The 57418-nt window shown below is 72.7% G+C and carries 43 protein-coding genes, 8 tRNA genes, 2 pseudogenes and 1 riboswitch; of the genes and pseudogenes, 30 read left to right on the top strand and 23 right to left on the bottom strand.

What is annotated here, in order from left to right; all coding sequences use genetic code 11:
* Window positions 1-528 precede the first annotated feature (528 nt).
* On the bottom strand, window positions 529-1101 hold the full coding sequence (locus tag ABZ861_RS14865) for a MarR family transcriptional regulator (protein WP_361629370.1): 573 nt from the start codon (window positions 1099-1101) through the stop codon (window positions 529-531).
* Window positions 1102-1286: 185 nt separating this feature from the next.
* Between ABZ861_RS14865 and ABZ861_RS14870 the strand changes: the two genes are divergently transcribed.
* On the top strand, window positions 1287-2558 hold the full coding sequence (locus ABZ861_RS14870) for an MFS transporter (protein ID WP_361629913.1): 1272 nt from the start codon (window positions 1287-1289) through the stop codon (window positions 2556-2558).
* Window positions 2559-2682: 124 nt separating this feature from the next.
* Here ABZ861_RS14870 and ABZ861_RS14875 read toward each other — a convergent pair whose 3' ends face one another.
* On the bottom strand, window positions 2683-4455 hold the full coding sequence (locus tag ABZ861_RS14875; RefSeq protein ID WP_361629373.1) for a SpoIIE family protein phosphatase: 1773 nt from the start codon (window positions 4453-4455) through the stop codon (window positions 2683-2685).
* Window positions 4456-4692: 237 nt separating this feature from the next.
* Window positions 4693-6069, bottom strand: a complete 1377-nt coding sequence (locus ABZ861_RS14880; protein WP_361629376.1) for an NAD(P)/FAD-dependent oxidoreductase — start codon at window positions 6067-6069, stop codon at window positions 4693-4695.
* Between the two features lie 409 nt (window positions 6070-6478).
* Here ABZ861_RS14880 and ABZ861_RS14885 point away from each other — a divergent pair, with 409 nt between their 5' ends.
* Complete coding sequence (locus tag ABZ861_RS14885) at window positions 6479-7273, top strand: helix-turn-helix domain-containing protein (RefSeq protein ID WP_361629379.1); 795 nt, start codon at window positions 6479-6481, stop codon at window positions 7271-7273.
* A gap of 784 nt (window positions 7274-8057) precedes the next feature.
* Window positions 8058-9773: a sigma-70 family RNA polymerase sigma factor gene (locus ABZ861_RS14890; protein ID WP_361629916.1), complete on the top strand. Its 1716-nt coding sequence runs from the start codon at window positions 8058-8060 to the stop codon at window positions 9771-9773.
* Window positions 9774-9968: 195 nt separating this feature from the next.
* On the opposite strand, the gene ABZ861_RS14895 is transcribed toward ABZ861_RS14890, so the two are convergent.
* Entirely contained in the window at window positions 9969-12047 is a 2079-nt protein-coding gene (locus tag ABZ861_RS14895; RefSeq protein WP_361629919.1) for an asparagine synthase-related protein, read from the bottom strand.
* Window positions 12048-12727: 680 nt separating this feature from the next.
* On the opposite strand from ABZ861_RS14895, the gene ABZ861_RS14900 reads away from it, so the two are divergent.
* From ABZ861_RS14900 to ABZ861_RS14915, 4 genes are all read left to right on the top strand, one after another.
* Window positions 12728-14152 carry an MFS transporter gene (locus ABZ861_RS14900; RefSeq protein WP_361629382.1) on the top strand — a complete coding sequence of 475 codons (1425 nt, stop codon included), beginning with the start codon at window positions 12728-12730 and terminating at the stop codon, window positions 14150-14152.
* A gap of 219 nt (window positions 14153-14371) precedes the next feature.
* A complete protein-coding gene (lhgO, locus tag ABZ861_RS14905; RefSeq protein WP_361629385.1) occupies window positions 14372-15616 on the top strand; it encodes an L-2-hydroxyglutarate oxidase in 1245 nt (414 codons plus the stop codon).
* A gap of 442 nt (window positions 15617-16058) precedes the next feature.
* Window positions 16059-16865, top strand: a complete 807-nt coding sequence (gene trmB / locus ABZ861_RS14910; protein WP_361629922.1) for a tRNA (guanosine(46)-N7)-methyltransferase TrmB — start codon at window positions 16059-16061, stop codon at window positions 16863-16865.
* A gap of 275 nt (window positions 16866-17140) precedes the next feature.
* The gene (locus ABZ861_RS14915; RefSeq protein WP_361629388.1) at window positions 17141-18694 is read left to right on the top strand and encodes a PrsW family intramembrane metalloprotease; all 1554 of its coding nucleotides are present in this window, start codon (window positions 17141-17143) and stop codon (window positions 18692-18694) included.
* 94 nt (window positions 18695-18788) lie between these two features.
* On the opposite strand, the gene ABZ861_RS14920 is transcribed toward ABZ861_RS14915, so the two are convergent.
* The 6 genes from ABZ861_RS14920 to ABZ861_RS14945 all read right to left on the bottom strand — a co-directional run bounded on the left by ABZ861_RS14920 (window position 18789) and on the right by ABZ861_RS14945 (window position 24712).
* Entirely contained in the window at window positions 18789-19733 is a 945-nt protein-coding gene (locus ABZ861_RS14920) for an aldo/keto reductase (RefSeq protein WP_361629391.1), read from the bottom strand.
* A gap of 81 nt (window positions 19734-19814) precedes the next feature.
* Entirely contained in the window at window positions 19815-20879 is a 1065-nt protein-coding gene (locus ABZ861_RS14925; RefSeq protein WP_361629394.1) for a M23 family metallopeptidase, read from the bottom strand.
* Between the two features lie 7 nt (window positions 20880-20886).
* A riboswitch (cyclic di-AMP (ydaO/yuaA leader) is annotated at window positions 20887-21046 on the bottom strand.
* A gap of 445 nt (window positions 21047-21491) precedes the next feature.
* A tRNA-Met gene (locus ABZ861_RS14930) sits at window positions 21492-21565 on the bottom strand.
* 99 nt (window positions 21566-21664) lie between these two features.
* On the bottom strand, window positions 21665-22804 hold the full coding sequence (locus tag ABZ861_RS14935) for a dihydrofolate reductase family protein (protein WP_361629397.1): 1140 nt from the start codon (window positions 22802-22804) through the stop codon (window positions 21665-21667).
* Window positions 22805-23023: 219 nt separating this feature from the next.
* Window positions 23024-23596, bottom strand: a complete 573-nt coding sequence (locus ABZ861_RS14940) for an HD domain-containing protein (RefSeq protein WP_361629400.1) — start codon at window positions 23594-23596, stop codon at window positions 23024-23026.
* A 15-nt stretch (window positions 23597-23611) separates the two neighbouring features.
* The gene (locus tag ABZ861_RS14945) at window positions 23612-24712 is read right to left on the bottom strand and encodes an XRE family transcriptional regulator (RefSeq protein ID WP_361629403.1); all 1101 of its coding nucleotides are present in this window, start codon (window positions 24710-24712) and stop codon (window positions 23612-23614) included.
* 311 nt (window positions 24713-25023) lie between these two features.
* On the opposite strand from ABZ861_RS14945, the gene ABZ861_RS14950 reads away from it, so the two are divergent.
* Both ABZ861_RS14950 and ABZ861_RS14955 read left to right on the top strand, forming a co-directional pair.
* Window positions 25024-25398: an ATP-binding protein gene (locus tag ABZ861_RS14950; protein ID WP_361629925.1), complete on the top strand. Its 375-nt coding sequence runs from the start codon at window positions 25024-25026 to the stop codon at window positions 25396-25398.
* Between the two features lie 257 nt (window positions 25399-25655).
* Window positions 25656-25816, top strand: a pseudogene (locus ABZ861_RS14955) (thioredoxin family protein); the annotation flags it as partial.
* Between the two features lie 70 nt (window positions 25817-25886).
* Here ABZ861_RS14955 and ABZ861_RS14960 read toward each other — a convergent pair.
* On the bottom strand, window positions 25887-26627 hold the full coding sequence (locus ABZ861_RS14960; RefSeq protein WP_361629406.1) for a 5-formyltetrahydrofolate cyclo-ligase: 741 nt from the start codon (window positions 26625-26627) through the stop codon (window positions 25887-25889).
* Window positions 26624-27046, bottom strand: a complete 423-nt coding sequence (locus ABZ861_RS14965) for a tetratricopeptide repeat protein (RefSeq protein ID WP_361629409.1) — start codon at window positions 27044-27046, stop codon at window positions 26624-26626. The genes ABZ861_RS14960 and ABZ861_RS14965 overlap by 4 nt, the downstream gene beginning before the upstream one ends.
* Between ABZ861_RS14965 and ABZ861_RS14970 the strand changes: the two genes are divergently transcribed.
* Window positions 26975-27973 carry a glycosyltransferase gene (locus ABZ861_RS14970; RefSeq protein ID WP_361629412.1) on the top strand — a complete coding sequence of 333 codons (999 nt, stop codon included), beginning with the start codon at window positions 26975-26977 and terminating at the stop codon, window positions 27971-27973. The genes ABZ861_RS14965 and ABZ861_RS14970 overlap by 72 nt on opposite strands.
* Here ABZ861_RS14970 and ABZ861_RS14975 read toward each other — a convergent pair.
* From ABZ861_RS14975 to ABZ861_RS14995, 5 genes are all read right to left on the bottom strand, one after another.
* Window positions 27970-29055 carry a phosphotransferase gene (locus ABZ861_RS14975; RefSeq protein ID WP_361629415.1) on the bottom strand — a complete coding sequence of 362 codons (1086 nt, stop codon included), beginning with the start codon at window positions 29053-29055 and terminating at the stop codon, window positions 27970-27972. The genes ABZ861_RS14970 and ABZ861_RS14975 overlap by 4 nt on opposite strands.
* 299 nt (window positions 29056-29354) lie before the next feature.
* Window positions 29355-29427 (bottom strand) — tRNA-Lys (locus tag ABZ861_RS14980).
* Between the two features lie 113 nt (window positions 29428-29540).
* Window positions 29541-31157, bottom strand: coding sequence for an amino acid permease (locus tag ABZ861_RS14985; RefSeq protein WP_361629418.1), 1617 nt, complete (start codon window positions 31155-31157; stop codon window positions 29541-29543).
* 365 nt (window positions 31158-31522) lie between these two features.
* Window positions 31523-33718: a DEAD/DEAH box helicase gene (locus ABZ861_RS14990; protein WP_361629421.1), complete on the bottom strand. Its 2196-nt coding sequence runs from the start codon at window positions 33716-33718 to the stop codon at window positions 31523-31525.
* 372 nt (window positions 33719-34090) lie between these two features.
* Complete coding sequence (locus tag ABZ861_RS14995) at window positions 34091-34645, bottom strand: hypothetical protein (protein ID WP_361629424.1); 555 nt, start codon at window positions 34643-34645, stop codon at window positions 34091-34093.
* Window positions 34646-34837: 192 nt separating this feature from the next.
* On the opposite strand from ABZ861_RS14995, the gene ABZ861_RS15000 reads away from it, so the two are divergent.
* The 11 genes from ABZ861_RS15000 to ABZ861_RS15050 all read left to right on the top strand — a co-directional run bounded on the left by ABZ861_RS15000 (window position 34838) and on the right by ABZ861_RS15050 (window position 42670).
* A complete protein-coding gene (locus tag ABZ861_RS15000) occupies window positions 34838-35188 on the top strand; it encodes a metallopeptidase family protein (protein ID WP_361629427.1) in 351 nt (116 codons plus the stop codon).
* Between the two features lie 200 nt (window positions 35189-35388).
* Window positions 35389-35461: transfer RNA gene (locus ABZ861_RS15005), tRNA-Glu, on the top strand.
* Window positions 35462-35505: 44 nt separating this feature from the next.
* Window positions 35506-35580: transfer RNA gene (locus ABZ861_RS15010), tRNA-Asp, on the top strand.
* A 24-nt stretch (window positions 35581-35604) separates the two neighbouring features.
* A tRNA-Phe gene (locus ABZ861_RS15015) sits at window positions 35605-35678 on the top strand.
* 386 nt (window positions 35679-36064) lie between these two features.
* Window positions 36065-36841, top strand: coding sequence for an N-acyl homoserine lactonase family protein (locus ABZ861_RS15020; RefSeq protein WP_361629430.1), 777 nt, complete (start codon window positions 36065-36067; stop codon window positions 36839-36841).
* Between the two features lie 46 nt (window positions 36842-36887).
* Window positions 36888-37454, top strand: coding sequence for a carboxymuconolactone decarboxylase family protein (locus tag ABZ861_RS15025; protein ID WP_361629433.1), 567 nt, complete (start codon window positions 36888-36890; stop codon window positions 37452-37454).
* A 540-nt stretch (window positions 37455-37994) separates the two neighbouring features.
* Window positions 37995-38831, top strand: a complete 837-nt coding sequence (locus ABZ861_RS15030) for a UbiA family prenyltransferase (protein WP_361629436.1) — start codon at window positions 37995-37997, stop codon at window positions 38829-38831.
* Complete coding sequence (locus ABZ861_RS15035; protein ID WP_361629439.1) at window positions 38831-40012, top strand: geranylgeranyl reductase family protein; 1182 nt, start codon at window positions 38831-38833, stop codon at window positions 40010-40012. Before ABZ861_RS15030 ends, ABZ861_RS15035 begins: the two co-directional genes overlap by 1 nt.
* Window positions 40009-41097, top strand: coding sequence for a 3-oxoacyl-[acyl-carrier-protein] synthase III C-terminal domain-containing protein (locus ABZ861_RS15040; protein WP_361629442.1), 1089 nt, complete (start codon window positions 40009-40011; stop codon window positions 41095-41097). Before ABZ861_RS15035 ends, ABZ861_RS15040 begins: the two co-directional genes overlap by 4 nt.
* Window positions 41094-41612 (top strand): isoprenylcysteine carboxylmethyltransferase family protein, encoded by a 519-nt coding sequence (locus tag ABZ861_RS15045; RefSeq protein WP_361629445.1) that lies wholly within the window; start codon window positions 41094-41096, stop codon window positions 41610-41612. The genes ABZ861_RS15040 and ABZ861_RS15045 overlap by 4 nt, the downstream gene beginning before the upstream one ends.
* An 11-nt stretch (window positions 41613-41623) precedes the next feature.
* Window positions 41624-42670, top strand: a complete 1047-nt coding sequence (locus tag ABZ861_RS15050; protein ID WP_361629448.1) for an NAD(P)/FAD-dependent oxidoreductase — start codon at window positions 41624-41626, stop codon at window positions 42668-42670.
* 32 nt (window positions 42671-42702) lie between these two features.
* On the opposite strand, the gene ABZ861_RS15055 is transcribed toward ABZ861_RS15050, so the two are convergent.
* Window positions 42703-43137, bottom strand: coding sequence for a tautomerase family protein (locus ABZ861_RS15055; RefSeq protein WP_361629451.1), 435 nt, complete (start codon window positions 43135-43137; stop codon window positions 42703-42705).
* Window positions 43138-43227: 90 nt separating this feature from the next.
* Entirely contained in the window at window positions 43228-43929 is a 702-nt protein-coding gene (locus tag ABZ861_RS15060) for an SDR family oxidoreductase (protein WP_361629454.1), read from the bottom strand.
* A gap of 207 nt (window positions 43930-44136) precedes the next feature.
* On the opposite strand from ABZ861_RS15060, the gene ABZ861_RS15065 reads away from it, so the two are divergent.
* The 7 genes from ABZ861_RS15065 (at window position 44137) to ABZ861_RS15095 (ending at window position 50405) form a co-directional block, all read left to right on the top strand.
* Complete coding sequence (locus tag ABZ861_RS15065) at window positions 44137-44844, top strand: helix-turn-helix domain-containing protein (protein ID WP_361629457.1); 708 nt, start codon at window positions 44137-44139, stop codon at window positions 44842-44844.
* A gap of 81 nt (window positions 44845-44925) precedes the next feature.
* Window positions 44926-45000, top strand: a tRNA-Asp gene (locus ABZ861_RS15070).
* A gap of 24 nt (window positions 45001-45024) precedes the next feature.
* Window positions 45025-45101 (top strand) — tRNA-Phe (locus ABZ861_RS15075).
* A gap of 139 nt (window positions 45102-45240) precedes the next feature.
* Window positions 45241-45633, top strand: a complete 393-nt coding sequence (locus tag ABZ861_RS15080; RefSeq protein WP_361629460.1) for a hypothetical protein — start codon at window positions 45241-45243, stop codon at window positions 45631-45633.
* Window positions 45634-45762: 129 nt separating this feature from the next.
* The gene (hrpA, locus tag ABZ861_RS15085; RefSeq protein ID WP_361629463.1) at window positions 45763-49743 is read left to right on the top strand and encodes an ATP-dependent RNA helicase HrpA; all 3981 of its coding nucleotides are present in this window, start codon (window positions 45763-45765) and stop codon (window positions 49741-49743) included.
* Window positions 49744-49883: 140 nt separating this feature from the next.
* A tRNA-Asp gene (locus tag ABZ861_RS15090) sits at window positions 49884-49958 on the top strand.
* Between the two features lie 243 nt (window positions 49959-50201).
* A complete protein-coding gene (locus ABZ861_RS15095; RefSeq protein ID WP_361629466.1) occupies window positions 50202-50405 on the top strand; it encodes a DUF6274 family protein in 204 nt (67 codons plus the stop codon).
* Window positions 50406-50867: 462 nt separating this feature from the next.
* Here ABZ861_RS15095 and bldC read toward each other — a convergent pair whose 3' ends face one another.
* Window positions 50868-51074 carry a developmental transcriptional regulator BldC gene (bldC, locus tag ABZ861_RS15100; RefSeq protein WP_003949541.1) on the bottom strand — a complete coding sequence of 69 codons (207 nt, stop codon included), beginning with the start codon at window positions 51072-51074 and terminating at the stop codon, window positions 50868-50870.
* Between the two features lie 603 nt (window positions 51075-51677).
* A complete protein-coding gene (locus tag ABZ861_RS15105) occupies window positions 51678-52550 on the bottom strand; it encodes a hypothetical protein (RefSeq protein ID WP_361629469.1) in 873 nt (290 codons plus the stop codon).
* 247 nt (window positions 52551-52797) lie between these two features.
* Between ABZ861_RS15105 and ABZ861_RS15110 the strand changes: the two are divergent.
* Window positions 52798-53868, top strand: a pseudogene (locus ABZ861_RS15110) (Glu/Leu/Phe/Val dehydrogenase dimerization domain-containing protein); the annotation flags it as partial.
* Between the two features lie 434 nt (window positions 53869-54302).
* Complete coding sequence (locus tag ABZ861_RS15115) at window positions 54303-54554, top strand: DUF3073 domain-containing protein (protein WP_361629472.1); 252 nt, start codon at window positions 54303-54305, stop codon at window positions 54552-54554.
* Between the two features lie 128 nt (window positions 54555-54682).
* Here ABZ861_RS15115 and purM read toward each other — a convergent pair whose 3' ends face one another.
* Both purM and purF read right to left on the bottom strand, forming a co-directional pair.
* Window positions 54683-55747, bottom strand: a complete 1065-nt coding sequence (gene purM / locus ABZ861_RS15120) for a phosphoribosylformylglycinamidine cyclo-ligase (protein ID WP_361629475.1) — start codon at window positions 55745-55747, stop codon at window positions 54683-54685.
* A gap of 44 nt (window positions 55748-55791) precedes the next feature.
* Complete coding sequence (purF, locus tag ABZ861_RS15125; protein ID WP_361629478.1) at window positions 55792-57321, bottom strand: amidophosphoribosyltransferase; 1530 nt, start codon at window positions 57319-57321, stop codon at window positions 55792-55794.
* Window positions 57322-57418 lie beyond the last annotated feature (97 nt).

Raw genomic sequence — 57418 nt, forward strand, 5'->3', positions numbered from 1 at the left:
GGGGTATCAACATATCTGGCGTTGACTTTTGGCACGCTGTTGAGTTCTCAAGGAACGGACGCTTCCTTCGTACTCACCCTCTCGGGCTTTCCTCCGGGCGCTTCCCTTCGGTGTCTCCGACTCTATCAGACCGTTTCCGACCCGATTTCCTCGGTGCTTTCCAGGTTTCCGCTTCCGCGTTTCCCTTTCCGGCGGTTCCGACTCTATCAGATCTTCTTTCTCGACCTGACCCCCGGTCAGCGGGGTTCGCCTTCCCGGCCCTTCGGCCGTTCCGACGTCCCAGACCTTAGCGGATTCGCTCGGCGATTCCCAATCGAGTCCTTGGCGGATCCGACGTCAATCGACGAGTCCCTTTCGAATGGAATTCGGACATGCCGAAAACAACCCAGTCAGGGAGATCGTGCTGATGGTGTGGGTGCCGCAGATGCGGCGGGAGGTGCTGCCGGAGAACCGTTACGGCTCGGCGGCAACCCGGAGAACATTACGGATCGCCCAGAAGGCTGTCAAGCGCCCCCTGTCAAGATCTTTTCAGTCCAGGTCGCTGAGGCGCCCGCCGGCGTCGGGCTGGGCGTCCTCCACCCTGCGCAGCAACCGGGTCAGCACGTCGCCGAGGACGGTGCGCTCCGCTGGGGTGAGGTCCTGGAGGAGGTCTCCTTCGAAGACCGTCGCCAGGCGCATGGCGTCCAGCCACTTCTCGCGGCCCTCGGCGGTCAGCTCGACGATGACCCGGACCCGGTTGGACTCGTCGCGCTCGCGGGTGACCAGGCCCTCGGTGACCATGCGGTCGATCCGGTGGGTCATCGCGGCCGGAGTGAGGCCGAGGCGCTTGGCGAGTTCGCTGGGGCCGAGCTGGTAGGGGGCGCCGGAGAGGACCAGCGCCTTCAGGACCTCCCACTCGGCGCTGCTGATGCCGAGGTCGGAGGTCTGCCGGCCGTAGGCGACGTTCATCCTGCGGTTCAGCCGGGACAGCGCCGAGACGATCTTCTCGACCTGCGGGTCGAGGTCCCGGAACTCGCGCTGGTAGGCGGCGATCTGCTCTTCGAGCGCCGGCTCGCCGCCCAGGCCGTCGGCGCCGCCGAGGCTGCCGGAGGTGTCACCCATGGCGGCAGTATGGCACGACCCCGCTTGGCATCGAAGTCCTTCCAGGTGTACTGTTTAGCTTCAAAATTTAATGTCGAAGTCTTCGGCCCTAAGCACCGAGGGTTGTCGACCGTCTGACCGTCGACTGCTCGACAGAGTCGACTCACTCAAGAGAGGTGAACGTGACCAGGGCGATGGGCGCAGCGATGCGCCGGATCCACGCGGGCAACGCGCTCAGCGCGTTCGGGCTGGGCTTCACCGTCCCCTACCTGTACGTCTACGTGGCGCAGGTGCGGGGGCTGGGAGCCATGACGGCGGGGCTGGTCCTCACCGTCTTCGCCGTGGCCGCGCTGATCGTGCTGCCGTTCGCCGGCCGGGCGATCGTGCGGCGCGGCCCGCGGCCGGTCCTGCTCGCCGCCCTGGTCACCGCCGCGCTGGGCTCGCTCAGTCTGGGGCTCGCGGACGGTTCGGCGACCGTGCTGCTGTCGGCGGCGGCGCTGGGCGCCGGGCAGGCCGTGATGCAGCCCGCGCTGGCGACGATGATCGTGGACTGCTCGCCGTCTCAGACGCGGTCCCGGGCGTTCGCGACGCAGTTCTTCCTGCAGAACCTGGGGCTCGGCGTCGGCGGCCTGATAGGCGGCCACCTCGTCGACGCCTCGCGGGTGTCCTCCTTCACGCTGCTGTTCTCCCTCGAGGCGGCGGTGTTCCTGCTGCTGGCTGCGCTGATGTCCACGGTGCGGATACCGCACGCGCCGTGCGTCGCGGACGCCGCGGCCACGGCCGGGCGGTCCGCCCGGAGTAGCTGGCGCCAGCTCCTCGGCAACCGCGCCATGGTGCAGCTCTGCGTCCTGGGCTTCGTGCTGTTCTTCGCCTGCTACGGGCAGTTCGAGTCGGGGCTGAGCGCGTTCGGCGTGGAGGCGGCCGGGATCTCCCCGTCGACGCTGGGGACGGCGCTGGCGGCGAACACGCTGATGATCGTGGTGGCGCAGTTCGCCGTGCTGCGGTTCGTCGAGCGGCGGCGCCGGTCCCGGGTGATCGCGTCCGTGGGCGTGATCTGGGCCGTGGCCTGGGGCGCGGCGGCGTACGCGGGGCTGGGGCACGGCAGTCAGGCGATGGCGACGGCGGCGTTCGTGTCGACGTACGCGCTGTTCGGGCTGGGTGAGGCGATGCTGTCGCCGACGCTGGCGCCGCTGGTGGCCGACCTCGCGCCCGACGGGATGGCGGGGCAGTACAACTCGGCTTTCGCCCTGGTGAAGCAGCTCGCGCTGGCGGTCGGACCGGCGGTGGGCGGTCCGCTGGCGGCCTCGCTGCCGGGTCCGTACGTGCTGACGTTCCTGGCGTTCTCGCTGGGGATCACCGCGCTGGCCTTGCGGCTGGGGCGGGGGCTCACCGTCGCGCAGGACCACCCGTGGAGCGCGCGGAGCCGGATCGTGGCCCGCGGCGGTGCGGCTGCCGAGCCGGTGGCCGCGGACGCCTGAGCGCGCCCGCGCGGTGCGCTGACGGCGGCGGCCGTCGCCTTCGGGCGGCGGCCGCCGCTGTCGTTCGCGCGTCCGGGCGGCGGGGCGCCGCGTCCGTGCGGCCGCCGCGAGGGGACGACGGGGCTCAGGGCCGTCCGCTCGGCAGGATGAACTCGCACCACACCGTCTTCCCGCCGCCCGGTGTGCGGCGGGAGCCCCAGTGGGAGGCGATGGTCGCGACGATGGCGATGCCGCGGCCGGACTCGTCGGCGGGTTCGGCGCGGCGGCGCCGGGGCAGGTGGTCGTCCCCGTCGGTGACTTCGACGATGAGGCGGCGGTCGGTGCGGCGCAGCCGCAGGCGCATGGGGGGCGTGCCGTGCTGGAGGGAGTTGGCGACGAGTTCGCTGGCCGCGAGGACGCCCAGGTCGTGGAGTTCGGGCGGGAAGCGCCAGCTCGTCAGGACGCCGGAGGCGAAGGCCCGCGCGCGAGGAGCCGCTTCGACGCCGCCGAGGAGTTCCAGCGCGGCGTTGCGGAACAGCTCGCTGTCCGCGCCGGTGCGCGCGGGGTGATGGAGGACCAGCACGGCCACGTCGTCGTAGTGGTCGGCCTGCACGCCGGCCGAGCGGACCAGGCGGTCGCAGACGACCTGGGGAGCGCCGGTGGCCCCGGCCAGGGCGCGTTCCAGGGCGGTGATGCCCACGTCCAGGTCCTGGTCGCGGCGTTCGACCAGGCCGTCGGTGTAGAGCACCGCGGTGGAGCCGGGGCGCAGGGGGACGGCGCCGGAGGCGTGCGTCCACTCGCCGGTGCCGAGCGGCGGCCCGGTGGGCTCGTCGGCGCGCAGCACGTCGCCGTTCTCGTCGCGGACCAGGATGGGCAGGTGACCGGCGGAGGCGTACACGAGCCGGCCCTCGTTGGGGTCGTGGACGGCGTAGACGCAGGTCGCGATCTGGTTGGCGTCGATCTCGGCGGCGAGTCCGTCGAGCAGTTGGAGGACTTCGTGGGGCGGGAGGTCCATGCGGGCGTAGGCGCGGACCGCGGTGCGCAACTGGCCCATGACGGCGGCGGCCCGCACGCCCCGCCCCATCACGTCGCCGATGACCAGCGCGGTGCGGCCGCCGCCGAGGGTGATCACGTCGTACCAGTCGCCGCCGACCGCGGCTTCGGTGCCGCCCGGCTGGTAGGTGGCGGCGATGCGCAGGTCGTCGGGCTGCTCCAGGACCTGGGGCAGCAGGGAGCGCTGGAGAGTGACGGCGGTCTCGCGCTGGCGGCGCTCGCTGGCCCGCAGGCGCTCGGCGGCCTCGGCGTGGTCGGTGACGTCGGTGGCGAAGACCAGGACGCCGGGTCCGGGGGCGCGGTCGTCGTCGCCGCCGGTCTCGCTGACCGGGGTGCAGGTGAAGGTGTAGGAGCGGCCGTCGGGCGCCTTGCGGGACTTCAGCGTGCGCGGTCTGCCGCTGCGCAGGACCTGGTCGAGGAGGGGGAGCAGGCCGAGGTCGCGCAGTTCGGGCAGGGCGTCCCGGGCGGCTTCGCCGAAGCGGCGGGCGCCGAAGGCCGCGGTGTAGGCGGCGTTGACGTAGGCGAGGCGGTGGTCGGCGCCGTGGACCAGGGCGACGAGCGCCGGGACGCGGTCGAGGACCTCGTGCGCGGGCAGTCCGTCGACGGCGGACGTCTGGAGTGCGCCGTCGGCGGACGTCTGGAGTGCGCCGTCGACGGACGTCTGGGGTGCGTCGTCGGCGGACGTCTGAGGTGTGCCCTCGGCGGACGTCTGGGGTGCGTCGTCGGCGGGTCGTCGGGCGCGGGCCGCGGGGACGGCGCCGTCGGCGCGCCGGTCCGGGACGGTGGCCAGATCGGTCCGCGCGGCGGCGCGGCGCTGTGTTCCGGGAATGCCGGGGAGCCGGGCGCTCCAGCGCGTGAAGTTCACGGATCCTTGCCTCGTGTCTGTCGTCTCGGGCCGGCGCCGGGCCCGGCCGGGGTGGGGGCCGTGCGCGGTGACCGCACGTGTCGCCGTCCCGGCGGGTGCGGGGCGGCGGGACGGCGTCGTCAGCGGTCAGGGGCGGACGGTCGTCCGCCCCTGGTCGCGGACCAGTGTGGCAGTGCGACCGCCGCGTGTCGGCATCCATGGGACGCCGGGAGCGTCCGGTGGAGTTCCTCCGTCCGTTCAGGATGACCCGTTCGGGTTGATGTTCGGGTCGAGAGGATGTTTTCCACCGGCCGCCAGTTCGAACTCGGCCCGGGGATGTTCCAGGGATCCGAGGGAGACGATCTCCCGTTTGAACAGTCCCGCCAGGGTCCACTCCGCCAGGACGCGGGCCTTGCGGTTGACGGTGGGGACCCGGCTGAGGTGGTACGCGCGGTGCATGAACCAGGCGGGGTAGCCCTTCAGTCTGCGTCCGTAGACCTGGGCGACGCCCTGGTGCAGGCCGAGCGAGGCGACCGAGCCGACGTACTGGTGGGCGTACGTCTCCAGGGGCTCGCCGCGCAGCGCGTGGGCGATGTTGTCGCCGAGGACCTTGGCCTGGCGCACCGCGTGCTGGGCGTTGGGCGCGGTCTCGGCGCCGGGCTCGGCGGCGGTGACGTCGGGGACGGCGGCGGCGTCGCCCGCGGCCCAGGCGTGCGCGGCGCCCTCGACGGCGAGCTGGGCGGTACACCTGACGCGTCCGCGGGAGCACAGCGGCAGGTCGGTGGCGGCCAGCAGGGGATGCGGCTTGACCCCGGCGGTCCACACGACCGTGCGGGTGGGGAAGCGCTGGCCGTCGCTGAGGACGGCGACGCGCTCGGCGCACGACTCCAGGCGGGTGCCCAGCAGCACCTGGATGTTGCGGCGGCGCAGCTCGGCCACGGTGTAGCGGCCCATCTCCTCGCCCACCTCGGGCAGGACGCGGTCCGACGCCTCGACGAGGATCCACTTCATGTCCTCGGGCGTGACGTTGTGGTAGTAGCGCGCGGCGTACCGGGCCATGTCCTCCAGTTCGCCGAGCGCCTCCACTCCCGCGTAACCGCCGCCGACGAAGACGAAGGTGAGGGCGGCGTCGCGGACGGCGGGATCGCGGGTGGAGGAGGCGATGTCCATCTGCTCGATCACGTGGTTGCGCAGGCCGATGGCCTCCTCGACGGTCTTGAAACCGATGCCGTAGTCGGCGAGGCCGGGGATGGGCAGGGTGCGCGAGACGGATCCGGGGGCCAGGACCAGTTCGTCGTAGGTCAGTTCCCGGGCGCCGCCGCGCTCCTCGGTGGCGAGGGTGGTGAGGGCGACGGTGCGGCGCGCGTGGTCGACGCCGGTGGCCTCGCCGACGACGATGCGGCACTGATCGAGAACGCGGCGCAGCGGCACGACGACGTGCCGCGGCGAGATGGCGCCGGCGGCCGCCTCGGGCAGGAACGGTTGATACGTCATATACGGGTCCGGCGTGAGGACGGTGATCTCGACCTCGCCGCGCCGCAGCTCCTGTCTCATCCGCCGCTGGAGGCGCAGGGCCGTGTACATCCCGACGTAGCCGCCGCCGACAACGAGAATGCGCGCACGTTCCTTCACCATCCCATGACGCACCCGTGACGGTCGTTTGTCCACAGCCCCGGCGAATTGTGTGACCGCGGCCCGACGCCGCGCGCGGGCGGCCGCGTCGCCGTGGCGCCGGGCAACGGAGCTGGTCAGGCAGGGTGCGGCGGGGTACTGCGGAGGCCGTAATCGGGACGTATGCGGCCTGTGCTCTGATCGGGGGGCGCTCCGTGCGGAACCTGCCCCTTCTTAATTGACTCTCTCTCAACTATGTTCGTGTGCTGACGGGGTGTAGGGAATGTGATCGGACGGGGCCGCGGAGATCCCACAGGGTCCTCGGGTGCGGTCTCGCTCGTGCGCGGTCCCTGTTTGTGCGCATCCCGGACTTCAGGGCTTCAACGGCGGGGTCAGTCTCCGGGGGGAGACCGTCATTACCGGGGGATCACTCATGCACACTCAGGACACTCATTGGTCCACAGCGTCGGCCGTCGTGCCCGGCGGCGGCCCGATGGCGACGGGCGGCGGGCACGGGGCGGAGGGCCGTCCGTCCCGGACGGCGCCGCTGCGGGTGGACGCACAGCGCAACCTCGAACACGTGCTGCGGGCGGCACGCGAGGTCTTCGGCGAACTCGGCTACGGCGCGCCGATGGAGGACGTGGCGCGGCGCGCGCGGGTCGGCGTCGGCACGGTGTACCGGCGGTTTCCCAGCAAGGACGTCCTGGTCCGGCGCATAGCCGAGGAGGAGACCTCCCGGCTGACCGACCAGGCTCGGGCCGCACTCGGCCAGGAGGACGAGCCGTGGTCGGCGCTGTCGCGGTTCCTGCGCACGTCGGTTGCGTCCGGGGCCGGGCGGCTGCTGCCGCCGCAGGTGCTGCGGGTCGGCCCCGGGGAAGGCGAGCGGACCGAGGGCGCGGCGGGTCTGGAGGGGACGCGGATGCCGCAGCAGCGCGTCCAGCCGGGCGCGGGCGAGCTGCGGCTGCTGCCCGACGCGGTCGGGGCGCTTCCGTCCGTCCCGTCCGCACTAGAGGACGACGACGGGGCGACGGTGCTGCTGGAGGTCGTGGGCCGGCTGGTGGAGCGCGCGCGGACGGCGGGCGAGCTGCGGCCTGACGTGTCGGTGTCGGACGTGCTGCTGGTCATAGCGACGGCGGCGCCCTCGCTCCCGGATCCGGCACAGCAGGCGGCGGCCTCGGCAAGGCTCCTCGACATCCTGCTGGAGGGGCTCCGGTCGCGGCCGGTGTGAGCCTGGCGCGCCGGCGCCCCGGTGCACTCGCGCTCCTCCGAACGGGTGAACGCTGGACAGCGCGCCCTTCGCCCCACGGACGAGTGGAGGATCCCCGCGGCCGAGTCCGGCCGCGGGCCCTTCTGCCAGTCTGACCGAGTGTTAGGAACGGTTGGGCTGACGGCGGGGGCTATCGGCGATGGGCGCTGACGGGCGGGACGAGTCACTGGGCGACGGCGAGGCGCGTCCGGGGAAGGCGGGTGCTGGGGAGGCGCGCGCGGGGAAGGCGCGTGCGCCGCAGATCCCGCGCCAGGCCGGACCCGACGAGACGCGTCCGCCGCAGATCCCGCGCCAGGCCGGACCCGACGACGTCCACGGCGCCGGTCCGCTCTCCGGCGGCCCGTCGGCGCGGGGCGGCGAGCCTGCGCCCGGCGAGCCCGCGTCCAGCGAGTCACCGGCGGACGCGGGGGAGCCGGGGGGCGGACCGGCGGGCGGGGCGTCTGCGGGCAGCGGGGCTTGGGCGGGAGGTGAGGTTCCGGCGGCCGGCGGAGCTTCGACGGCTGGTGGGACTTCCGTAGCTGATGAGGCTCGGGGGCCGGGCGGTGTGCCTGCGGCTAGTGGCGCCACCACGGCCGGTGTGGTTCCCGGGGCGCCCGATCAGGCGCCCCCGGTGCGCGGCGCCGTGCCCAGCGGCCGGGGCGCTCAGGTCGGGGTGCCGGCTCAGCGGGCGGGGCGGGAGGACGACAGGGTGCCGCCGCCTCCGTGGGACGCGCCGCCCTCGTCCGACACCGACCTGATCGGGCGGATGCGCGGGGGCGACGACGCGGCGTACGAGGAGCTGTACCGGCGTCACGCGGGCGCCGTGCGCCGGTATGCCCGCACCTGCTGCCGGGACGCCGACACCGCCGACGACCTCACGGCCGAGGTCTTCGCCCGCATGCTCCAGGCGGTGCGCGCGGGCGCCGGGCCCGAGCACGCCGTCCGCGCGTATCTGCTCACCACGATCCGGCGGGTGGCCGCGCACTGGGCGAGGACCTCGCGTCGCGAGCAACTGGTCGACGACTTCGCGGAGTTCGCCGCTCAGGCGGCCCGCTCCGCCGCCGTGCCGGGCGACGACGGCCTGGACCTCGGCGCCGACGTACGCGCGATGCACGAGGCCGAACAGTCGCTCGCCATGCGGGCGTTCCGGTCGCTGCCCGAGCGGTGGCAGGCCGTGCTGTGGCACACCGAGGTCGAGGACGAGTCGCCCAGCGAGGTCGCGCCGCTGTTCGGGCTGGACGCCAACGGCACGCGCGTCCTGGCCAGCCGCGCCCGCGAGGGCCTGAAGCAGGCGTACCTCCAGGCGCACGTCAGCTCCGCCCTGACCGCCCATGCGGACTGCGCGCGCTACGCCGACCGGCTCGGCGGTTACGCCCGCCGCAAGCTGCGCACCCGCGCCGAACGGGGGCTGCGCAAGCACTTGGAGGAGTGCGCCCGGTGCCGTCTGGCGGTGCTCCAGATCGAGGAGGTGGCGGGCGGCATCCCGGCGGTCGTGCCGGTGGCCGTCATCGGCTGGTTCGGCGCCGCCGGGTACGCCAAGGCGCTCGGCGTCGCCGCGGGCGGCGCGGGCGCGGCCGGGGCGGCGGGCGCGGCCGCGGCGACAGGCGGCGGCGCCTCCGGCGGAGGCGGCGCGGGCGGCGCGGCGGTCTCCGAGGGGCTGGGCGCACCGGTGAAGGCCGGCATCGCGGCCGGTGTCGTCGCCGTGGCCGCCGCGGCGGTCGCCCTGGCCCTGACCGGCCACGACGCTCCCGCACCGCAGCACGAAGCGGCCCCGCCCAGGGGCCCCGCCGTCGCACCGCAGCCGCCCCGGCCCGCCCCGCCGACACCGGCGCCGAAGCCCGCGCCGGCCCCGAAGCCGCGGCCCGGCGCGAAGCCGTCCCAGCGCGCCGCCGGGACGCACCCCGCGCCGAAGCCCCCGCACCCGCCGGCGCCGTCCCCCGCACCGAAGCCCACCCCGCCCAAGCCGACGCCGACGCCCGCGCCGACCCCCACCCCCGCTCCCACGCCGACCCCCGCCCCAGCGCCGACGCCCCCTCCCCCGCCCGCACCGGCCGTCTACCCGTGGAACACGCTGAACTACGACCTCACCGGCGACGGCGACAGCCCCGAGATGCGGCTGAGCGGGAGCAGTTGGGTGTGGCAGCGGTACGGCCTCTCCGTCGCCGACCAGCGGTACCGGGCCGGAGTGACCGTGCACGGCCGGTCCGCGGTGACCGTCGACCTGAACCGGCCGTGCACCGCCTACGACGCGCTGGTCGGCGTCGACGACCTCACGGCCGGAATCGGCGAGGTCAGCTTCTCCGTCTGGGCCGACGGGGTCCGGCTGTGGCAGTCCGGACCGGTCGCCGCCCACGCCCCCGCCGTCCCGGTCCACGTGGACCTCGCCGGTCGCACCACCGTGCGGCTGATCGTCGCACCGCGCCGAGCGTTCGACGGCGTGACGCTCGCGGACTGGGCTCAGTCACAGTTCAGTTGCGCGTAGCCGGGCGGTCTCGACGGGCGCCACGCAGCATCGCCGCGAACCGCCACGACGGTTCGCGCCCCCGGGGGCTACCTGCCTAGGGGCTCCCTCGCGGGGCTCCCAGCCCAAAGGCTCCCCGCGGGGCTCCCAGCTCAGAGGCCCCGAACCCCGAACCCCAGGCTCTAAGCCCTAGGCCCAGCGCTCCCCCCGCCCTCCTCACCCCCCAGACGCCAGCGCCCCCCTCTGAGGGGCTATCCCCGCGGGGACCGCGCGGGCGCGGGCGGGGGTGCCTGTCCAGCAGGTGCCCCGGCGGGCCAGCAGGCGGCCGAGCCAGATCTCCAGGGAGACGAGGTCCGCCAGGCCGTCCAGGGGCAGCGGCTCGCCCTCGGCCGCCGCGCGGAGCGCCTTGCGGACCACGCGCGCCTCCACCAGGCCCGCCTGCGCGAGCAGCGGGTTGGCGAACAGGTCCATCAGGTCGTCGACGGCCACGCGCAGGCCCGTGCGCGCGGCGACCGCCGTGGGGGCGTGCGAGGTCGCTCCCCAGCCCGGGGGCAGCTCGCCCACCCCCGCCTTCTCCAGGACCCGGCGCAGGATCGCTGCCCGCGCCCCCGGCTGCACGCGCAGCGCCTCGGGCAGCGCGCGGCAGGCGCGGACCACCTGGTTGTCGAGGAAGGGAGCGTGCAGCCGCTGGGAGCGGATCTCCGCGGCCTGCTCCAGGACCCGCAGGTCAGCGGCGTGCCGTGCCAGGGCGGCCCGCGCGCGGTGGTCCCCCGGGCGCTGGCCGGGTCCGACCGCGGAGCGGCTCGTCGTGCCCTGGAGGCGAACCGATACTTCGGCCAACGCCTCTCCCGTCAGCCACCGCGCGGCGGGCCCGGCGCCGGCCCAGGTGAGCGCGGCCAGCGAGGCGCCCACCGCGCCCGCGGGCTCGTCGAAGCGGCGTTGCAGCAGGCGGTCGGCGAGCGTCTCCAGTCCGGTGCGGTAGGACGCCCGCGCCAGTCTCCGGGCGGCGCCGTAGACCCGCGCGGGGACCATCACGGACCCGTCGGCCTTGGCGAGCGCGGCGACCGGGCGGACCAGGTGGCGCCGTTGGCGGTCCATCAGCAGATCGGCCAGCCGCGCGGGATGGGCGTCGAGGACCTGGCGGGCGCCGTACCCGGTGAAGTGGTCCGCGCTGCCCGCGGCCAGGCGGGCCCGGTGCCGCGCCGCGGTGACCAGCGACGGCGCGGGCTCGTCGGTCAGCGGCACGTCCAGATCGGCGAACGGCAGCACGTCCTCGCCCCCGGCGACCACCACGTGGTGCAGGCGCGGATTGGCCGCGAGCGCCCCGGCCCGCTCCAGCTCGGCCTCGCGGCCGCCGACGGCGAGGTCGTTGAAGGTGACCGCGAGCAGCCGCTCGCCCGCCCCCGTGCCGTGGCCCAGCAGCGTGCCGGGGTTGCCCGGCAGGCCCGCGGCCAGCAGCGCGAGGGTTCCCGAGGCCGGTCCGCCGGACAGGTCCGCCCCTACTCCCGGCATCGGCATCCCGCGAGCCGCGCGCCGCTCGGCGGGCCCCATGCCGGGGACCGGGCCGGGGTCGACGTCCGGGACGTGCCGGGGCGCGGACAGCCGTACGCGGACGGCCTCGACCAGCGCGTCGCGCACCGCGTCGACCGCGCTGTCGGGGTCGGCGGGCGGCGCGGCCACGGCCAGCGAGGCGACCGGCTCGTAGCCGGCGACCTCGCGGGCGCCCGCGCGCAGGATCAGCGCGTGCCCCGGCGGAATGCGCCGGACGCCCTCGTACGGGGTGGAGTCGTGCAGGGCGGCGGGCACGTCGGGCGCGGCGAGCAGCGCGGCGAGGTGCCCGAAGTCGAGGTTGGCCTCGACGAGGTCGGCCAGCGGCAGCGCGGCGGTCGCGTACGCCGTCCCGCCGGCCCAGGGGGTGTGGAAGACCGGGCGGCCGCCCGCGAGGTCGCCGCAGACGGTGATGCGACGGCCCACCTGGACGACCGCCGTGTAGCTGCCCGGCCAGGCGGTCAGATGCCGCAGCGCGCCTCCGCGCGCGGCGAACAGGCCGACCCGGAGCTGTTCGTCCGAGGCGCCGCAGATGCCGAGCACGGCGATCCGCGTCTGCGCGTCGACCCGCGCCGTGCGGATCTCGTCCGGGCGCCAGTCGCCGACCGCCCACAGCGGGTCGGGATCGCCCCACAGGAGCTGGGAGCCCACCGGCTGCACGGTCTCGCCGTCGTATCCGGTGGCCCCGGCCGTGCCGATGCGACCGGCGCCCGCGGCGGTGCTGCTCCACCCCACCAACCACCGCATCGACGCCTCCACGGATGTGGACAACCAGTGCACCGTATGAACCGGGTCACCATGCTGCCATGAAGGACGCGTGCAGGAGGGCAGGCGGAGCCGCCTTCGGTCCGCTCTGCGCGCCCCCGCGCGCCTGAGCGAAGATGGCGAACGCCCGTACCGGACAAGGGAGCTGCGACCTGAATGCGCCCCCTGATGCGCTCCCCGAGAGACCCCGCACGCCGTCAACTGCCGTGGTGGGAGCGGAAATCGGAGACGGGACCCGGGGGCGGTATTCGGCCAAATCGACGAGGAGGGAGCGGCCGCGCGCACGCTCCGTGCACGCTCCGCGCGGCGTACGGACGTTACGCGGTCCGGGAGGCGGGGCTCGCCTCCCGGACCGTTCCACCGCCCGCGGGGATGAAGGCGGCGGCGTCCCCCAGCCCACTGGATCCAGTACAGCGGGCCGACCCACGCAGGACCATGGAACCGCTCCCGGGGTGGCCGGAGTAGAGCGCACGGACGGGCGCACGGCCACACACCGGGAGCACACCGCGACACTGCGTGCAGGACGCCCGTGCGGACGCGGGCCACAATCCCGCCATCCGGAAGAATGCCCCTTAACGCTTGGGATGCGGCGAACTACGCTGTGTTTACGAATGCCGCGTGGCTATGCCAGCGCGGCAGCCGTCTGTGTCGAGGGGTGGCGCATGTCCAGGGAGCAACGCGGGCCGAACGAAAAGCTCGGCGCCGTTCTCGCCCTCGCGGGAATCAGCAACGCGGGACTCGCGCGACGCGTCAACGACCTCGGCGCCCAACGAGGGTTGACTCTTCGCTACGACAAGACCTCGGTGGCGCGCTGGGTGTCGAAGGGGATGGTGCCGCAGGGCGCCGCGCCGCACCTCATAGCCGCCGCCATCGGCCAGAAGCTCGGCCGCCCGGTGCCGCTGCACGAGATCGGCCTCGCGGACGCCGACCCGGCGCCCGAAGTGGGCCTCGCCTTCCCCCGGGACGTCGACCAGGCGGTGCGGTCGGCGACGGAGCTGTACCGGCTCGACCTGGCCGGCCGCCGCGCCGGCTCCGGCGGCATCTGGCAGTCGCTCGCCGGGTCGTTCGCGGTGACCGCGTACGCCACGCCCGCCTCCCGGTGGCTGATAACCCCGGCCGACAGCTCGGTGGCGCGCGAGGCGACGGCGGCGGAGGACTCGGGCGGACCCGCCAAAGTCGGCCACAGCGACGTGCGCAAACTGCGCGAGGCCGCCGAGGACGCCAGACGCTGGGACTCCAAGTACGGGGGCGGCGACTGGCGTTCGTCGATGGTGCCGGAGTGCCTGCGGGTGGAGGCGGCGCCGCTGCTGCTCGGCTCCTACTCCGACGAGGTCGGCCGGGCGCTGTTCGGCGCATCGGCCGAACTGACCCGGCTGGCGGGCTGGATGGCCTTCGACACCGGCCAACAGGAGGCCGCGCAGCGGTACTACATCCAGGCCCTGCGGCTGGCCCGCGCGGCGGCCGACGTGCCGCTGGGCGGATACGTGTTGGCGTCGATGTCGCTCCAGGCGACCTACCGGGGCTTCGGCGACGAGGGCGTCGACCTCGCGCAGGCCGCCCTGGAGCGCAACCGGGGCCTGGCCACCGCCCGCACCATGAGCTTCTTCCGCCTCGTCGAAGCACGCGCCCACGCGCGCGCGGGAGACGCCCCGGCGGCCGGCGGCGCCCTGAAGGCGGCCGAGGGCTGGCTGGAGCGGTCCCGCGACGGCGACAACGACCCGACCTGGCTCGGCTTCTACGGCTACGACCGGTTCGCCGCCGACGCCGCCGAGTGCTACCGCGACCTGAAGGCGCCGCGCCAGGTCCGCCGCTTCACCGAGCAGGCGCTGTCCAGGCCGACGGAGGAGTTCGTCCGCTCGCACGGACTGCGGCTGATCGTCTCGGCGGTCGCCGAACTGGAGTCGGGCAACCTGGACGCGGCCTGCGAGCAGGGCGTACGGGCCGTGGAGGTCGCCGGACGCATCTCCTCGGCGCGCACCACGGAGTACGTGAAGGACCTCCTGCACCGCCTGGAGCCCTACGGCGACGAGCCCCGCGTGGCGGAGCTGCGCGAGCGGGCCCGCCCGCTGCTGATGACGACGGCCTGAGCCGGCCGGGCGGCCGCCCGTTTCAGGCATCTGGTTCGGGCGGCCGCCCGTTCCAGGCATCTGGTCGCCGTCGCGGGGCGCCCGACCGGCGAACCCGCGCCCCTCGTGGACACCCGGCGCCCCTCCTCGTCGCCCCGGCGCCGCCCCGCCGGACGCCGGTGATCCGCCCCGGGCGAGGGCGCGCCGGGAAGCCGGTTTGAACGCGTTGTCAGTGGCGCAGTGCACTATCGAAGCCGGGAGGTGGAGCAGGTGCGGCCGGACATCGCTCACGACTGCGACGTGCTGGTGATCGGAGGCGGGATCGTCGGTCTTGCGACGGCGTACGCGATCACGCGCGCCGCGCCGGGCACCCGTGTGACCGTGCTGGAGAAGGAACCCGGCCCGGCCCGGCACCAGACAGGGCGCAACAGCGGGGTGATCCACAGCGGGATCTACTACCGGCCGGGCTCGCTGAAGGCGCGCTACGCGGTCCGGGGCGCCGCGGAGATGGTCAAGTTCTGCGCGGAGTACGGCGTCGCGCACGCCGTCACCGGCAAGCTGATCGTCGCCACCGAGCGCCGAGAGCTGCCCCGACTGCACGCCCTGGTCCAGCGCGGCCGGGAGAACGGCATCCCGGTGCGCGAGCTGGGCTCGGCCCAGATCGCGCGGTACGAGCCGGAGGTGCGCGGACTGGCCGCCATCCACGTGGGCACGACCGGGATCTGCGACTACGCGGCGGTGGCGCGGGTGCTGGCGGACGCGTCCGGGGCGGAGATCCGCTACGGGGCGCGGGTCGTCCAGGTGGACCGGCGGCCCGCTCTCGGCGTCGCCGTGCGCACCGCCCGCGGGGACGTGGTCCGGGCGCGCGTGCTGGTCAACTGCGCCGGGCTGCGGTGCGACGAGGTGGCCCGGCTGACCGGGGACGAGCCGGAAGCGCGGATCGTGCCGTTCCGCGGTGAGTACTACGAGCTGACCCGCCCCGAGCTGGTGCGCGCGCTGGTGTATCCGGTGCCGGACCCGGCGTTCCCGTTCCTCGGCGTGCACCTCACGCGCGGGATCGACGGCGGGGTGCACGTCGGCCCCAACGCGGTGCCCGCCCTGGCCCGCGAGGGATACGGGTGGTCGGTCGTCCGGCCCCGGGAGCTGGCGGGGACGCTGAGCTGGCCGGGCGCCTGGCGGATGGCGCGGCGGCACTGGCGGTACGGGGCGGGGGAGCTGCGGCGGTCGGTGTCCAAGGCGGCGTTCACCGAGGCGGTGCGCAGGCTGCTGCCGGGCGTGGAGGAGGCGGACCTGGCGCCTGCCCCCGCGGGAGTGCGGGCGCAGGCCGTGCTGCGGGACGGGTCGCTGGCAGACGACTTCCTGATCCAGGAGGGAGCGCGGGCGGTGCACGTGCTGAACGCGCCGTCCCCGGCCGCGACGGCCTCCCTGCCGATCGGCCGGGAGGTGGCCCGGCGAGCCCTGGAGGCGCTGCGAAGAGCGGAGTGAAGCGGGTCGGCCGCTTCCTTCCGGGACCGCGCGGCGCCGCCCGCGCCGTGAGACCAGCACCGCCCGCGCCGTGGAACCGGCGCCTCCCGCACCGTGAACCCGGGACCACCCGGCGCCGCCCACCCCGTAAAGCCGGTGCCGCCCCCACCGTGGAACCGGAGCCAGCCGCTCCGTAAAGCCGACGGCGCCCCCCACCGTGAGACCGGCGCAGTCCGCCCCGTAAAGCCGGCGCCGCCCACCCCGTAAAGCCGGTGCCGCCCCCACCGTGAACCCGGAGCCAGCCGCTCCGTAAAGCCGGCGGCGCCCCCACCGTGAGACCGGTGCCGCCCGCACCGTGAACCCGGCGCCGCCCGCGCCGCGAAACCGGCGCCGTCCGCCCCGTAAAATCGATCCCACTGTGTCTGACTCGTTGAACGTCCCCGCCGCCCCCGGTTCCCCGCACCTGCCCGCCGCCGCGTCCGCGTCCGTCCGGCCCACGCGGGCTAAGGGGGAGCCGAGGTTCCCCGGCGGCCCGCAGGCCGATCCCGCCGGATCGCACTTCGAGCGGCGGATCCGGAGCTTTCAGCCGCGGCGCAGCCGGGTCACCGCGGGCCAGGCGGACGCGCTCCAGCGGCTGTGGCCCGCGTGGGGCCTGGACGTGGACGGGCAGCGGGTCCTCGACCTCGCCGAGCTGTTCGGCAACGGCCGCCCCGTCGTGCTGGAGATCGGCTTCGGGATGGGCGAGGCCACCGCGCGGATGGCCGCCGCCGACCCGGACGTCAACGTCCTCGCGGTCGACGTGCACACCCCCGGCCAGGGCAATCTGCTGAGCCTCGCCGACCGGGAAGGGCTCGCCAACGTCCGGGTCGGCAACGGCGACGCGATCATCCTGCTGCGCGAGATGCTCGCCCCCGACTCGCTCGACGGGCTGCGCGTCTACTTCCCCGACCCCTGGCCGAAGAAGCGGCACCACAAGCGGCGGCTGATCCAGCCCGAGTTCCTCACCCTGGCGGCCGCCAGGCTGCGGCCCGGGGCGCTGGTGCACTGCGCGACCGACTGGGCGCCGTACGCGGAGCAGATGCTCGACGTGCTGACCGCGCACCCCGGCTTCGCGAACACCCAGGCGGACGGCGGTTACGCGCCCCGCCCCGCCTTCCGGCCGCTGACCCGCTTCGAGGGCCAGGGACTGGACAAGGGCCATGCCGTGCACGACCTGCTCTTCCGCCGCGTGCCCCACGGCGAGGGGAACGACGCCCGGAGCGACGCCTAGGGCGTGTTTCGAAAGTCCCGTCTGCCCGGCGGGCGGATGACGCTGCTTTCGAAACACGCCCTAGTGCGATGACCGGCGGACCCACGCGCGTCCCGCCGGACCGGGGCACGGCCCCGTCCGCTCGCCCGCTCAAGAGGGGCCCGTCACGAGCCGGACCCCAGGTGAGGCCCTGCGGCAGCCCAGGTGAGGCAGGGTCGCAGCCCAGGTGAGGCAGGGTCGCAGCCCAGGTGAGGCACCGTCGCGGGCGGCGCCCGCGCTCGTTAGGGTACGGGGGCGTGGCATCCCCTCCCCCGTACCCGACGCAGCCCCCCGCTCCCGTCCTCGCAGGCGGTGGGCCGGGGCGTCCGCACTGGTGGCAGCGGCGCAGGGTGCGCTACGGCGCCCTCGCCGCCCTGCTCGCGCTGTCCGGGCTGGTCATCCTCGCCCTGGTGCTTCGGCAGACCGGCGCCGAGGGACTGCTGGTGGGCCTCGGGCTGGCCGTGCTGCCCGTCCCGCTGCTGACGGCCGCCTTCCGCTGGCTGGACCGGGTCCACCCCGGCCCCTGGCGGAACATGGTGTTCGCCTTCGCCTGGGGCGCCTGCGCCGCCGCGCTCATCGCGCTCGTCGCCAACAGCTTCGCGACGAAGTGGATCGCGGCGGCGACCGCTGATCCGGGGGACGCGCACGCCCTCGGCGCGACCGTGATAGCGCCGGTGGTGGAGGAGTCCGCGAAGGCCGCCGCCGTCCTGCTGATCTTCCTCTTCCGCCGACGCGACGTCACCGGCGTCGTCGACGGGGCGGTCGTCGCCGGGGTGACCGCGACCGGGTTCGCGTTCACCGAGAACATCCTCTACCTCGGCACCGCCTTCGGCGCCGACCAGCTCACCGGCGACCGGGGCGTCGCCTCGGTCACCGCGGCCACCTTCTTCGTGCGGGTGGTGATGTCGCCGTTCGCGCACCCGCTGTTCACCGTCTGCACGGGCATCGGCTTCGGCCTCGCCGCCCTGGCCGGGGAGCGCCAGCGCCTGCGCCGCGTCCTGGCACCGGCGGCCGGGCTGCTGCTCGCGATGGGCATGCACGCCTTCTGGAACGGCTCCTCGGCCTTCGGCGAGTGGGGCTTCTTCGCGGTGTACGGGGTCGTCATGCTGCCCGCGTTCGGCCTGCTGACCTGGCTGGTGGTCTGGACCCGGCAGCGCGAGCTGCGGACCGTGCGCGAGGAGCTGCCCGGCTACGCCGCCGCCGGATGGCTGGCGCCCGCCGAGCCGTTCGCCCTGGGCTCCCTGCGGGCCCGGCGGCTCGCCCGCGCGTACGCGGCCCACCACCTGGGCAAACCGGCCGCGCGGACCGTCGCCCAGTACGAGGCGTACGCCACCTCGCTGGCCTTCCTGCGGCGCCGCGGACGCCTCGGCCGGGCCGGATCCGACATGGCCGCGCGGGAACGAGATCTGCTGCACGAGCTGTGGCGGCGCCGGGCGGTGGCGCGGCCCGCCCTCGAACACGCGGCCCGGATGACCGCCCCGCCGGTGCGGTTCGCCGCGTCGCCGTGGGCCGGATACGGGGCGCCGGGGGCGTGGGGAGGCCAAGGCGGGCACGGGGCCTGGGGAGGCCCGCACGGGCACGGGGCGTGGGGAGCCCACGGCATGTACGGGCAGCCGCAGTACGGCGTACCAGGGCCGTATTCGTACCCGTACCCGTACCTCTACGCGCAGCCGTATCCGGGCTGGTCCGGGCGGCCAGGGACGTCGCCCGGACCTGCGGCGGCGCCGGGGCCGTACGTGCCGCGCCAGCACGCCCCGGCCGTCCCCTCCCCCGCCCCCTACGTCCCGCAGGACCCGTACCGGGCGCCGTAGCGGAGGCCGGCACAACGCCCGGTGCGGGTGGGACGCCCGGTGCGGGTGGGACGCCCGGTGCGGGTGGGGCGCCCGGTGCGGGTGGGGCGGCTGCTCAGGCCGATGCCTGGGTGAGCTGGTCCAGTTCCTCCTGCGTCAGGCGCAGATCGGCCACCGCGAGCAGGGCCGGAAGCTGCTCCACGGTCCGCGCCGAGGCGATCGGAGCGGCCACCGTCGGCTGGGCGGCCAGCCAGGCGAGGGCCACCGTGGCGACCTCGGCGCTGTGCGCCTGTGCGACTTCGTCGAGGGCGGCCAGGACCTTCTGGCCGCGCTCGGTCGCCAGGTGCTTGGCGGCGCCCTCGGCCCGTGCGCTGTCGACCGTCGTGCCGGGCCGGTACTTGCCGGTCAGGAAGCCGGAGGCCAGCGCGTAGTAGGGGAGGGCGGCCAGGCCGGCGCTCTCGGCGAGGTCGCGCAGCTCGCCCTCGTAGGTGTCGCGCGAGACGAGGTTGTACTGCGGCTGGAGCGCCGCGTACCGGGCCAGGCCCTCCCGCTCGGAGAACTCCAGCGACTCCCGCAGGCGCCCGGCGGATATGTTGGAGGCGGCGATGTGCCGCACCTTGCCCGCCTTCACCAGCTCGTCGAGCGTGCCGATGATCTCCGCGACGGGGACCTCCGGCCGGTCGTAGTGGGTGTAGAGCAGGTCGATGTAGTCGGTGCCCAGGCGCTTCAGGGAGGCGTCGGCCGCGGCCCTGATGACGGGGGCGGTCAGCCCCTGGTGGTCGGGGTGCTGGCCGAGCTTGGTGGCGATGACGACGTCGGAGCGGTTGCCGCGCTCCTTGAGCCAGTCGCCGATGATCGTCTCGGACTCGCCGCCCCGGTTGCCCTCGACCCACGCCGAGTAGACGTCGGCGGTGTCGACGAAGTTGCCCCCGGCGGCGGCGTAGGCGTCCAGGACGGCGAAGGACTGCTCCTGGTCGGCGGTCCAGCCGAAGACGTTGCCGCCCAGCGCCAGCGGGAAGACCTCAAGATCGGACGAGCCAAGTGTGCGAAGAGAAGTCATGTATGCAGTCAACGATCGCCCGCTGCCTGCCATTCCTCGGCGCGCGCCGCATTGCCGCAAAAACCGGGCAAACGGTGTGGCTCAGGGGTTGAGGCCCCTGTCGCGCAGCCAGGGCATCGGGTCGATGGCGGCGGCCTGGCCGTTCGGATGCACCTCCAGGTGCACGTGCGGCCCGGTGACGTTGCCGGTGGCGCCGACGCGGCCGATGATCTCGCCGGTGCTCACCTTCTGCCCGACCGTCACGTTGATCGACGACTGGTGGCAGAACCACAGCTCGGTGCCGTCGTCGAGGGTGAGGATCGTCCGGTAGCCGTAGGCGCCGGCCCATCCGGCCTCGGTGATCGTGCCGCTGTGGATCGCCTTGATCAGGGTGCCGGTGGGCGCGGCGAAGTCGAGGCCGGTGTGGTGGCCCGAGGACCACATGGAGCCGGCCTCGCCGAAGGTGGAGGTGATGGTGTACGAGGAGGTCGGCAGCGTGTACTGCGCGGCCAGCTCCGCGCGTCTGACCTCTTCGGCCTTCCTCTGAACCGCCTCGTCCGCCTGCTTCTTCGCGGCGACGGCCTTGGCCTCGGCTTGCTTCCGCGCCGTGGCGACGGCCGCGTCGGCCCGCCGGGCGGCCGCGTCCTCCGCCGTCGCCTGCGCCTTGGCCGTGACCTGGCTCTGCTGCTGCTCGGCCTGGGCCATGATGCGGTTGCGCAGCGTCTCCCCTGCGTCGGCGCCGGTGCGCGTGCTCGCGGCGGAGACCGCGGTCGTCGTCGCGGGGCGCCCGGCGAGGTCGCTGAGCGCGGTCGCCGAGCCCCGCGCATCCTGCGCGCCGTCGTGACCGGCGCCGTCGAGCAGGGACTCCACGGAGGGCAGGTCGGGCAGCGAGATGGAGACCGGCGGCTTCCCGGTATGGGCGCTGGCCATCCCGCCCGCGCCGACGGCGGCCATGACGCCCACGCCGAGCACGGTGGAGCTGCGGGCGAGTCCGCCGCCGCGCTGCTTGGCGACACGGTGCCGGCCGCGCACCGGACGGAGCGAGTCCTCGGTGGGGTTCCACTCCTCCCAGGGCCCCTCGTCGGGGCGCCCGCCGTCGTGGCCGAAGGTCTCGGAGCGCTGGGTCGGCACGAACGGGGCAGCAGAGGCAGGCCGGTTGGACGCCACGCGGGCGTGCTCCTTTCCTTCCGTCGCCTACCGGGTTAGCTGACGGGTTCGGAACGGGAAGGTCTCCTACGCGCGTAAACCCGCCGTGCGACGACGGTGGAGTACGCCCGATTCACCCCAAGGTGGTGGTTCCCCGGTTCCCTCACGGGATTCGGCGCGTGCGCACGGAGCCGCCTCTTGTGACGGCTGTGACGACCGCGCTGCGTTATCGAACGTTAATAGACCCGCGCCAGAGATTCCAAGCCGTACGGCTTGATCATTCAGCCTTTTTGGCCGACCCGCAGGGTTCATGCACGGCCAAAACCGGGCGAGTTGACCGCGGGGCGGTGAGGGAGGCGGGGGCCGGTGCGCAGGGAGGCGGGGGCCGGGCGCCGGAACTCGCGCGTTCTGACGGTGCTTCAGGCGCCGCGGGAGTCACCGGAGCGCAGGGGAGGCGGTTGAAGCCGCCAGAAGCCGAGATCAGTCAGTCGCCCACTGTGAACGGGGCGCGAGGGACGCTGGACGTCGGAGACCGCGCACCTCAGCGAACGCACCCCAGCGGACGCACTCCCGCCGGGAAAACACTCAGGGCCGCTCCCGATCCGTAGATCGAAAGCGGCCCTGAGCCTTCAGTAGCGGGGACAGGATTTGAACCTGCGACCTCTGGGTTATGAGCCCAGCGAGCTACCGAGCTGCTCCACCCCGCGTCGATGAAGTAAACATACCTCATCCACGGGCCTGCTCGCGAACGCGTTGCCCGCGGACCTGCCCGCGGACCCGCTCGCCGACCGCATGTCCGGCCGCGCTCACGGAGCGCCCAGGTGCCGGTTGGGCTCCCGGGCGGCCTCCTCGAACTCCGGCAGGACGACGACCTCCGCACCGCCGCCCGCCAGCACGGCGCTCCCGTCGGCGCCCTCCACGAACGTGTCCGGCTCCCGCCAGGCCGTGACCACGCGCCGCACTCCCGCGTCGAGGATCAGCCGGGCGCACGGGCGGGGCCGCGAAGCGCGGCGGGCGCACGGCTCCAGGCTGCTGTAGACCGTGGCGCCGGCCAGCCGCGGATCCGCGGGATCGATCCTGGCCAGCGCGGCCTCTTCCGCGTGCACGACCGGGTCGCCGCCCTCGCGCGAGTGTCCGCGCGCCAGCTCGGTCCCGTCGGCGGCGACCACCACGGCGCCCACGCTGAAGGCGGTCCGCGACGGCGGGCACCGCGCCGCCAGCTCGCACGCGATCCGCAGCCAGTGCCGGTCCGCGGGAACGGCCGCGCCCGCGGCGCCGGGGGCGGTCGGCTCGTAGCGCATGAGGACGACGTCCCCGACGGACCGGCTCTCCACCAGCCGCAGCCGGCCCCCTTGGTACGCGCCCGGCCCGAACAGCCGAGGCGCCCGCGGGTCCCCCACGAACAGCGGGGCCAGGACGAGCTGCACCTCGTCGGCGAGCTGGCGCTGGAGCAGTTGGGTGTGCACCGTCCCGCCGCCCTCGACCATGAGCCGGCGCACCCCGCGCTCGTCGTGCAGGTGCTCCAGCAGGCGGCGCCAGTCGAGTACGGCGCCCAGGGAGACGACGGCGGCGGCGTCCGCGACGGCGGTCCCGCGCAGCCGCTCGGCGCCCGCGTCGGTGGTGTAGACGGCCTTCTCGCCGCCGGTGTGCCAGAAGCGCGCCTCGGGGTCCAGCGCGCCGGAGGCGCTGACCGTCACCTTCAACGGGTACTCCGGCCGCCCCGCGGCGACCCGGTCGGCGCGCCGCCGCGGCGAGTTCACCAGGAGCCGGGGGTTGTCGGCGCGCAGTGTGCCGGCGCCGATCAGAATCGCGTCGACCGACGCCCGCACCGCGTCGACCCGGTCGAAGTCAGCGGGACCGGACAGCAGCAGACGGTCGGGACCGGTGTCATCCAGATAACCGTCGAGAGAGACGGCGGCGGACAGCAGGACATACGGAAGAGCCACCGAGGCAGTCTCCCTCGCGAGGGGGGAAGGGGTCCAGCGGGGGTGGGGGGGCGCTGGGCCGCTGCTGGGCGGCGCCGTCCTCGACGGAGAAACCCGGATCACAGGGTGCGCCACCGCACACACGCATGGGGTGTGCCACCGCACGCTGAACTCGGCACCGAGGCCGGCGCGCCCACCGAACCCATGCGTGATCGTCGCGACGTCGTGTCCCCGTACTTTTTACGGCAGGTAGACCTTCTGCCACTCCACCGAGGTCATCGTCAGCGCCGCCTCCGCCAGTTCCTGTGCGGAGGCCGTCTTGAGCTTCGAGACGCTGCTGTCGATCCAGCCCTGGACGTTCGCGCAGCCCTGCTCCCGGTACTCGACGGCCTGGATCAGGCACTCCAGCTTGTCGGCGTCGTGCGCGCAGATCACCTCAAGGGAGTCGCCCTGCTCGTACTCCTCGACGATCTTCTGTGCGCCGGACCTCACGGCGGGGTGCGCTGCCGACACCTGATCGGCGGTGACCTTCTCGTTCGACGCCGCGTCCAGGTACCGCCTGCCGATGTGCGGGATGTCGCTGACCCGCGTCTCCTGGGTGTCGTGCCACAGCCCGAGAAGGGCGGCCTTGGCGGGGTCGGCGCCTTCCATCATGGCGAGCACCGAGGCGATCAGGGCCGCGCGGAAACTGTGCTCGGCGATCGTCTCGGGGTCCTTGATCCCGGCGATCCACCACCCGGAGCGCTTGGCCCTCTTCAGCATCCCCATCTCCATCAGGAAGCCTGCGGTGCCCTTTGCCGTCTCGTCCGCCATGTGGTGCCTCCGGTCCTATGCCTTGCAATTCTGGCGTAAAACGTAATGCATAGTGCTTAGTTCGCGCTGGGCGCGAGCCGAGATTCGATCACTGCTGAGGAGCTGATCGACCTCCTGACCGAGAGACCGAGCCGCATCCGGGACAGCGAGCGGGAGCCATCCGCAGACGGCAAGAAGCGCCCACAGGCTGTGGACGTACAGATCGACGTAGCCCGGGGCCTGATGGATGCCCTGCACGAGGCGCCGGAAGAGCGCCACGGGTTCGAACGCTGAGAGAGTCTTGTCGACCATGAAGTGGTCGCTGGCCTGGGCCTGCGGCAACGCTCCCAGCCAATAGGCCCAGTAGTTCAAATTGGCTGCTTCGGCGTCGTCGTCCTCGGCCATGGACCGGTCGATGAACGTGAGCAGTGGCTCCGGGTCACCGAGTCGGGCCAAGGCTGCGGCTGTGGAACGCGCCCCGGCCCAACGAGGCGTCCATCCGTGTGCGGCGAGCACGTCTCGCCGTGAGTGCAGGGCCTGTGCCGTCCAACGAGTGGCGTCGGGGCTTCGGTCGTAGGAGCTGAGGTACAGGGCCTGCCGGTGGAGTAACACGCCCTGATCGCTCGTACGGTCGGCGGATTCGGCAGATGCCCTCAGGTGATCGAAGAAGTCCTTGCGCACCTGGGCGGGCAGCAGCGGCGCCAAGGGAGTCGTGCTCCGCCTCGGCGTCCTGACTCGGTGGGCGAGAGCGGGTGGCGTTGTGCCGTTGAGGGCCCAAGCGATCATGTGAGCCGTATCGCGGGTGTGCACCCACTCCGCAAGCGGGTGCGGATGCCCCGCCTCGGGTGGATGCAGGGCTGCCGCGATGATCCGGTCAGCGTCCATCGCAGCGTCGAGGAAAGCCAGCACGCCAGGGTCCGCGCCCAGCAGCGGAAGTTGACGACGGAGGTTGAGGAGCGCGCCCGCCTTCATGTGCGCCAGGGGGCGTCGGCCGGACTCCCAGCCTTGAACAGTCGCCAGGTCAACGCCCAACTTCTCGGCGAAGCCGGACTGCGTGGCAGGGATGGTTTCGCGGGTCAGGCGCAGAACGAATCCGGCGATCGTGCCGCCTGTCCCGCGTCGTCCTTGAGCTGCCATACCGCTCCTGATGCAGTCAGCTACCGAATACGTACCCTCGGTCAGTCCTCACGCATCCGGCGAGCTCGTAGATTCAAATCGCGGGATTCACACGGATTCTGTTTCAGCTCCGTGGTGACGCCGCAGCCGTCGCAAGGCATGTGCTCCTGCGCTCCCCCGCGCAACGCGACGGCTTGGAGGAGAGCGCTTGGCCTTGTGTGCGCCCCCGGCAGGGGCCAAGTGCTCCAAACCTCGGAGGAAGCGCTGTGACCCCGATCGTGACCCAAGTTGCTGCTGTCGGCTATCCCGGATACTCCTCGCAACTCCCCCGCGTGGCCAGGTCAGTCCCCCATGCGCGCCGACTCGTTCGCTCGGCCCTGGACGCCTGGAGCCTGGCTGGCATAGCTGAGGACGCGACGCTGGCAGTGTCGGAGTTGGCAGCGAACGCTGTTCGTCACGGCTCGGGCCGGCGAATGGTGGTGCGGGTGACCCGCGTGGGCCCAAACCGCGTGCGCATCGCCGTTTCGGATCGATCGAAGAAGCCTCCGTACCTTGTGACGCCCTCGGAGAACGCCTCGACTGGCCGTGGAATGCACCTGATCGAAGCCGTGTCAGACAGATGGGGAACGGATCTGCTCCCCTGGGGGAAACGCGTCTGGTCCGAGCACGTCGGCGAACCCGTTGTCCGTGCGACGCGTGCTGACTGACCCCAGCGGAGGGCACTGGGCGCCCGGCGGACCATAGGCAGCCGAGTGCTGGCCGCTGCTGACGCGCGAAGCCGAACACGTCGCGCGGGGGACGACCGTCTGTGCTGCGTGCTCGCCTCCCAGCTCATCAGGGAGTTGCGCTCGGCACGGCCTCCGCTCAATAGGCGAGTTGTGACAAGCTCGTGCCTGGTGGCGTCAGAGAGCGTTCGCCCTGATCACGCATAGCGCGGCGTACCGCTATCGGGCCAGCAGCGCCCATCCACATCGATGAGCACCCCGCCATCGCCATTCAGTACGGCGTCATCTGCATCCCGACCCGACCATGAACCACTACAAAGGCGGCGAGGTCGTCCAGACCATCTTAGGGGCCAAGCCGAAGGCCGCCCTCGAACGCGAACTCGCCAATCACCTCACCTGACATGCCACGCTCGCAGGGCGCCGCAGTGGCACGTCGCTGAACTCCCCCGGACCTGTGAGCAGATCTAAGGTCAGCGCGCAGGAGCGCGTGCCGCGAGCACAGGAATGGAAGCGATCTTCCGTGCGTCCAGGTGTTCCCACACCAGCCCGGACGGCCGGTGCGGTGAGGGGCAAGTGATGGTCTCCTGTGGGGTCACGATCACGTCGACACCCACGTCGTGTGTGGTTGCGGGCAGATCCTCGTCGAGGACTTGCAGCCCGTGCACGGTGGTGACGACGACGGTGTGGTCGCCGATGAGCCCGGCCTCGCTGAGGAGTGCGAACTCCAGGTCGGAGTATCCGGCGCCCTTGCCGATGCGCACCCCGGCTCGGTTCACGGCGACGCTGCCCAGCACGACCATGTCCACGGGCTGGAGGGCGTCCACGCCCACTTTGGGGGCGATGTCGGCGGCGACTCGGCTGGAGGCGGCTTCGGCTGGCGGGATGGTGAGGGCTGCGGGATCGAGCAGGTAGAAGGGGCGCGGGTCAGCGAGCTTGGGCACGGCCATGAAGACGGTCTTGCCCTCGGCCAGCGCAAGAGCGCGCACGGGGATCTGTGCCTTGTCGGGCACGGACTTGATCACTCCGGCGTGCTGCCAGGCGGGGAGCGCCCCGAGCCTGGAGGCTGCCTCCTGTGATCCGACGAAGTTCGGGATCCGGCCGTGCGCGGTGGCGTCGTGGACGGCGTTGTTGGCGTCAAGGACGTCCCATACGCGCTCGCGTACTCGCTGCTTCGCTCGGTCCACGTCCGTGAACGTCCGGTCTTCGCTCATGCCGCCTCCATCAGTGCCAACAGGCGATCCTGCGCCTCCTGTACCGCGTTCTCGGCTCGCCAGGGGCGCAGTTCGCGTGCGGCGCGGAAGACGATGTTCATTCCACCACCTCCGCGCGTCCCTTGCAGTTCGTCGACGGCATCGTCGAAGACGGCGAGCCCGGCGTCGAGGTCGCCTCGGCGGATAGCGGTGAGGGCGAGGTTGCCCAGGACGATCGCCCGCGACTTGTGACGGCCCTGCATCCGTGACGCGGTGTCCTGTAAGAACTGCTCCGCCTTGTCGAACCTCCCGAGCGACAGGTAGCAGGAGCCGGCGAGGCGGCCGAAGTGCGTCGGGGTGAAGAGTTCGTGGGCTGCGTCGGCGGCGCCGAGGTCACACAGCAGCTCCTCGCCGAAGAACTCGCCGCCTCGGGCTGGCACGTCGCCTACCTCGGCTCGCACGAAGCCCCCTGGAGCGGGGCCACCCAGCTCTCCGGGATGCGCGCCCATCTGGACCTGCATCGCGTCCCGTACTACGAGGATGCGGACGCCCTGCGCTACCGGTGGAACGGTGTCGAGTGCGCCGCGTCGACGCAGAACAACGTGGAGCACGCGCTCAGAAGCCTGTTGGACGCGCTCCGCCCCGACGTCGTGTTCACCTCGCAGGAAGGCTCGGCGCAGCTCGCCGCGCAGACCAGGCCGACCGCGCTCGTCGCCGGCCTGCTGCACTCCGTCTCCGCCACGGGCCTGGGCGTCCTCGCCGGCCGACCCCACTACGGTCTCGCCGTGTCGGAGTTCGTCCGGACACGTGCACCTCACACCGCTGGAACCCGCCTTGCCGTGATGTACCCGCCGTTCGCTCCGCCTCGGCCGAGCATGGACGAGATCCGCTCCGCGTCCGTACTGATGATCAACCCCGTCCCGGCCAAGGGCTCGGAGCTACTGCATCGACTCATCCGGCTCATGCCGGAACAGCACTTCACCCTGATAGAGGGCTGGTGGGACACGACCGCCGACTTCGCCGCCCACCCGAACGTGACGTACGTGCCCCGCGTGTACGACATGGGGACCCTGTACCGGAAACACCGCCTGCTACTGGTCCCGTCCGTCGTGGAGGACGCCTTCCCCCGCGTGATCATCGAGGCCGCGCTGCACGGCGTCCCGAGCATCGGAACCGACCGGGGCGGAATCCCCGAGGCGATCGGCGACGCCGGGATCGTGCTGCCCGGCGCCGCCGGTCCTGAGACATGGGTACGGGCGATCCGAAACGCTGACTGCGAGGCGCTCGGGATGAGGGCCCTGCGCCGGGCGGCCTGGTTCACGCGACCGTGCCTTCCCGACCTCCGGGAACTCGGTGTCCCTGTCTAGGCAGTCCCGGCGAACGCCCGCTCCACCACGTCGAGCCGCTCCGTCCACCAGTGGAGGAGCGCCTCGTCGGCGAGGAACAGGTCGTCACAGGAGTGGTCGTCCCGATCGAAGTGAAATTCGAGCTGCCAGAAGTCCGTCATCCGCTTCCACCACAGTCGCCGAGCCGCGTCGATCAGCGCGGCCGGCTCCAGTGGAATCACCGGCCGGTAGCCGGACACGAAGGCCGACACCCGCTCCAAGTCGAAGACGCCCTCCACGCCGAACTGCACCTGCGCCGTACGCACGACTTCCTCCGCGTACGGGCGAATGCCGAGCCGGTCCCAGTCCAGGATCGCGGCCAGCTCACCGTCCGCCCAGAGGAGGTTCCGGTACTGGAAGTCACCGTGCGTCCAGCCGTGCCGTCCCGCAAGGATGTCACTCTCGGGGCGCAGGTGGGCGTGCTTGCCGAGGAGGATCTTGCGCTCTTCGACGGCAATGGACGCAGCCACGTCGAAGGCGTCGTCCACGCCCAGGGCCGATATCGCTCCGACAAGCCGATCAGCCTTCTGTACGGCTCGCCCAGGCTCCGTCACCTCAACGGTGACCGATGCCGGCACGGCGGGCAGTCCTAGGTCTTTTGCGGTGTGGCCCAGCGCCACATGAAGTCGTGCGAGGTGTGCGCCGAGTTCGGACACCTGCGACAAGGAGAGGTCGATTCCGCGCACGTGCTCCCCGTCCGACCAGGGGAACAGGCAATAGCCGCTACCGCCCACTTCGGCGATCACCTCGCCCGAAACGGTGGGCAGCGGAGCGCACGCGGGGACGCCGTGCGAAGCGAGGACAGGGAGGACCGCGAGGTTACGTCGCAGCCGGTTGAGCGGCACGTCCGTGACCCGCTTGAGGACGAACCTTCCGACTGGCGTGACCAGCCGCCAGTTCACGTTCATCAGGCCGTCGGCCAAGTGCCGCCGATCCAGTACTTCGCCGATGTCGAACGCCTCGATCAGCGCGGCAAGATCATCTGTGGGGATGTGCGTCCTGTCCCCCACATTCGCATCGGTCACCCAGTCGACGATACGGGGGTCGGACAGCCGGGCACACAAGGATCACTGGGCTGCTCCTGCGTAGCCGGGCGTTCACGGTGGCCGTCTTGTTCCTTCAGGGAGCGGAGCACGCAGGTCGTCCGCCAACTCCATGAAGCGGTCGATGCGATCGAGGAGCGGTTGTCCCCACAGTGACCGCCCTTGGCGGTTCCACCGCCTCACCCGTCCGGCCCTCGGCGTGTAGGACTTCCTCTTCCGCTCACGCACGCGCCCCTGAACGACGGAGCGCCCCGATCAGCCGAAACCGATCGGAGCGCTCCGTCCCAGGTCAGAGGGGATAGCCCCTCCCCCCGCACCCGTAGGCCCTGTGGGACTCGAACCCACAACCAATGGATTAAAAGTCCACTGCTCTGCCAATTGAGCTAAGGGCCCTGGCGATGTCGCCTCCCCGAGCATAGCCGTAGGAGGGCGCGTGTCCGATCGCGTATCGGGGCGGCGGGGCGGACGTGTCCCTGGAGGTAAGGGGCGTGCGGGCGCCCGCGGGGTCAGGGGGCGGCCGGATCGGGGGCCGGGGTGGGCTGGTGGGCGCCGGGCGCGGGCGGGGCGAGGAACCAGTGGCGGGCCGAGGCGAGCCACCAGGCGGCGGCGAAGCCGAGGACCACCAGGACGGCGACGGGGGCGTAGTTGAAGGTGTCCCAGGTGACCGGGGAGAGCTGCGGCAGCATGAACAGGACGGTGATCACACCGACCCAGGCCACCGACACGACGCCGACCGCCCGCGACCAGCGGCCCAGGTGCCAGGGGCCGCGGGCGAACGCCGCGCCCTTGCGCACCCGCAGCAGGGTGGGGATGACGTAGGCGATGTAGAGGCCGATCACCGCGATGGACGTGACGGCGGCGTACGCGGTCACGTTGATCAGGTACGGCAGGCCGAGGGCCAGGGCGCCGAGCGCGGCCAGCCACACCGCCGCCACCGGTGTGCGCGTGCGGGGGCTCACCGTGTGCCAGAGGCGGGAGAAGGGCAGCGCCCCGTCGCGCGAGAAGGCGTAGATCATACGGCTGTTGGCGGTGACGGACGCCATCCCGCAGAAGAGCTGCGCGCCGATCACGACCAGGAGCAGCAGCTTGCCCGCCGTCGCGCCGAGCGCGTCGAGCAGGATCTGGGCGGGCGGCGCCCCGGTCGGGGAGGCCAGTTCGCGGCCGTAGTCCTGGATGGCGTAGGCGAAGCCGAGCAGGAGGACGAAGCCGGCGATCCACGAGGTCCAGATGGAGCGGACGATGCCCTGGGGACCGGCCGTCGAGGCGTCGTGGGTCTCCTCCGTCATGTGGGCGGAGGCGTCGTAGCCGGTGAAGGTGTACTGCGCCATCAGCAGGCCGAGCAGGACCACGTAAGTCCCGCTGCCCCAACCGGTGTTGTTCACAAAGCGGGTGAAGACGAACGACGTCGACTGGTGGCGGTCCGGGACCAGGGCGAGCGCGGCGACGATCACCGCGACGCCCAGCACGTGCCACCACACGCTGACGCTGTTGAGGAAGGCGACGATCCGCACGCCGAAGGTGTTCAGCAGGCCGTGCAGGAGCAGGATCGCCGAGAAGAGCAGGACGGTGCGGCCGGGGGTGACGACGAAGCCGAACTGGAGGTTCAGATAGGCGCCCAGGAAGGACGCGGCGCCGAAGTCGATGCCGGCCGTCACCGCCACCTGGCCCAGCACGTTGAACCACCCCGTGAACCACGCCCAGGCGGCGGCCGAACGCGGCGGGGCCAGCCGGTGGGCCCAGAAGTACAGGCCCGCGGAGGTCGGGTAAGCCGAGCAGATCTCGGCCATCGACAGCCCCACCAGCAGGGTCATCAGGCCGACGACCACCCAGCCCCAGGTGATCACGGCGGGGCCGCCGGTGTTCATCCCGAAGAGGTACAGGGTCAGGCAGCCGGACAGCACCGAGATGATCGTGAAGGAGACGGCGTAGTTGGAGAACGCGGACATGCGGCGCGCGAGGACCTGGGTGTAGCCGAGCTGGGCCAGCAGTTCCTCGTCCGACGAGCGGCCGGTCGTCTGCGCCTGGACCTGCGCGGCCTGCGCGGCCTGCGGTTGAGTGGCCTGTGGCTGCCCGGCCTGCGTCTGCGCGGCCTGCGTCTGCCCTTCGGGGGCTTGATCTGTCATGTCCCCAGCAATTCCCGCACTGCGGGCGGTGCATGCGGGCGGTGCGCGTGGGCGGTGCGTGCGAGTCGGTCCGTTCGGGAGCGAGCCCACGGTGGCCGGTCCGTCCGGGCGGCCCGGCGTCCCGCGTCCCGGCGGAGCGAGCCCGCGTTGCCGGGCGCCGATGAGGGGCAGGGCCCGGTGCCGATGACGGCGACGGCGACGGCGAGGGCGGCGACGGCGACGGCGACGGGCCGGACGACGGCGACGGCCAGTGCTGAGGCCGTTCACGACGACAGGGCCCGCACGACGGTCGTCGTGCGGGCCCTGTCACCTCGCTGCTGTCATGTCACCGCTGGCGTCTCACCGCGCGGTGACCTCAGCGCGCGTCAGCCGTTGCGCTTCCAGCGCGGCTTGTCGTCGCGGCGGCCGAAGGAGGAGCTGCTGCCGCTGCTGCTGCCGCGGTGGTCGTCACGGCGGCCGTACGGACGCTCGTGGCCGCCGGAGCGGAAGCCGGGGCGGTCGCCCTGGCGGTCGCGGTTGAACGGGCGGTCGCTGCCGCGGTGGCCGCCACGGTCGTCGCGGCGGGCCGGACGCTCGTCCCGGTGGAAGGCGCCCCGCTCGCCGCGGTCGCTCCGCTCGCCGCGGTCGAAGCCACGGTCACCGCCACGGTCCCGGTCACGGTCGCGGTTGAAGCCGCCGCGGTCGTCCCGGCGCTCGAAGCCGCGCGCACCGCGGTCACGGTCCCGGTCGTCCCGGCGGAAGCCGCCACGGTCACCGGCGCGGTCGCGGTCGAAGGAACGGCCGCCCCTGTCGCCGCGGTCGTCCCGGCGGAAGCCGCCCCGGTCACCGCCACGGTCCCGGTCACGGTCGCGGTTGAAGCCGCCGCGGTCGTCCCGGCGCTCGAAGCCGCGCCCACCGCGGTCACGGTCACGGTCGAAGGAACGGTCGCGGTCGAACGTACGCCCGCCCCTGTCGTCCCGCCGCTCGCGGCGCTCGTACGAAGACGACGCGGGACGCTCCTCGCGCTCGTTCCGCTCGAAGCGCTCCGCGCGGTCGGAACGCTCGGCCCGGTCGACGTCCTTGGCCGCCGGCTGCTCCGGCACCGACACCTCGTCCGCGCTCTCCGCGGCCTGCGCCTCGGCCACCGCCGTCTCGGGGTCGTCGCCCCGCTCGCGGGCGGCGCGGGCCACCAGCCGGTCGGCCTCGTCGCGCAGTTCGGCGGCACGCCGCTGGGCGCGCTCCAACTGCTGGGTGAGCTGGGAGACCTCCCGCTCGGCCTGCTGCGCGGCGTTGCCCGCGGACTCGGCCTGCACCTCGGTCATGGACCGGGCGCCGGTGATCTCGGCGACCTCCGGCTCGAAGGCCGCGCCGCCCTGGACGAGGTGACGCGAGGCGTCGACGCCCGCGTCCTCCATCAGCCGGAAGATCTGGCGCCGCTGGTGCGGCAGGGAGAGCGAGACGACCGTGCCGGTGCGGCCCGCGCGGGCGGTGCGGCCCGCGCGGTGCAGGTAGTCCTTGTGGTCGCCGGCCGGGTCGACGTTCAGCACCAGGTCGATGCCGTCGACGTGGATGCCGCGCGCGGCGACGTCCGTGGCGACCAGGACGTTGACGTACCCGTCCTTGAAGTCGGCCAGGGTGCGGGTGCGGGCGCCCTGGGTCATGCCGCCGTGCAGCGCGTCGGCCTTGGCGCCGGCGTCGCGCAACTGCTCGGCGACGCGGTCGGCGCCGAGCTGGGTGCGCACGAAGATGATGGTGCGGCCCTTGCGGGAGGCGATGGCCGCGGTGACCGGCGCCTTGTCCTTGGGCTTCACGATCAGGATGTGGTGCGACATGGTCGTCACCGCGCCCTGCGCCGCGTCGACCTCGTGGCTGACCGGGTCGGTCAGGTAGCGGTCGACGAGGGTCTTGATCTCGTTCTCCATGGTCGCGGAGAACAGCATCCGCTGGCCGTCCGACGGGACCTGGTCGAGCAGCTCGGTGACCTCGGGCAGGAAGCCCAGGTCGGACATCTGGTCGGCCTCGTCGAGGACGGCGATCCGCACGTCCTGGAGCGAGCACGCGCCCCGCTTGATGACGTCGCGCAGCCGGCCCGGGGTGGCGACCAGGACGTCGACGCCCCGCTCCAGGGCGTAGATCTGGTTGCCCATGGACGTGCCGCCGCAGACGACCTTCATCTTCAGGCCGAGGACGTCGCCGTAGGGCTGGAGCGCGTCGGCCACCTGCATGGCCAGCTCGCGGGTCGGGGTGAGGATGACGGCGCGCGGGCGCTTCTTCTCGGTGCGGCCGCCGGCCAGCGCGGCCAGGGTCGGCAGACCGAAGGAGAGGGTCTTGCCGGAGCCGGTGCGGCCGCGGCCCAGGATGTCCTTGCCGGCCAGGGCGTCCGGGATGGTCGCGGCCTGGATCGGGAAGGGGGTGGTCACGCCGTTCTGCGCGAGCTTGCGGACGACGCCCTCGGGCAGCCCCAGGTCGGCGAAGGTGAGCTCGGGGGCCTGGGGGGTCTCCGCCTGCTCGGCGGCCTCGTGGCCCTCGGGGGCGTCCTCGGCGCTCTCGGGCACGACGACGTCAGTACTGATAATGGACATGCGAATGCGAAACCTTCCGGAGTCTCTTCGGCACGCGCCCGTCAACTCCGTGTTTCGCTTCACGACCGCCTCAATGCGGTCCGCCACGGCAAGGGAGAGTACGCGCCACACGGCGCGCTCTTCATGGGCGCCGGGCAATTGGGTTCAAACGATCTAACAGCTTACGCAGCCTTACCCTCAGAAGGCAAATCGCGCCCCTTGAGCGTCGCCTCAGTCCCGTCCGCGCACGTCAGGGCGTCGTCCGCCCGCCGCCTGTCGGCGCGCCGCGCCGGCTGTCAGGGGGGCGCGCCGCCTGTCGGGCTGTCGGGCTGTCGGGCTGTCGGGCTGTCGGGCTGTCGGGCTGTCGGGCTGTCGGGCTGTCGGGCTGTCGGGTCACGGAATCATCCAGCGCGACCAGCGCGACTGCCGCCGCTGCCGCACCCGGCCCGGCGCGCGCTGTCCCGTCTGCGCCCCGGATCCGTCGTGCGCGGAGGACGACGGGTCGGGCGGCGTGGGGTCCGGCGAGGGCGGCGGGGCGGGCGAGGACACGGGCGGCGGGGCCGGCGGGGCGGACGTCTGCGACGGCTCGGGCGCCGGGGCGGGAGGCGTCGGACCGCCCGGCTGCGGGGGCGCGCCGGGCTTCCCCGGCGGGGCCGCGGACGCGCTGCCCGCGGCCGACTGCGCGGCGGACGCGGAGGACGAGGGGTCCTTCGTGTCCCGTCCCTTTCCGTCGCGCCCGTGCTTGCCGTCACCGCCGTCGCCGCCGGCCGCCGCGTCCCCGCCCGACGCCTCCGTCCCGCCGCCCCGGGCGCCCTGCCCGTGCGGGAGCGCCGAGTGCGACGGCCGGGGGGCGCCGCCGGAGTCGTCCCCCACGCTCACACAGCCGGTGGCCGCGGTGAGGGCGGCGGCCGTCGCGGCCAGACGGACGGACAAGGGCAAGGGGCGCACGGAAGCCACCTCCGGAAGGCAGAAGTCTCCGTGTCCAACTCCCGGCGCCCTCAAGAGGACACGCCACCGACGCCGAACAGCGCGCCGACGCCGTCGCCCGGACGGCGCCCCGGACGCCCACCGGCACGGCGGCACGACGACGGCGGCGCCGCGACCGCCCCGCTCCGCTCCGTCGTCCCGGACAATGGCCCTGTGCTGGAGATGACACGCGACAGGTTCGAAGAACTGGTGAGCGAGGCCCTGGACCGGATCCCGCCGGAGCTGACGCGGGTCATGGACAACGTGGCCGTGTTCGTCGAGGACGAGCCGTCCGCCGACGACCCGGAGCTGCTGGGCCTGTACGAGGGCACGCCCCTCACGGAGCGCGGGGAGTGGTACGCCGGGGTCCTCCCGGACCGCATCACCGTCTACATGGGCCCGACCCTGCGCGCCTGCGAGACGGCGGAGGACGTGGTGGACGAGGTGGCAGTGACGGTCGTGCACGAGGTGGCGCACCACTTCGGCATCGCGGAGGAACGGCTGCACGAACTGGGCTGGGGCTGACGGCCCCCCGCGCCCGGCGCCTCGCACGCCCCGTACGGCCAGGTCGCGCACGGCACGCTCGACCTGGCCATACGGTCCGGCGCGGCGCCGGGCGCGGCCCCGGACGGCGGAGCGGGCGAAACGGTTTTGGCGATACCCCCCGGCATCCCATATGCTTCTCTCGTCCCCGAGGCGCTGAGAAGCGCCCAGGCGGGCCGATAGCCCTCATCGTCTAGCGGCCTAGGACGCCGCCCTTTCAAGGCGGTAGCACGGGTTCGAATCCCGTTGGGGGCACACACAACCCTTACGTATGCAAATTGGTTCGCATACGTGAATATGGTCCTGTGGAGCAGTTTGGAGTGCTCGCCACCCTGTCAAGGTGGAGGCCGCGGGTTCAAATCCCGTCAGGACCGCTGAGGTTTCACGTGAAACCTCATGGCTGGGTAGCTCAGTTGGTACGAGCGATCGCCTGAAAAGCGATAGGTCGCCGGTTCGACCCCGGCCCCAGCCACAACTTCGGCCTCAATCCTCGGGATTGGGGTCTTGTTGTATGTCGCCGGCTGGTTGTATGCCGCTGACTGGCCGACGCTCGTGGAGCGCGAGCGCTCGCGTCCGCTACCGGCCCGAGCCTCGTCCCAGGGCGATCGGATCGCGGAGCGCCGCGACCGTGCGCGTGGCGTACCGCGACCATGCGCGTGCCGCATCGCGACCGTGCGCGTGACGTCACGCCGACTCTGCGCACCTCGTGGTTGCGTCCCCGTGCGTCCGATGGCGTACTGGTCATAACGGCATCAGCACGTGTGGTCTGTTCGGCCTTCTTGGAGGGACGTCATGGCGACCATCACGGCGGTGAGAACCGGCAGCATCCGCATCCGTCCCTCACATCGCGCGGGTCGCATGGATCACGCCATCTGGCGCCGTCGGCTCGCCATCATCCTGGACCGCGACTGGACCGAGCCGCTTCCGATCTACACGTACCTGATCGAGCACGACGAGGGCCTTTATCTTGTGGACAGCGGGGAGAGCTCCCGCACGGCCATACCCGGCTGGCTGCCTTGGTGGCACCCCTTCTTCCAGTTGTCCGTGGATATCCATGTGGCGCCGGATGACGAGATCGGACCCCGGCTGCGGAGCATGGGCATCGACCCGACAAAGGATCTGAGACATCTCATCATGTCCCACCTCCACCACGACCACGCCGACGGACTGTCTCACTTCGAGGGCGCCGACATCGTCGTGAGCGAGGAGAACTGGGGGGTCTCCCACGGGTTCCGAGGCACCCTCGCCGGAGCGCTTCCGCATGACTGGCCCTCGTGGTTCGCTCCGAACCGCATCGCCTTCACCGGTCCGCCGGCAGGCCCCTTCGCGCACACGTACCCGGTCACGGAGGACGGAAAGATCTTCTGTGTGCCCACGCCCGGACACATGCCTGGGCACATGTCCGTCGTGGTGCGCAACGACTCCACGACGTACTTCCTGGCCGGTGACGCGACCTACGACGCCGACCTGCTGGAGAAGCGCATCGTGGACGGAATATCCGGAAACCTCGCGGTCTCCCTCCACACGCTCGACTCCATCGCGGCCTTCGGACGCGGTGAGCCCACCGTGCTGCTCCCCGCCCACGACCCGTTCGCAGAGCAGCGGCTCGCCGAGCGGATCACCCTCTCCGAATAGGAGCAGCGATCCCGCACGTATCCCGGACAGGACGAAGGTTCCAGTCATGCGCCTCTCACCGGTGAGTCCGACCGCCATGACGGACGAGCAGCGAAAGCTGTACGACGACATCAAGGCGGGCATCGGCGTCAGTTACGCGCATTCCAGGACGGAGAACGCGCAGGGCGCTCTCATCGGGCCGTTTCCCGCGTGGCTGCACGACCCGGACCTCGGCACGGCGGCCTGGGGGCTGAACCGGGCGCTCAGCACGTCCCCGACGGTGCCGGCCGGTCCCCGGGAAGTCGCGACGCTCGTCGTCGGAGCGCACTTCCGCGCCGCGTTCGAGGTCGGCTCGCACCGCCGCCTCGGGCGTCAGGCGGGGCTGAGCGAGGAAGCCGTGGACGCGCTCGCCTCGGGTCGCCGTCCGGACGGCCTGACCGATGAGGAGAGGTGCGCCGGCGACGTCGCGGAAGCCCTCTGCGCGGGCGGGGAACTGCCGGGTCCGCTGTACGGGCGGACCGTCGAGCTGTTCGGCGAGCGCGGCACGATCGAACTGGTCCATCTCTGCGGCTTCTACGCGCTGACCTGCATGATCTTGAACGCGTTCGACGTTCCGCCGTCCGAGACGGAGTGACTTCCGGCGCATCGGATGACGCCGTTTCCGCCGAATGCGGGAGCGCCTTGTGTGAGCGGCGAACGGGCGGGGAATCTCACTTCGCATGCGCATCGTGGTCACCGGGGCGACCGGCGATACCGGCTCCGCCGTCGTGCGACGGCCGCGCGCCGACGGCGCGCACGACCTCGTGGGCGTCGCCGAGCGGCTGCCCCACGGCCCCGACATCGGTTGCGCGCTCCCGACGCCCGACACGACCGGCGCCCGCGCGGAGCTCGACCGGGCCCCGGCCGAGGGCGCCCCGCAGGCGCCCGCCGAGGTGATCGACGCTGCGGGCGAGGCGGCGCCCGGCCGTACCCCCATGCGGCATCCACGATCCGGCCAGACTCCCATGTGGCACCTACGATCCGGCCGGACCCCTATACGGAGCACACGATCCGGCCGAACCCCCATGCGGCCCCCACCGTCCGCCCGACCCCCCGTACCGCGCCGCCCCCGCCCCGTCGCCGGTGCACCCGGCGACGCGGTCCGTGGCGTGCCCGTTGCCGCGCGGCGGCGCCCGTGACCGCCGGCTCGGCCCCCTCCCGCACCGGGCCGCCGCCCGTGGCCGCGCTGCTGGCCGCCGCCCACGGCGGACCGGCCCTGGCGGTCGGCGCGATCGCGGGCCTCCTCGCGCTCCGCAGCGACCTGCGCCCGCTCGACGGCGTCACCGTCACCGCGGCGGTGCTCACCGGCCAGCTCACCATCGGCTGGGGCAACGACCTGCGTGACCTCTCCCGCGACCGCGCCGTCGGCCGCACCGACAAGCCCCTGGTCACCGGTGCTCTCCCGGTGAGCTGGGTCGTGCGCGCCCTGGTCGTCACCGCACTCGCCTGCCTCGTGCTGTCCGCGCTCGTCGGCTGGCGCGGAGCACTGGTCAACATCGTCCTCGGCGCCGGTGCGGGCCACGCCTACAACCTGGCGCTCAAGGCGACCTGGTGGTCGTGGGCGCCCTACGCCAGCGCCTTCGGGACGCTGCCCTCGGTCGTCACCCTCGCGGGCCCCGACCCGGCCTGGGCGCCGCTGTGGACGACCGGCGCGGGCGCCGCGCTCGGCGTCGGGGCGCATCTGCTCAACACGCTGCCCGACCTCGCCGGGGACGAACGCGTGGGCGTCCGCGGCCTCCCGCACCGGCTGGGCCGGCGTTCTTCCCGCGTCCTCGCCGTCCTGCTGCTCGCCGCCGCCTCCCTGCTGGCCGTGCTCGGTCCCGCCGGCGTCCCCCCGTCGTGGGCGTGGGCGGGACTCGCACTCGTGGCGGCCCTCGCGCTGGTCGCCTCTCTCGGCCAGGGCCGTACCCCCTTCCGGGCGGCGGTGGGCATCGCCCTGCTCGACGTCGTACTGCTCGTGGCAGCCGCTTGATGGCGGGGGTCCCCAGCCGCTGGCACCTCGCGGTGGTCGGCGCCGGACCCGCCGGCGCCGCCGCCGCCCTCGGCGCGATGCACGCGGCCCCCGGTCTGCGCGTCGTCCTGCTGGACCGGGCGGACTTTCCGCGGGACAAGGCCTGCGGCGACGGGGTGGCCCCGCACGTCCTCGACCTCCTCGCCGGGATCGGCGTCACCGGTCTCGTCAGCGACAAGCGCCCGGTCGACCGCCTCCGCCTCGGCCGCGGCGGCCTGGCATCCGAGCGGCGGATGGCCCGCCCGGCCTGGGTGGTGCCGCGCCGCGTCCTCGACGCCCGCCTGGTCGACGCGGCCGTCGCCGCCGGCGTCCGGCTCCTGCGTCACCGCGTCCGCGATCTGCGGCACGACGCCGACGCGGTGGTGCTGGACGGAGAGATCTCCGCCGCCGTCGTGGTCGGCGCCGACGGGGCCCACTCAGCCGTGCGGCGCGCGCTCGGGCAGCACCGCGGTCCTGTGGCCCTGGCGCTGCGCGGCTACGCCCCGGTCGCTCCCCGGTGGCGCGGCGCGCAGGTCATCGAGTTCGGCGCCCAGCACCAGCCGTCGTACGCCTGGAGCTTCGACCGCGGTGACGGCCTCGCGAACGTCGGCTACGGCGAGCTTCTCCGCGCGGACCGTCCGGCGCCCACCCGTGCCCAGCTCTTCGAACGCCTCCAGGCGCTTCTGCCCGGCGCCGCCGAGGGCGGGGAGGACTGGCTCGGGCACCACCTGCCGCTCTCGACAGCACGGTGGCGGCCTCAGCGGGGCCGAGTTCTGCTCGTGGGCGACGCCGCCGGGCTGGTGAACCCTCTGACGGGCGAGGGCATCCACCACGCCGTGGCCACCGGGATCGCGGCCGGACGGGCCGCCGCCGCGGCCCTGCGCGACGGACAGCCCGAGCGGGCGGGCGCGCACTACGCGCACGCGACCGGCCGCAGCCTGCTGCCGCACCTGCGCCACACCGCCCTGGCCGCCCGGCTCGCCCGCAGCACCCGTCTCATCGAGGCCGGACTGCGGGCCTCGGCCGCCGACCAGGACGTCTTCGACGATCTCGTCGAACTGGGTCTCGCCCGGGGCAGGCTCACCCCCGCCCTCGCACTCGGTCTCGGCCGGGCGCTGCTCACACCCACCCGGCCGAACGGCCGACCCCAGGAGCCAGCATGACCATGCGCGTCCTCAGTGTCCGCGGCGTACTTCCCGAGCACCGTCACCGGCAGGAGGAGATCACCGAGGTCTTCGCCGCCGCACTGGGCGAGGCCGCGGTCGACCGCGGCGTCGTCGAGCGGTTTCACCGCAACACGGGCGTCGAGACACGGCACAGCGTCCTTCCGCTGAAGGAGTACGCCCAGCTCGGGGACTTCGGCCGGTCCAACGACCTCTTCATCCGGGCAGGCGTCGAACTCGGCGGGCGCGCCGTCGTCGACGCGCTCAAGGACGCCGGGCTCACGCCGGCCGACGTCGACTACATCGTGTCCTGCACCGCGACCGGCTTGGCCGTCCCCACGCTCGAGGCCCGCGTCGCGTCGCGGATCGGACTCCGCCCCGACGTGGTGCGCCTGCCCCTCGTCGGCCTGGGCTGCGTCGCCGGCGCGGCCGGCGTCGCACGCCTGTCCGACCTGCTGCGCGGTCGTCCGGACGGGGTGGCGGTGCTGATGTCGGTGGAGCTGTGCTCGCTCACCCTCCAGCGCGACGACGGCTCGCTGGGGAACATCGTGGCGAGCGGCCTGTTCGGGGACGGTGCGGCGGCGGTGGTCGCGGTCGGCCCGGAGCATCCGCTCGCCTCGTCCGAGGACCGCGTCCGATGCGAGGTGCTCGCTTCGCGCAGCCGCCTCTACCCCGACTCGGAGCGCACCATGGGCTGGGACATCGGCGCCGGCGGGTTCAAGATCGTGCTGGACTCCTCGGTCCCCGACCTGGTGCGCCGGCACGTCGGCCACGACGTTCGCGGCTTCCTCGCCGACCATGGGCTGAGCGAGGACGACCTGGGCTGGTACGTCGCGCATCCCGGCGGGCCCAAGGTCATCGAGGCGCTGCAAGAAGCCCTCGGGGTCGGACGGGACGCCCTGCGTGTGACCTGGGAGTCGCTGCGGAGGGTCGGCAACCTGTCCTCTTCCTCCGTGCTGCACGTCCTGGCGGACACGTTCGCCCACCGCCCGCCCGCGCCCGGCTCGTACGGGCTCATGCTCGCCCTGGGACCGGGCTTCTGCTCCGAACTCGTGCTTCTGCGCGCCCCTGGGCACGAGCGATGAGCAGCCAGGTCCTCTTCACCCTCCTGGTTCTGGCCGTGGGGCTGGAGCGGGTCGCCGAACTGGTCGTCTCCCGCCGCAACGCCGCCCACAGCCTCGCCCGGGGCGGCGTGGAGTCCGGTAGTGCGCACTACCCCTTCATGACGGCGCTGCACACGGGTCTGCTCGTCGGCGCACTCGTGGAGGTGTGGACGCGCCGACCGGACGCCGTACCGGTTCTCGCCTGGACCATGCTCGCCCTCGTCGCAGCTTCGCAGGCGCTGCGCTGGTGGTGCATCGCCACCCTGGGACGGCAGTGGAACACCCGGGTGATCGTCGTGCCCGGCGCCGCGCGCGTGACCGGCGGCCCCTACCGCCGCGTCCCGCACCCCAACTACGCCGCCGTCGTCGTCGAGGGCGCGGCGCTCCCTCTGGTGCACTCGGCCTGGATCACGGCGGCGGTCTTCACCGTGCTGAACGCGTTCCTCCTCGCCCTCCGCATCCGCACCGAGAACGCCGCACTGGCGCGGCTCGCCTAGAGGGGAAGGCCATGGACCTGCTCATCGTGGGCGGGGGCCCCGCGGGCCTCGCCACGGCCCTGTACGCGGCACGGGCGGGGCTCGACGTGACCGTGTGGGAACAGCGCGCGGGCGCCGTCGACAAGGCGTGCGGCGAGGGGCTGATGGCGGGTGCGCTGGAAGCCCTGGCGGAGTGGGGCGTGCACCCGCCGGGGCACGACCTGAGAGGCGTTCGCTACGTCGCCGGGCCGCACCGCGTCGACGCCGACTTCCTCCGGGGCCCCGGTCGCGGAGTGCGCCGCACCGTGCTGCACGAGGCGCTGCGCGAGGCGGTGCTGGCCGCGGGCGTGCGCGTGGAGCAGCGCACGGCGCGCCGTGTCGAGCAGGACGGTGCGGGCGTGGTCGTCGACGGCGCCCGCGCCGGGTACCTCGTCGCGGCCGACGGCCTGCACTCGCCCCTCCGCCGGGCACTGGGTCTCGACCGGCCGCCGCGAGGCCGCCGGCGGCACGGGCTGCGACGCCATTACGTGCGCGAACCCTGGAGCGACTACGTCGAGGTGCACTGGGCGAACGACGCGGAGGTCTATGTGACCCCGGTGGCCAGCGGGCTGGTAGGCGTCGCGGTGCTCTCCGCGTGCCGCGGGGCCTACGACGACCACCTCGCCGCCTTCCCCGAGCTGCGGGAGCGGCTGGCCGGCGCCGATCACGCCGGACCGGTTCGCGGGGCGGGACCGCTCCGGCAGGACGCCAGTGCGCGCACCGACGGCCGCACGCTGCTCGTCGGCGACGCGGCGGGCTACGTCGACGCGCTGACCGGCGAGGGCGTCGGACTGGCGCTGGCGCAGGCGTCGGCGGCGGTGCGTGCGATCGTCAGCGGTGACCTGCTCCAGTACGAGCGGGAGTGGAGGCGACTGACCCGGCGCCACCGCTGGCTGACCCGCGCGCTGCTCGGCGCGACCAGGAAGCCCCCGCTCCGCACCGCGCTGGTGCCTGCGGCGCAGCGACTGCCCTGGCTGTTCTCGGCGACGGTCGAGGCGCTGGCGCGTCCGCCCCGGACGCTCCCGCCGGGTCGGTCTTGAGGTCTTGCGGGGGAGTCAGTGCGTGACAGCGGCTAACGCGGCGACTCGTAAGGGACCGGCCGGTTCTCCTTGGCCCAGAGGCGTTCGGCCTCGCTCCCGGCGGGCGGGGGCCAGATCCCGCCGGTCATCCAGAGGTCCCGGGGGGTCTCGTCGATGTGGAACTCGAGGTACAGGTCCCGGTCGGTGGTGTAGGGGGCGAGCACGGCATTGAGTTTCTCGCCGGTCGCCTTGCGCAGGGCGGGGTCGTTGAGCTGGCGGGCGATGTGCTCGATGACGACGCGGACGGTCTTGTCCGTGGGTTCGCCCCCTACGTAGTAGGAGTCCGCCTCGATCTGGTGGAAGAGGGTGACGACGTAGAACCTCGGCAGGCCGATGCGGGCGTAGACGTCGGTGACGTCCTTGGCGATCCGCTCCTTGTCCTCGGGGGTGTAGGCGTCGGCGGGGTGGTAGATGTGCCAGAGCGGCATGAGTCCTCCAGGTCCGCGAGTGGGTTTTCGGACGCGTCGGGCGAGTGGGTTTTCGGGCGCGTCGGGCGTCGGGCGGCTGGGCGCGCGGGCTCAGCGGTTGATGGGGACGGTGAGTCCTTCCACGGGACCGGCGAGGGCGGCCTTGATCTCGCGGGTGACGTCGTCGACGAGCACCTCGCTGTCGCCGCGTTCGACACCGTCGAGGACGATGCGGGCGGCGTCGGCGGCGGAGATCTTCTCGACGGGGAGGGCGGCGACCATGTCGGTGTCGGCGAACCCGAGGTGCACGCCGACGACCTGGGTGTTCTGTCCGGCCAGTTCGATGCGCAGGGAGTTGGTCAGCGACCACAGCGCGGCCTTGGTGGCGCCGTAGGCGCCGCCGCCGGCCCCCCAGGACAGCAGCGAGTGGATGTCGACCAAGGCGCCGCCGCCATTGTCGGCCAGGATCGGGGCGAACGCCTTCGCGATCCGCAGGGGGCCGTAGACGTTGGTGTCGAACATGTCCTTGACCTGCTGGAGGTCGCCCGTGAGCAGGGGCGCCGGGTACAGGACGCCGGCGTTGTTGAAGATGACGTCGACGTCCCGGACCCGCTCGGCCAGCGCGGCGACCGAGGCGTCGTCGGTGACGTCCAGCGCGAGCGCCTCGACCCTCTCGTCGTCGCTGGGGGCGGGCTTGCGGGCGGTGGCGTAGACCTTCTTGGCGCCCCGGACGAGCAGCTCGTCCACGAACGCCTTGCCGAGGCCGCGCCGGCCTCCGGTGACCAGGGCGACGGAGCCCGCGATCGTCGTCATGTCGTCTCTCCCTCATAGGCTCGATGGCGCCTGCCTGGCGTCGGCAGGCGCGTCGCGACGCTTCCGTGGCGGAAACCTCACTGTTTAGATTACACACATCATCTAAACGGGAGGATGGAGGCAGCGTCCGGCGCCACCGGCCGGACGATCACGCCGACCACAAGACCGGACGGTCGTGCCGACCGTGAAAAAGGAGGAGTACAGCCGATGCCCCGCGTGTCACGAGCCGTAGCCGAGCAGCGCCGGCAGCAGGTGATCGAAAGCGTCTCCCGGCTGATCCGGGAGAAGGGCGCCGAGCAGGTCAGCGTGCCGGAGGCGATGGCCGCCGCCGGGCTGACCCACGGAGGCTTCTACCGCCACTTCTCCTCCAAGGACGACCTGGTCGCGCAGGCCCTCGCCGCGGCCTTCGACGAACGCGGCCGGTCCATTCCGCCGGCGACCGGCGCCGAGGCGCCCGCGGGCGCCGGGGAACCCGCCGACGCCGGGAAACCTGCCGATGCCGGGGAACCCGCCCACGCCGGGGAGGCCGCCCACGCCGGGGAGCCCGGCGTCGCCCGCCCGGCCGACCGCTCGGCCCGAGCGGCGTTCCTGGCGGCCTACCTCTCGGAACGCCACCGCGACAATCCGGCCCGCGGCTGCGCCGCCGCCGCCCTCGCCGCCGACGTTGCACGCACAGAACCCGGCACCGCTCTCCGGGCCGCCTTCACCACCGGCCTGCACGACATGGTCGACAGTCTCCGGCGACTCGACGGCGCCCCGGACGGCGCCGACTCGGACTCCGCCCTGGTCGAACTGTCCACCCTCGTCGGCGCCCTTCTCCTCGCCCGCGCCAGCGACGACGACGCCCTCTCCCGCGACATTCTCCGCGCCGCGCATCAGCACCTCACCGCCCAGAGCGACGCATCCCGCGCCTGAGCGGGTACGGGTACGCATCCCGTTGGGGGCACGCAGTACGGTGTGCGACACTTACGTGCGTCGGTGCGCATGCCACCGCATGGTCCTGTGGAGCAGTTTGGAGTGCTCGCCACCCTGTCAAGGTGGAGGCCGCGGGTTCAAATCCCGTCAGGACCGCTGAGGTTTCACGTGAAACCTCGTGGCTGGGTAGCTCAGTTGGTACGAGCGATCGCCTGAAAAGCGATAGGTCGCCGGTTCGACCCCGGCCCCAGCCACCACCGCCCTCACCAGGGCTGACACCCTCTCCGAGAGATTCCGGGGAGGGTGTTCTCGTGGATCCGGTCGCGGTTGCAGCGCCCAAACGGGTGACTAGAGTGAAAACCGACTGTTAGTGGGATTTCACCCGAGGGGGCGCTCATGCCCACCACGACCAGAAAACGGGCCGCCGTGCTGGGTGCGGCCCTCATCGCCGCGACCGTCGCTCTCACCCCGGTCACCGTCCAGCAAGCCGCCGCGGCGACGCCCGCCGGGACCCATGCGGTCGCGACGGCGCAGGCGCCCACGCTGGACAGGAACTACCAGCGGGGCTTCCAGGACGGCTTCAGGATCGGGTTCCGCGACGGATACCGCACGTGCGGCCACCACCACTACGGCAAGCAGCTCCCCACCGCTCTCAAGGCGGCCGGAGTGAACGTCCGCGTCACAGCGGTCGCCGCCGACACGGTGAAGAAGGACTGGGGCCAGGACTACCGCCGGGGCTTCAAGGAAGGGTTCCGGCTCGGGTACCGCATCGGCCACCGGGTGTGCTGACGACGCGGCCAGCACCAGTGCTGACGCCGAGGGCTCCGTCCGCTGGGACGGAGCCCTCGGCGTCCAATGGAGTCCTTGGCGTCAAATGGTTCGCGTGCGAAATCCGCGAGGTGAGATCCTGGACGGCGTATGTCTACGCATCCCGCCCCCGCGCTGGGCTCCCTCGCCTCCCGCCTGACCGAGCTGTCGCTGCGCGACGCGCACCGGCTCGGGCGCCGGCTCGAAGGCGCGCGCAAGATCCGTAAGCCGGAGGCGCGCGCCTCCGTCCTCGCCGAGATCGAGAGCGAGGCCGACAAGGCCGCCGACCGCATGGCCGCCCGGCGGGCCCGTGTGCCCGTCGTCGGCTATCCGGCGCAACTGCCGGTCAGCCAGAAGAAGGACGAGATCGCGGACGCCATCCGCGACCACCAGGTCGTCATCGTCGCCGGTGAGACCGGGTCCGGGAAGACCACGCAGATCCCGAAGATCTGCATGGAGCTGGGACGCGGCGTGCGCGGCATGATCGGGCACACCCAGCCGCGCCGGATCGCCGCCCGCACCGTGGCCGAGCGGGTGGCGGAGGAACTGGACACGCCGCTGGGCGAGGCCGTCGGCTGGAAGGTGCGGTTCACCGACCAGGTCTCCCCGGACGCCACGTTCCTGAAGCTGATGACGGACGGCATCCTGCTCGCCGAGATCCAGACCGACCGCGAGCTGCGCGCCTACGACACGATCATCATCGACGAGGCGCACGAGCGGTCCCTGAACATCGACTTCCTGCTGGGCTACCTGGCCCAGTTGCTGCCGAGGCGGCCGGACCTGAAGGTCGTCATCACCTCGGCCACCATCGATCCCGAGCGGTTCTCCCGGCACTTCGGCGACGCCCCGATCATCGAGGTCAGCGGGCGGACGTACCCGGTCGAGGTGCGCTACCGGCCGCTGCTGGAGGAAGCCGACGCCGACGGCTCGGGCGCCGCGGACGCCGACCGGGACCAGATCACCGCGATCACCGACGCGGTCGAGGAGCTGATGGCCGAGGGGCAGGGCGACGTCCTCGTCTTCCTCTCCGGCGAGCGGGAGATCCGGGACACGGCGGACGCGCTGGAGAAGAAGAAGTACCGGTTCACCGAGGTGCTGCCGCTGTACGCGCGCCTGTCGCACGCCGAGCAGCACCGCGTGTTCCAGCAGCACACCGGCCGCAGGATCGTGCTGGCCACCAACGTGGCCGAGACCTCGCTGACCGTCCCCGGCATCAAGTACGTGATCGACCCCGGCTTCGCGCGGATCTCCCGTTACAGCCACCGCACCAAGGTGCAGCGGCTGCCCATCGAGCCGGTCTCCCAGGCCAGCGCCGACCAGCGCAAGGGGCGCTGCGGGCGTACCTCCGACGGCATCTGCATCCGGCTGTACAGCGAGGACGACTTCCTCGCCCGGCCGGAGTTCACCGACGCCGAGATCCTGCGCACCAACCTCGCCTCCGTCATCCTCCAGATGACCGCGGCCGGGCTCGGCGACATCGAGAAGTTCCCGTTCATCGACCCGCCGGACCACCGCAACATCCGCGACGGCGTCCAACTGCTCCAGGAGCTGCACGCGCTGGACCCGGCGCAGAAGGACCCGCGCAAGCGGCTGACGGACACCGGCCGCAAGCTCGCCCAGTTGCCCGTGGACCCCCGCCTGGCGCGGATGGTCCTGGAGGCGGACGGGAACGGCTGCGTCCGCGAGGTGATGGTCATCGCCGCCGCGCTGTCCATCCAGGACCCGCGCGAGCGCCCGGCCGACAAGCAGGCCCAGGCCGACCAGCAGCACGCCCGCTTCAGGGACGAGACCAGCGACTTCCTGACGTACCTGAACCTGTGGCGGTACCTGCGCGAGCAGCAGAAGGAGCGCGGGTCCAGCTCCTTCCGCCGGATGTGCAAGCAGGAGTACCTGAACTTCCTGCGCATCCGGGAGTGGCAGGACATCTACAGCCAGCTCCGCACGGTGGCCAAGCAGATGGGCCTGAACGTCGACGAGGACGACGCCCCCGCCGACCGCGTGCACGTCTCGCTGCTGGCCGGCCTGCTGTCCCACATCGGGATGAAGGACGTCAAGGACGGCAACAAGAACGAGTACCTGGGCGCCCGCAACGCCAAGTTCGGCGTCTTCCCCGGCTCGACGCTGTTCCGGAAGCAGCCGAAGTTCGTGATGTCGGCCGAGCTGGTGGAGACCAGCCGCCTGTGGGCGCGGGTCAACGCCAAGATCGAGCCCGAGTGGGTCGAGCCGCTGGCGGGCCATCTGCTGAAGCGCACGTACAGCGAACCGCACTGGGAGAAGGACCAGGCGGCGGTGATGGCGTACGAGAAGGTCACCCTCTACGGCGTGCCGATCGTCGCCCAGCGGAAGGTGAACTACGGGCGGATCGAGCCCGGGATCAGCCGGGAGCTGTTCCTTCGCAACGCCCTGGTGGAGGGCGACTGGCGCACCCACCACAAGTTCTTCGCCGACAACCGCAGGCTGCTCAGCGAGGTCGAGGAGCTGGAGCACCGCGCCCGGCGCCGGGACATCGTCGTCGACGACGAGACGCTGTTCGACTTCTACGACCAGCGGGTGCCCGACCACGTCGTCTCGGGCGCGCACTTCGACTCCTGGTGGAAGCGCAAGCGGGAGGAGCAGCCCGAGTTCCTGGACTTCGAGCGGGAGATGCTGATCCGCCAGTCCGCGGAGACGGTCACCAAGGCCGACTACCCGGACTCCTGGCGGCAGCGGAACCTCAAGTTCCGGGTGACGTACCAGTTCGAGCCCGGCGCGGACGCGGACGGCGTGACCGTCCACATCCCGCTCCAGGTGCTCAACCAGGTCACCGACGAGGGCTTCGACTGGCAGATCCCAGGACTGCGCGAGGAGGTCGTCACCGAGCTGATCCGCTCGCTGCCCAAGCCGATCCGCCGCCACTACGTGCCCGCGCCGAACCACGCGAAGGCGTTCCTCCAGTCCGCGGCGCCCCTTCAGGAGCCGCTGACGGTCACCATGGCCCGCGAGCTGAAGCGCAGGGTCGGCGTGCCCCTGGAGGCCGGCGACTTCGACTGGTCCAAGGTCCCGGACCACCTGAAGATCACTTTCCGGATCGTCGACGAGCGGCGGCGCACGCTCGCCGAGGACAAGGACCTCGACGCGCTGAAGCTGCGGCTGCGGCCGAAGGCGCGCAAGGCCCTCTCCCAGGCGGCGGCCGCCACCGCCGAGCGCACCGGCGGCGAGTCGCTGGAGCGGACCGGTCTGACCGACTGGACGATCGGCGCGCTCAGCCGGGTCTTCGAGACCCGCCGGGCCGGCCAGCCCGTCAAGGCGTATCCCGCGCTCGTCGACGAGGGCGCGGCGGCCGGCGCCGTCTCCGTGCGGCTCTTCGACACCGAGGCCGAGCAGGCCGAGGCCATGTGGAAGGGAACGCGCCGGCTGATCCTGCGCAACATCCCGGTGAACCCCGCGAAGTTCGCGTCCGAGAAGCTGACGAACCAGCAGAAGCTGGGGCTGTCGGCGAACCCGCACGGCTCGATCCAGGCTCTGTTCGACGACTGCGCGACGGCGGCGGCGGACCGGCTGATCGCGGACTTCGGCGGCCCGGCGTGGGACGGGGAGTCGTACCGCAAGCTCTACGACCACGTGCGCGCCGAGATCGTGGACGCGACCGTGCGGACGGTCGGCCAGGTGCAGCAGGTGCTGGCGGCCTGGCAGGCCTGCGAGCGCCGTCTGAAGGCCGTGCGCAGCCCCGCGCTGCTGGCGAACCTGGCGGACGTCCGCCAGCAGGTGGACGCGCTGGTGAAGCCCGGCTTCGTCACGGAGGCGGGGGTGCGGCGGCTGCCGGACCTGATGCGCTATCTGATCGCCGTCGACCGCCGCCTCCAGCAGATGCCGACGAACGTCCAGCGGGACGCCTCGCGGATGGAGAAGGTCCGGGAGATGCGGGACGAGTACGCGTGGCTGCTGGAGCAGATGCCGCAGGGCCGCCCGGTGCCGCAGCAGGTGCGGGACATCCGCTGGATGATCGAGGAGCTGCGGGTCAGCTACTTCGCCCACGCGCTGGGCACGGCCTACCCCGTCTCGGACAAGCGGATCGTGAAGGCGATCGACGCGGCGGCGCCCTCGCAGACGTGAGGCGCGAGGGCGTGCGGGGGTGTGCGGAGGCGTCCCTGACGGTGTGACGAATCGGGCGCGCTGCGTGAGTTCGACCAGGCGGCCGCGCTCCTGTACAGTCTCATTTCGCAGCGCACCGCACGAGAAAGCGCCGCACACCAGGTCCTGTGGAGCAGTTTGGAGTGCTCGCCACCCTGTCAAGGTGGAGGCCGCGGGTTCAAATCCCGTCAGGACCGCAAGAGTAGGCCCGCATCCGGCGACGGACGCGGGCCTTATCCATGGTACGGGTCGCTGGGGGATCGGGGCCTTGCCCCTTAGACCCCCCGCGTCGCCCCCTCTCCCCCGCTCCCCGCCCGTGGCGGGCCGCGCCGCCTCCGTGCGCTACCGAGCGGGCGGCGCCACCTTGACGGCGCCACCGCCCCCCGGTACTCCGGAGAGCAGGGCCGGCCTCTTCCCGTCCGGCCCCTCGGAGGTGGCGTATGGCGGCATCGGCCAGGCACGAGACCCGGGCACTGCTGCGCGCGCACCTCGCGGCGGCCTCGTCGTACCGCCACGTCACCGGGCGCTGCCCCGTCTGCCGCCACTTGCTGCGGCTGGCGACGGACGGCGCGGCGCGGACGGCCCCGGAGGCCCTGGAGGCGCCCGAGGAGCCCCTGGAGGACGAGCAGCCCTCCTGCGCCTGACGGCCGCGTGCGGCGAACTCCCGTGCGCGCGGGGGATGATGGAACGCGGCACTCCCTTTAGCGCACGGCGACTGCGGGCAACAAGCGTGTGGTCGTGTGACGGGTGTCACCGCATGGGTTTTTGAAAGTCCGGTACTTACCCCCTTCCTACAAGGGGTCAATTTAATATGTGCAATTGCACTGCTCTCGACAGTGCCGCACCGCCTATCCGGACAGGCGTCCCCAGGCTTCGACAAGGACGCGCGGGCGGCCGCGCGGCAGGCGCCCCGAGCGCACAAAAAAGATCGCGCTGGACCCGGCGGAGTCCAGCGCGATCTACGACGCACCCGTTTCACGTGCCTGACGAGCTCTGAGGGCTTGGGCGTGAACCCTGTTGGGGCAGGGCCCGCGTCGCTTGGAGCTGCGTTCCCGGACGTGAGGGCCGGTTGGGGGGCCGACCGGTTCGTCCGGTTATGGAGTTGTTCAGGCTTCGCTGCGCTGCTGCGGAATGCCCGCGAGCAGGGCGCGTACCTCTGCCTCGCGGTAGCGGCGGTGCCCGCCGAGCGTGCGGATCGACGTGAGCTTGCCGGCCTTCGCCCAGCGCGTGACCGTCTTGGGGTCGACGCGGAACATGGTGGCGACCTCAGCCGGGGTCAGCAGCGGCTCGGCATCAGGGGTGCGAGCGGTCATGAGCGGCCTCCTCGGGAGAACCGAACCTTCTCGGTTCATTCCTCTAAATTCTGCACCTTGACCCGCGTTGCCCGAAATGGCGGACGCGGGTCGAGTCGGTTATAGGACGAACGGCTTGTCCTCGGCACTACAACTACACCATCTGTCCAGCCGCGTCGGCCAAACCGATGGAATTGCCCTCCCAGGTGTCCATCAGCGACGGAAGCCGATGGACCATGCCATAGCGGACAGTCACACCACCGTGACGATCAGTCACAGCCCGATCAGGAAGTCGCAGACCCCCACAACGCTCGCGCAATGCTGAGATTCCGCCCGCCGGGGAGCATAGCGGGACAGACGGAGTCTCCCCCGGACTCCTTGTCCTATTTTGACACGAGGAGAGTCAAGCGGGGCAAGGGTCTCGTACGTGCGGTCCGTCACCCTTGACACCCTTAAGCGCCCTTGGCGCCCCTTGGCGTCCTCCACGCGAAAGCCCGGACCGGACTCCGCGGTCTCGCCGCCTCGCGGCCCCGGCGGAGCGAGACCCCGGCGGAGTGAAAGGCCCCTGACGGTACGCCGGTCCGCCCCCGTCGGGCCGTGATCCAGGTCACTCCCCGGGAAGGGTCAGTTGGCCGAGCGGCGGTCGCGCACCGCCCGCCAGCGCTCCACGAGCCGCGCGTACGCCTCGCCCGCGGCCAGGCCGTCGCCCTGGCGCAGCGCCTCGATCCCCTCGGCCACGTCCGCCGCCGAGTGGTCGCCCTCCAGCTCGCCGGCCGGCAGCGTGTGCACCAGGCCGCCGTAGTCCAGTTCCACCAGCGAACGCGGATGGAACTCCTCCAGCCAGCGGCCCACGTCCACCAGGCCGTCGATCAGCGGGCTCTCCTCGACCGCGTCCCGCAGCGCGCGCAGCGCCCGCGCCACCCGGCGCCGCGCCTGCACCATCGGCGTGCGGTAGCGCAGCAGCGGCCCGTCCGCCGGGAGGTCCTCCGCGCCCGCGGCGGCCTCGCCCGCGCCCTTGACGTACTCCCGCTCCTCGTCGGAGACCAGCACGAACCAGTTCAGCGGCACCTGCCAGGTCGCCGTGCGGATCCAGGGGCGGGCGTCCGGGTGGTCGGCCAGCCACCGCTCGTAGTCCTGGGCGGCCTGGCGCCGCACGAGCGGGGGCAGCACCGCGTCCAGGACCACCGCGGGCAGCTCCTCGGCGAGGTCGCCCAGGGCCTGCCAGCCGCGCAGCCGGGTGCGCCACGGGCAGACGCAGACCACCCCGCCGGCGTCGAGCACGAAGGCGTCCGGGCTCTCGTGCACCGGCACCGCGACCGGCGGGGTGGGCGCCAGGTCGGCCAGCGAGCGGCGCAGCTCGTCCTGGTAGGAGGGGCGGTCGAGGCGGCGCGCGTACCGCGCCCAGTGGCCGCGCTCCGGCTCCGGGAAGGCGACCAGCGGCTCGTAGACGCGCAGATAGGCCGCGTACGGGACGATCACCGAGGACACCTTGGGCACGCCTGCTCCCTCCCCACCCCAGTGGGCCCGAAACGGGCCGGGCCGAAACCCGCACGGCCCGCGCCCGGACGGACGGAAAACCACGGCGAATCGTCCCACGCGCGGGCGGGACGGCACTGCGCGGGAGGGTGATCGCCGGGCAGCGCGTCCCTGGCGGCCCAGGTCAGGGTCTAATCTTCCGGCACGGCGCCCGCCACCCTTACGGGCGCCCAGCCCACCCGCCGATACCGACCTGGGAGTCACCACCGTGACCGACGTGACCGGCGCGTCCGACGTACTGCAGACCCTGTTCCGCTCAGAACAGGGCGGCCACGAACAAGTCGTGCTCTGTCAGGACCGCGCCAGCGGCCTCAAGGCCGTCATCGCCCTGCACTCCACCGCCCTGGGCCCCGCCCTCGGCGGCACCCGGTTCTACCCGTACGCCAGCGAGGAGGAGGCCGTCGCCGACGCGCTGAACCTGGCGCGCGGCATGTCGTACAAGAACGCCCTGGCCGGCCTCGACCACGGCGGCGGCAAGGCCGTGATCATCGGAGACCCGGAGCAGATCAAGTCCGAGGAGCTGCTGCTCGCCTACGGGCGGTTCGTCGCCTCCCTCGGCGGGCGCTACGTCACCGCGTGCGACGTCGGCACCTACGTGGCCGACATGGACGTCGTGGCCCGCGCGTGCCCCTGGACGACCGGCCGCTCCCCCGAGGCGGGCGGCGCGGGCGACTCCTCGGTGCTGACCGCGTTCGGCGTCTTCCAGGGCATGCGGGCCTGCGCCCAGCACCTGTGGGGCGACCCGACGCTGCGCGGCCGCCGGGTGGGCGTCGCCGGGGTCGGCAAGGTGGGCCGCCACCTGGTGGAGCACCTGCGCGGGGACGGCGCCGAGGTCGTGATCACGGACGTGCGCGAGGAGTCCGTGCGGGCCGTCCTGGACTTGCACCCGACCGGCGTCACGGCGGTCGCGGACACCGAGGCGCTGATCCGGACCCAGGGGCTGGACGTCTACGCCCCCTGCGCGCTCGGCGGCGCCCTGGACGACGAGTCCGTGGCCGCGCTGACCGCCGCGGTGGTGTGCGGCGCGGCCAACAACCAGCTCGCCCACCCGGGCGTCGAGAAGGACCTCGCCGACCGCGGGATCCTCTACGCGCCCGACTACGTGGTCAACGCCGGCGGCGTCATCCAGGTCGCCGACGAACTGCACGGCTTCGACTTCGAGCGGTGCAGGACGAAGGCCGCGCGGATCTTCGACACCACGCTGGCCATATTCGCTCGTGCGAAGGCGGACGGCATCCCGCCGGCCGCGGCGGCCGACCGGATCGCCGAGCAGCGGATGCGGGAAGGCGCGCGGGGCGCGGAGGGCGCGCGGGGCGCGGAGGGCGCGCGGGGCGCGGAGGGCGCAAGCGGCGCGCACGGCACGGGCGGCGAGGGCGGCACGGAGGCGGTGGCGGCGGGGGCCGTGCCGGCTCGGTGACGCCGGGCGCGCGGCGCCTCTGGGCGGTACCTGCCGGCGGGCGGTTGGAGAGAACTCTCACTCCCACCGGCGGGTCGCTCGCCAGGAAGTGGTTAAAATGCTTGCTGACCAGCGAGGACAGGGCGCCTCGAAGGTTCTGCGCACACGCCTCTCCTGCGGGCGACGTACCGTATGGGCGCGGGCTCAGGTACCGTGGAAGCCCTACGGACCGGTCTCTCTGCGGAGAGTCCGTGCCGGATCATGAACGCGTGTCAGACTCTGGGGCCGTTGAGCCCCGTCGTTGAGGGGGTCGAGCCATGGGGCGCGGCCGGGCCAAGGCCAAGCAGACGAAGGTCGCCCGCCAGCTGAAGTACAACAGCGGTGGGACTGACCTCTCACGCCTGGCCGAGGAGCTGGGCGCATCGCCGTCGAATCCGTCGCCGACCAACGGCGATCATTTCGAGGACGATGAGCAAGACGAAGACGTGTACGCACGGTACGCCGACCTCTATGAGGACGACGACGAGGACGAGCAGGACGACTCCTCGCAACACCGTCGCGGCGCCTGACGTCCGCAGTATCTCTGCCACACCACGCGCGTCACCTCTGCTTCACCGAGCGCGTCGTGGTGTGTGCACTCCGCCCGGTCCGGCGCCTCCCGCGCCGGACCGGGTTTTGTGCTGCCGTCACCGGCCCGCTACGCGTAGTCGCCCACCAGGGCCGCTCCCGTGGCTTGGTCGCCGCGGGCGGTGATCTCGCCTGCCGCCCACGCCTCGACCCCGCGGTCGGCCAGGGTGGCGAGCGCCGTGTCGGCGGACTCCTGCGGGACGACCGCGATCATGCCGACGCCCATGTTCAGGGTCTTCTCCAGTTCCAGCCGGTCCACCTCGCCGGTCCTGCCGACCAGGTCGAAGACCGGGGCCGGGGTCCAGGTGGCGCGGTCGACCACGGCGTGCAGCGCGTCCGGGACCACCCGGGCCAGGTTGGCGGCCAGTCCGCCGCCGGTGACGTGGCTGAAGGCGTGCACGTCGGTCGTCCGGGTCAGCGCCAGGCAGTCCAGCGAGTAGATCCTGGTCGGCTCCAGCAGCTCCTCGCCCAGGGTCCGGCCGAAGTCCTCGACGTGCGCGTCCAGGGACAGACCGGCCTGGTCCAGCAGGACGTGCCGGACCAGGGAGTACCCGTTGGAGTGAAGACCGGAGGCGGCCATGGCGATCACCGCGTCGCCTTCGCGGATGCGGTCCGCGCCGAGCAGCCGGTCGGCCTCCACGACGCCCGTACCGGCGCCCGCCACGTCGAAGTCGTCCTCGCCGAGCAGCCCCGGGTGCTCGGCGGTCTCGCCGCCCACCAGGGCGCAGCCGGCCAGCACGCAGCCCTCGGCGATGCCCTTGACGACGGCCGCGACCCGCTCGGGGTGCACCTTGCCCACGCAGATGTAGTCGGTCATGAACAGCGGCTCGGCGCCGCACACCACGATGTCGTCCATGACCATGGCGACCAGGTCGTGGCCGATGGTGTCGTAGACGCCCAGCCGCCGGGCGACGTCGACCTTGGTGCCGACGCCGTCCGTGGCGGAGGCGAGCAGGGGGCGCTCGTAGCGCTTGAGGGCGGAGGCGTCGAAGAGGCCGGCGAAGCCGCCGATGCCGCCGAGGACCTCGGGGCGCCGGGTCTTGCGCACCCACTCCTTCATCAGCTCGACGGCGCGGTCGCCCGCCTCGATGTCGACGCCCGCGGCTGCGTAGCTGGCGCCAGTGGGTTCAGGCATGACGATGAGAACCTTCGTGTCGTACGGCAGGTCGGGGCGGAGGGCTACGGGCGCCGGATCGCGTCGGCGGCGGCCGTGGCGGCGGGGCCGGCGGCCAGCTCGGTCTCCAGCAACTGCTTGCCGAGCAGCTCCGGGTCGGGCAGCTCCATCGGGTACTCGCCGTCGAAGCAGGCGCGGCACAGGTTCGGCTTGGCGATCGTGGTCGCCTCGATCATGCCGTCGATGGAGATGTACGCCAGGGAGTCGGCGCCGAGCGAGGCGCCGATCTCCTCGATGGACATGCCGTTGGCGATCAGCTCCGCGCGAGTGGCGAAGTCGATGCCGAAGAAGCACGGCCACTTCACGGGCGGCGAGGAGATGCGGATGTGCACCTCGGCGGCTCCGGCCTCGCGGAGCATGCGGACCAAGGCGCGCTGGGTGTTGCCGCGGACGATGGAGTCGTCGACGACGACCAGGCGCTTGCCCTTGATGACTTCCTTCAGCGGGTTCAGCTTCAGCCGGATCCCGAGCTGGCGGATGGTCTGCGAGGGCTGGATGAAGGTGCGGCCGACGTAGGCGTTCTTCACCAGGCCGCTGCCGAAGGGGATGCCGGACGCCTCCGCGTAGCCGATGGCGGCAGGGGTGCCGGACTCCGGGGTCGCGATGACCAGGTCGGCCTCGGCGGGGGCCTCGGCGGCCAGCCGGCGGCCCATCTCGACGCGCGACAGGTAGACGTTGCGGCCCGCGATGTCGGTGTCGGGGCGGGCCAGGTAGACGTACTCGAAGACACAGCCCTTGGGCTTCGCTTCTGCGAATCGGGAACTGCGCAGGCCGTTCTCGTCGATGGCGACGAACTCGCCCGGCTCGATCTCGCGGACGTAGCTGGCGCCCGTGATGTCCAGGGCCGCGGACTCCGAGGCGACCACCCAGCCGCGCTCCAGCCGGCCGAGGACCAGCGGGCGGATGCCCTGCGGGTCGCGGGCGGCGTAGAGGGTGTGCTCGTCCATGAACACGAGGCTGAAGGCGCCCCTGACCTTCGGGAGGACGGAGTGGGCCGCCTCCTCGATGGTCAGCGGCTTGCCGTCCTCGTCGACCTGGGCGGCGAGCAGGGCCGTCAGCAGGTCGGTGTCGTTGGTGGCCGCGACGCGGGTCGAGCGGCCGCCTGCGTCCTTCGGCAGCTCGGCGACCATCTCCGCGAGCTGCGCGGTGTTCACCAGGTTGCCGTTGTGGCCGAGCGCGATCGAGCCGTGCGCGGTGGCCCGGAACGTCGGCTGGGCGTTCTCCCACACCGAGGCGCCGGTCGTGGAGTACCGCGCGTGACCGACGGCGATGTGGCCCTGGAGGGAGCTGAGGGAGGTCTCGTCGAAGACCTGGGAGACGAGGCCCATGTCCTTGAAGACGAGGATCTGGGAGCCGTTGCTGACCGCGATACCCGCGGATTCCTGGCCTCGATGCTGGAGGGCGTAGAGCCCGAAGTACGAGAGCTTTGCGACCTCTTCGCCAGGAGCCCAGACACCGAAGACGCCGCATGCGTCCTGGGGGCCCTTCTCGCCGGGAAGCAGATCGTGATTGAGTCGACCGTCACCACGTGGCACGTTCCCGAGTGTAGGGGAGGTCGACCACTGGTCCGAATTGGGGATACGCGGCGACGGTGCGTCACTCCGTGCTGCCTCCCGCCTACTGCCCAGCGTT

Origin of the sequence: Streptomyces sp. NPDC046985, assembly GCF_040644415.1 — a bacterium.
Taxonomy (GTDB): domain Bacteria; phylum Actinomycetota; class Actinomycetes; order Streptomycetales; family Streptomycetaceae; genus Streptomyces.

What these genes read in the sequence shown, in the direction of transcription:
- ABZ861_RS14865 (WP_361629370.1), bottom strand. Translation starts at nt 1,101, where the DNA reads ATGGGTGACACCTCCGGCAGCCTCGGCGGCGCCGACGGCCTGGGCGGC.
- ABZ861_RS14870 (WP_361629913.1), top strand. Translation starts at nt 1,287, where the DNA reads ATGCGCCGGATCCACGCGGGCAACGCGCTCAGCGCGTTCGGGCTGGGC.
- ABZ861_RS14880 (WP_361629376.1), bottom strand. Translation starts at nt 6,069, where the DNA reads ATGGTGAAGGAACGTGCGCGCATTCTCGTTGTCGGCGGCGGCTACGTC.
- ABZ861_RS14885 (WP_361629379.1), top strand. Translation starts at nt 6,479, where the DNA reads ATGCACACTCAGGACACTCATTGGTCCACAGCGTCGGCCGTCGTGCCC.
- ABZ861_RS14890 (WP_361629916.1), top strand. Translation starts at nt 8,058, where the DNA reads ATGCGCGGGGGCGACGACGCGGCGTACGAGGAGCTGTACCGGCGTCAC.
- ABZ861_RS14895 (WP_361629919.1), bottom strand. Translation starts at nt 12,047, where the DNA reads ATGCGGTGGTTGGTGGGGTGGAGCAGCACCGCCGCGGGCGCCGGTCGC.
- ABZ861_RS14900 (WP_361629382.1), top strand. Translation starts at nt 12,728, where the DNA reads ATGTCCAGGGAGCAACGCGGGCCGAACGAAAAGCTCGGCGCCGTTCTC.
- ABZ861_RS14920 (WP_361629391.1), bottom strand. Translation starts at nt 19,733, where the DNA reads ATGACTTCTCTTCGCACACTTGGCTCGTCCGATCTTGAGGTCTTCCCG.
- ABZ861_RS14940 (WP_361629400.1), bottom strand. Translation starts at nt 23,596, where the DNA reads ATGGCGGACGAGACGGCAAAGGGCACCGCAGGCTTCCTGATGGAGATG.
- ABZ861_RS14945 (WP_361629403.1), bottom strand. Translation starts at nt 24,712, where the DNA reads ATGGCAGCTCAAGGACGACGCGGGACAGGCGGCACGATCGCCGGATTC.
- ABZ861_RS14960 (WP_361629406.1), bottom strand. Translation starts at nt 26,627, where the DNA reads ATGAGCGAAGACCGGACGTTCACGGACGTGGACCGAGCGAAGCAGCGA.
- ABZ861_RS14985 (WP_361629418.1), bottom strand. Translation starts at nt 31,157, where the DNA reads ATGACAGATCAAGCCCCCGAAGGGCAGACGCAGGCCGCGCAGACGCAG.
- ABZ861_RS14990 (WP_361629421.1), bottom strand. Translation starts at nt 33,718, where the DNA reads ATGTCCATTATCAGTACTGACGTCGTCGTGCCCGAGAGCGCCGAGGAC.
- ABZ861_RS15020 (WP_361629430.1), top strand. Translation starts at nt 36,065, where the DNA reads ATGGATCACGCCATCTGGCGCCGTCGGCTCGCCATCATCCTGGACCGC.
- ABZ861_RS15025 (WP_361629433.1), top strand. Translation starts at nt 36,888, where the DNA reads ATGCGCCTCTCACCGGTGAGTCCGACCGCCATGACGGACGAGCAGCGA.
- ABZ861_RS15035 (WP_361629439.1), top strand. Translation starts at nt 38,831, where the DNA reads ATGGCGGGGGTCCCCAGCCGCTGGCACCTCGCGGTGGTCGGCGCCGGA.
- ABZ861_RS15040 (WP_361629442.1), top strand. Translation starts at nt 40,009, where the DNA reads ATGACCATGCGCGTCCTCAGTGTCCGCGGCGTACTTCCCGAGCACCGT.
- ABZ861_RS15045 (WP_361629445.1), top strand. Translation starts at nt 41,094, where the DNA reads ATGAGCAGCCAGGTCCTCTTCACCCTCCTGGTTCTGGCCGTGGGGCTG.
- ABZ861_RS15050 (WP_361629448.1), top strand. Translation starts at nt 41,624, where the DNA reads ATGGACCTGCTCATCGTGGGCGGGGGCCCCGCGGGCCTCGCCACGGCC.
- ABZ861_RS15055 (WP_361629451.1), bottom strand. Translation starts at nt 43,137, where the DNA reads ATGCCGCTCTGGCACATCTACCACCCCGCCGACGCCTACACCCCCGAG.
- ABZ861_RS15060 (WP_361629454.1), bottom strand. Translation starts at nt 43,929, where the DNA reads ATGACGACGATCGCGGGCTCCGTCGCCCTGGTCACCGGAGGCCGGCGC.
- ABZ861_RS15065 (WP_361629457.1), top strand. Translation starts at nt 44,137, where the DNA reads ATGCCCCGCGTGTCACGAGCCGTAGCCGAGCAGCGCCGGCAGCAGGTG.
- ABZ861_RS15080 (WP_361629460.1), top strand. Translation starts at nt 45,241, where the DNA reads ATGCCCACCACGACCAGAAAACGGGCCGCCGTGCTGGGTGCGGCCCTC.
- hrpA (WP_361629463.1), top strand. Translation starts at nt 45,763, where the DNA reads ATGTCTACGCATCCCGCCCCCGCGCTGGGCTCCCTCGCCTCCCGCCTG.
- ABZ861_RS15095 (WP_361629466.1), top strand. Translation starts at nt 50,202, where the DNA reads ATGGCGGCATCGGCCAGGCACGAGACCCGGGCACTGCTGCGCGCGCAC.
- bldC (WP_003949541.1), bottom strand. Translation starts at nt 51,074, where the DNA reads ATGACCGCTCGCACCCCTGATGCCGAGCCGCTGCTGACCCCGGCTGAG.
- ABZ861_RS15115 (WP_361629472.1), top strand. Translation starts at nt 54,303, where the DNA reads ATGGGGCGCGGCCGGGCCAAGGCCAAGCAGACGAAGGTCGCCCGCCAG.
- purM (WP_361629475.1), bottom strand. Translation starts at nt 55,747, where the DNA reads ATGCCTGAACCCACTGGCGCCAGCTACGCAGCCGCGGGCGTCGACATC.